We start from the raw sequence: 54,583 nt of genomic DNA on the forward strand, positions 1-54,583 counted from the left end.
AGCTCGCCGGCGATCTGCTTGACGTGCCGCTTGGCCCGCGACTTCGTCTTCTGCCAGTCGCTGCCGCCCATCTTGTTGAGCTGGGGCGCTTCACCTCCGACGTAGCGGGTCACCTGGTCGAGCTGGTCGGTCGGCACGAAGAGCCGGTCGCCCGGGTGGCCGCGCCGCGACGGCGCGTACTCGATGACGAGGTACTCGCGGGTGGCGCCCTGGACGGTGCGCTGGATCATCTCGACGAAGGAGCCGACCCCGTGCTGCTCGTGGACGACGTGGTCGCCGGGCCGCAGCTGCAGGGGGTCGACCTGCTTGCGTCGCCGCGAGGGCATGCGGCGCATGTCGCGGGTCGTCGCGCCGGCACCGCTCGAGCCGAGCAGGTCGGCCTCGGTGAGCACGGCGAGCCGCTGCTCGGGTGCGACGAAGCCGGTGCCGAGGCTGGCCCGCACGAGCGTGACCACGCCGTCGGAGAGCTCGACCGGCTCGCCGGCAGCCGTGGTGCGGGTGGCGATCCCGGCCTCGCCGAGCACCTGCGCAACGCGGGTGACCAGTCCGGCACCGTCGGTGGCGACGAGGATCCGCCAGCCGGCGCCGGCCCACTCGGCCAGCTGGGCGACGGCCTGCTCGGTGTTGCCGCGGAAGCGCGGCGGCTCCTCGGCTGGCACCCGCAGGCCGACGTGGTCGTGGTCGACCCTGTCGTCGAGGTCGGCGGCGATGGCGTCGAGCTCGTCGTCGACGGCGAAGGGGGTGACCGTCCACCACGGCAGGCCGAGGTCGAGGGCGTGCTCACGGGCCTGCGCGAGGGTCCAGTGGGAGGCGGTGCCGAGGACCCCTTCGAGGTCGATGGGCACGGCATTGCCCGCGGCGGCGTTGGCCCAGCTCGCCTCGAGGAACTCGGCGCTCGTCGAGACGAGGTCGTGGGCACGTGCCCGCACCCGCTCGGGGTCGAGCAGGACCACGCCTGCTCCCTCGGGCAGCACGTCGAGGATCGACTCCATCCCGTCGACGAGCACCGGGCCGAGCGACTCCATGCCCTCGACGGCGATGCCCTCGGCGACCTTGAGCAGCATGTCGGCGACGCCGGGCAGCTCCTGCGCGAGCGAGGCGGCACGGCGTCGGACGTCGTCGGTGAGCAGGATCTCGCGGCACGGGGGCGCCCACAGCTCCTCCGCGGTCTCGAGGCTGCGCTGGTCGGCGACCTTGAACCACCGGATCTCGTCGACGGTGTCGCCGAAGAACTCGACGCGCACCGGGTGCTCCTCGGTGGGCGGGAAGACGTCGAGGATGCCGCCGCGCACCGCGAACTCCCCCCGTCGCTCGACGAGGTCGGTGCGCACGTAGGCGGCGGCCGCGAGCGCCGCGGTCACCTCGGCCAACGCCCGCTCGTCGCCGACGCGCAGGCGCACCGGCTCGAGGTCGGCCAGCCCCCGGGCGATCGGCTGGAGCACGGCCCGCACGGAGGCGACGACGTAGCCGGGGCGGTCATGCCCCTCCCCCGTCGGGTCGGGGTGGCGCAGCCGGCGCAGCACGGCCAGACGCCGGCCGACCGTGTCGCTGCGCGGGCTGAGCCGCTCGTGCGGCAGCGTCTCCCAGCTCGGGAAGGTGACGACGGCCTCCGGGCCGACGAGCTCCCCGAGCGCGGCCGCGACGTCGTCGGCCTCGCGAGCCGTCGAGGTGACGACGAGTCGCGGGGCGTCGTGCGCCGACTCGCCGCCGATGCAGGCGACGGTCGGCGCGCGCAGCCCGGTGGGCGCGACGACGTCGACCTGATCGCTCGCGGAGCGGTGTCGGGGGATGTCCGCGAGGCCGGGAAGGGCGGCGATCGCGCTGAGGAGGGGGGCGAGGGAGGCACTCATGCTGCTCAGGATTCTGCCGCACTCGTCTGCAATACTCAGCAGGCACCGACGCCGGTGGACCGACGGGCGTCTCGTACCAGGGGGTTTGGCCAGCGCATGAGCGACCGCGGACGACGTCTCGGTGGTGCCGTGTGCGCCCTCGCCGGCACGGCCATCCTCCTGCTCGGCAGCGCCCCCGCCGTCGCGGCGACGAGTCCGGCCACGGCGCCGGTGACCGTCTCCGCCGTGCCGGCGGACGCCCCCTTCGCCCTCCGGGACCGGATCACCGACCGGGCCGACGTCCTCGACGAGGCCGCCCTCCAGAGCGACCTGGAGACACTCGAGGAGGAGCACGACATCCAGCTGTGGGTCGTCTTCGTCGACAGCTTCGACGGGCGCAGCGGTGACCAGTGGGTCCAGGACACCTACGAGGAGTCCGGCTTCGGCGGCAACGACGTGCTGCTCGCCGTCGCCGTCGAGGACCGCGCCTACGGCATGTGGGCCACCGAGGGGTACGGCGTCACCGAGTACGGCATCAGCCGCACCCAGACCCGCTACGTCGAGCCCGAGCTCGGCGACGACGACTGGGACGGCGCCGTCACGGCCGCGGCCGAGGGGCTCGGCGAGATCGGCGACACCGAGGCGTACACCGGCGGGTCGAGCTCCGGCGGGTACGACAGCGGCGGCGGGATCTTCGGCGGCTTCAACCTCTTCAGCTGGTTTCCCATCCTCTTCGTCCTCATGGCCGTCGGCCCGGTCGTCATGCGGGTCGTCCGCAACCTCCGGGGCCTGAAGGACCGGCAGCAGCCGGCGCCCCCGCCGATCGACCAGCCGGCTGGTGTCATGTCCTCGGTGCCGATCGACCAGCTCCGGCGCGACGTCGCGACCGCCCTCGTCGACCTCGACAACGCAATCCGCTCCTCCGGCGAGGAGCTCGCCTTCGCGCAGGCACAGTTCGGCGAGCAGGCCACGCAGCAGTTCACCTCCGCCCTCGAGTCCGCCCGCTCGCGCTCGGCCGAGGCCTTCCGCATCCAGCAGGAGCTCGACATCGCCCGCGGCGCCGGCCGCCTCGTCGAGGCCGAGGAGCGGGCCCGGCTCGCGCAGATCCTCGACCTGACCCGCGCCGCCGACGACGAGCTCGACGCCCAGGAGGCGGAGTTCACCCAGCTGCGCGACCTCGAGGCCTCCGTCCCGCAGTTCCTCGCCTCCCTGCGCACCCGCACCACCGAGGTCGAGCAGCGCCTGCCGGTCGCCCGCCAGGAGCTCGACGGGCTCGGCGCGACGCACGCGCGCAGCTCCCTGGCGACCTTGGCGGGCAACCTCGAGCAGGCCCCGCGCCTCGTCGAGGCGGCCCGCGGTTTCGTCACCACCGGCGAGCAGCACCTGCAGGCCGACGACCGCCCCTCCGCGGTCGCCGCGGCCCGCGCCGCCGAGGACGCCCTCGGCCAGGCCGATGCCCTCGTCGACGCCGTGCTCTCGGCCCGCTCCGTCCTCGCCGACGCGACGAGCGCCCTCGACACGGCCCTCGCGTCGATCTCCTCGGACCTGCTCGACGTCAAGCGGCTGCAGGCCAACGACCAGATGACGATCTCCGCGGCCAGCGAGGCCCAGCGGTCTGTCGAGCTCGGCACCGCAGCCCGTGCCGGTGCCGGCGGTGACGTCATCGCCGCGCTCGGTGCCCTCGAGCGCGCCGAGCACTACCTCGACTCGGCACTGGAGCGCTACCGCAAGGACGCCGACCGCACCGCTGCCCGCACCGAGAAGTTCAACCGGCGCTACGAGCACGTGCGCGCGCGGATCAACACCGTCCAGCGGCAGGTCGACTCGATGCGCGGGATCCTCGACGCACCGCCCCGCGCGCAGATCGCCGAGGCCTCCCGCCAGCTCGCCGCAGCGCACAGCGAGCGGGAGCGCAACCTCGACCTCGCCTCCGAGCACCTCACCGACGCCGAGGTCCTCGTGGAGCGCGTCGTCGCCACCCTGAGCAGCCGCTCCGACGACTACCAGGGCTTCGGGGGCGGCATCGCCGGCGGCATGTCGGGCACGAGCTCGGGCGACCTCGCCACGGCCATCCTCGGTGGCATCTTCGGCGGTGCCGTGAGCGGCCGCGGCGGTGGCTGGGGCGGCTCGTCCGGCGGCTTCGGCGGCAGCAGCCGCAGTCACAGCCGGCCCAGCGTCGGAGGCCGCGGCATCGGCGGAGGTGGTCGCTTCTGACCGGCCGGCCGCACCAGCTCGACCAGCACTCCCTTCGACCACCACGCACCACGACCGGCGGTCCCACCGCCAGGAGGAACGCACGATGACCCAGAAGCAGACCATCCTCGGCCGCGTCAGCCAGCTCGCCAAGGCCAACATCAACGCCCTCCTCGACCGCGCCGAGGACCCCGAGAAGATGCTCGACCAACTCGTCCGGGACTACACCAACTCCATCGCCGAGGCGGAGGAGGCCGTCGCGCAGACGATCGCCCACGTGCGCATGGCCGAGGGCGACCTCAAGGCCGACCAGGAGGCCGCGACCGAGTGGGGCAACAAGGCGGCCGCCGCGGCCAAGAAGGCCGATGAGCTGACCGCCGCCGGCGACACCGCGGGCGCCGACAAGTTCACCAACCTCGCCCGCGTGGCGCTCCAGCGCCAGATCCAGCACGAGGGCGAGGCCAAGGAGGCCGAGCCGACGATCGCCGCGCAGAACGCGCAGGTCGAGCAGCTCAAGTCCGGGCTCGTGACGATGAAGACCAAGCTCGAGGACCTCAAGGCGCGCCGCTCGGCCCTCGTCGCCCGCGCGCGCTCCGCGGAGGCGCAGTCGCGCGTCCAGGAGGCCATCGGGTCGATGGACGTCATGGACCCGACGAGCGAGCTGGGTCGCTTCGAGGAGCGGATCCGTCAGCAGGAGGCTCTCGTCACGGGCCGCACCGAGGCCCAGGCGGCGACGCTCGAGGACCAGTTCGCCGAGCTCGAGGACCACAGCCAGGACGCGGAGATCGAGGCGCGCCTGGCCGCGCTGCGGCAGCAGGGCTGACCACGTGAGGATCCCCGCTGCGTAGAGCGTCACGCTCGTGCGCGGCGGGGATCCGCTGACCGGCTCCGGTCAGGTGGGCCGGCTCACGGACGCGGCGCGTGGACGACCTGCTGGGCGTCGGTCAGGCCCTTGTCGATGAGCAGCTCGACCGCGTCCGCGGCGTCGTCGACGAGGAAGGGCAGCTCCTTGCGCTCCGTCGCCGAGAAGTCCTTGAGCACGTAGGCAGCGGCGTCCATCCGCCCCGGCGGGCGACCGATGCCCACGCGCACGCGCAGGTAGTCCTTCGTCCCGAAGGAGCTGGTGATCGAGCGCAGTCCGTTGTGCCCCCCTTCGCCACCGCCGAGCTTGAGCCGCACCTCGCCGAAGGGGATGTCGAGCTCGTCGTGCACGACGATCGTGCGCTCCGGGGGGACGGAGAAGAAGCTCGCCAGGCCCTTGGTCGGGCCACCGGAGAGGTTCATGTACGAGCTCGGGATGCCGATGATCGCCCGGGTCGAGCCCAGCCGCACCGACTCGGCCGCCGCGCCCGCCTTGTGCGTGCGCAGGCGGGCCCCGGCCCGCTGTGCGAGGTGGTCGATGACCATCGCGCCGACGTTGTGCCGGTTGCCGGCGTACTGGGGTCCGGGGTTGCCGAGACCGACGACGAGCCAGGTGTCATCACTCACGAGGCCACACCCTATGCAATGACCAAGGGGGCCCCGTCGCCTCGTCGTCCACAGACAGCCACCGCCCGCCCTGCGAGATCCCGGCTCCCCCACCATGATCGGACCATGGCTCCCGACCTGCAGCACCCCACCGACCCGCTGACCCCGGACGAGATCGACGGTGAGACCCGGCGCCTCCGCCTGCGTCTGGCCACCGCCCGCCGGCGCGTCGAGCACACCGCCCCGGCCGACGACGCAGAGACCGAGCACATCGCCCGGTGCGCGAGCGACCTCGACCACGCGGACTCCCAGCTCGACCTCGTCGAGGCCACCGTGGCGACCGACCCGTCAGCGGCGACCTGGGCACTGCTGTCCGCGATGGGGACGATCGACCGCGTCATCGAGCACCTGCCGACATCGCCCACGGACCACCAGCTGCTCGCGCAGCGCCAACCGCACTCGCCCGAGATCCGCCTCGGGGCGCTGGTCACCGAGAGCCGGCCGGGCGAGAGCCGCGCGGAGGCGGTGCTCTACGCGCTCTTCCGCGGGGTCGGGTGGGTGCTCGGCGGCGTCCTGTCACGCGGCATCGGTGGCGGCGGACGCTACTAGCCGCAGGACCCCCAGCACGCCGAAGGGCGGTGCCCCCGTGGGGAGGCACCGCCCTTCTGCAGTGGTTGCGCGAGGTCGCGCGGTGGGTCACTCCTGCTCGGAGGACTCCTCGCCACCCTCGGCGGCCGCGGACTCGCCCTCGGCGGCCTCGTCCTCGGGGGCGTCGTGCTCGATGCCGGCCTCGGCCTCGGCCTCGGCGAGCTCGGCCTCGAGCTCCTCGGCGGAGATCTGCTGGGTGATGTTGACGACGAGCAGCTCCGGGTCGGAGACGAGCGTCGAACCGGCCGGCATCTCGACCTGGCCGGCGAGGATCTGGGTGCCGACCTCGAGGCCCTCGACGGAGACGACGAGCGCCTCGGGCAGGTTGGTGACGTCGGCCTCGATCTCGAGGGTCGCGTTGTCGACCGTGACGACGGTCTCCGGGGCGGCGTCGCCCTCGACCTGGACGGGGACCTCGACGGTGACCTTCTCGCCGCGCTTGACGATGACGAGGTCGACGTGCTCGATGATCGGCTTGATCGGGTCGCGCTGGACGTCCTTGGCCAGGGCCAGCTGGTCCGACTCGCCCTCGACGGCGATGGTGAGCAGGGCGTTGGGGTTCTTCAGCGCCTGGAAGGTGTCGTGGAAGGGCAGCGCGAGGTGGATCGGGGCCTCGCCGTGGCCGTAGAGGACCGCGGGGACCTTGTCGGCGCGGCGCAGCTTGCGGGCCGCACCCTTGCCAAACTCGGTGCGCTTGTCGGACACCAGGCGGATCTCGTCGCTGGACATGTGTTGCTCCTTGCTCGTGGGGGGGGTGCCCGCGCGGGGAGCGGGCGAGTCTGACGGCGGTGGCCTCGACGTGGGACGCGGCGCGGACGGATGTCGACGCGCAGGCACAGGACCCACGGACGGCACCGCGTCGATCACGGATCGCTGCGACCGTGCAGCGTCCCTCGCCGAGGCAACCCGTGGATACTAGTGGACCCGCGCGGGCTGGGCCAAGTCGGTCTCCTCGTCGCGGCCGAGGAGCGCGGTGTCGACGTCGTCGGTCGGCAGCGGCCCGCCGGCGACCTCCCTTTCGCCGAGCTTGACCGCGATGACGCCGGCGAGGACCGCGAGGCCACCGGCCGCCTGCACCGGCGACATCGCCTCGCCGACGACCAGCCAGGCGAAGACGATCGCGAAGAGGACCTCGCTCAGCCCGACGAAGGATGCCACGGTCCCGCCGAGCAGACGTGCAGCGGCGATGCCGCTGGCGTACGCGAGTGCTCCGGCGACGACGGCGAGCTCGACGATCGCCACCCACCAAGGGGCGGACCAGCCGGCGAGGTCGACGCTCGAGGTGGTGGCCTCCATCGGCAGCACGCCGAGGGCGGTGACGACGAGCAGCCCCACGGCGCCGACCGCCAGCCCTCCCCCGGCGAAGCTGATGGGGGGCAATGACTCGTCCTCGTCGGCTGCGACGAGGAAGAAGACGACCAAGCCGATGGCTGCGAGCAGGCCCCATGCGACCCCGACGACGTCGAGGCGGGCGCCCGAGGTCACGTCGAGCACGAGGACGAGACCGATGATCGCGGCGCCCACGCCAGCGGTCGTCAGCCGCGACGGCCGGCGGCCGTGCCGGGCCCATACCCACCCGACGATGAGCACAGGGGCCAGGTACTCGAGGAGCAGCGCGACGCCGACGGACAGCCGGTCGACGGCCATGAAGTAGGCGAACTGGCAGCCGGCGACCGCGAAGATCCCGTAGGCGATGATCCGACCGATGTTGCGCCGTAGCAGGTGCCAGTGGCCGTGCATGGCCAGAGCGGCCGGGACGAGCATGACGAGGGCGGCGCCGGTGATGCGCGCCGTGACGATCGCGCCGGGGCTCCAGCCGCTGGCGAGCAGCGCCTGGCCGAAGGTCCCCGACGAGCCGAAGGTCGCCGCGGACGCGAGCGCCACGAGCAGCCCGACGACGGGGGTGCGCTGCGGGGTGAGGTCGGCGGCCGCCACGGCTGCTCCTGACGTCATGGGTGAAGTAGCCTGATGCCGATGACGCTAGACCCGATCGACGTCAGGAGTCAATGTGGTCTTTGCCCATGACACGGATGTGGCGCTGCAGACCGCCGCCGCACTGGTCAACACCGCGGTCGGGGCCTTCCCCGACGACGAGGGCGACACCCTGGAGACGACCGACCAACTGCGCGACTTCTACGTCGGGTGGGCGTGGACGGGGCGCTTCGACGGCGACTCCGCCGAGCTCGGGCAGGTGCGGGCCCTGCGCCCCCGACTGCGCGCGGTGTGGGCGGCAGCGGACGACGACGAGGCCACGGTGGCGCTCGTCAACGACCTGCTCCGCACCGGCGAGGCACTCCCCCAGCTCGTCGACCACGACGACTACGGCTGGCACATCCACGCGACCGGCGCCGACGCGCCCTTCGCCCAGCGGATGCAGGTCGAGGCGGCGATGGCCCTCGTCGACGTCATCCGCGCCGGCGAGCTCTCCCGACTGCGGGTCTGCGCCGCCGACGACTGCGACGACGTGCTCGTCGACCTCTCGCGCAACCGGTCCAGGCGCTACTGCGACGGCGGCTGCGGCAACCGCTTGGCGGCCGCCGCCTACCGCTCGCGGCGCTCCTGACGACGAGAGCGGCCGGCGCAAGGAGTCTGCGCCGGGCCGCTCTCGTGGTGGGTCAGTTGAAGAGGCTGGTGACCGACCCGTCCTCGAAGACCTCGCGGATGGCGCGGGAGACGAGCGGCGCGATCGACAGGACCGTCAGGTCGTCGAACTTCTGCTCCTCCGTGAGGGGCAGCGTGTCGGTGACGATGACCTCCTCGGCGGCACAGGCCTGCATCCGCTCGACCGCCGGCCCGGAGAAGATGGCGTGCGTCGCGGCGATGATGACACCGGCGGCCCCGTCCTCCATGAGCGCGTCGGCGGCCTTGGTGATCGTGCCCGCGGTGTCGATCATGTCGTCGACGAGCACGCACCAGCGGCCCTCGACCTCACCGACGACGCGGTTGGCGACCGACTCGTTGGGCCGGTCGATGTTGCGCGTCTTGTGGATGAAGGCCAGCGGCACGCCGCCGAGCTGGCGGGACCACTGCTCGGCGACCTTGATCCGGCCGGCGTCCGGGGAGACGACGGCGAGCTTGCGGTCGCCGTACTTCTCCTTGACGTACTCGGCGAGGATCGGTCGGGCCATGAGGTGGTCGACGGGGCCGTCGAAGAAGCCCTGGATCTGGTCGGTGTGCAGGTCGACCGCGATGAGCCGGTCGGCACCGGCCGTCTTGAAGAGGTCGGCCATGAGGCGGGCCGAGATCGGCTCGCGCCCGCGGTGCTTCTTGTCCTGGCGGGCGTAGCCGTAGAAGGGCTGCACGACGGTGATCCGCTTGGCGCTGGCGCGCTTGAGCGCGTCGACCATGAGCAGCTGCTCCATGATCGCCTCGTTGATCGGAGTGCTGTGGCTCTGCAGGACGAAGGCGTCGCACCCACGCACCGACTCCTCGTAGCGCACGTAGATCTCGCCGTTGGCGAACTCGTAGGCGCTCGACGGCACGAGGTCGGTGCCGAGCTCGCGGGCGACCGCGTCGGCCAGCTCGGGGTGCGTGCGCCCCGTGAAGACCATGAGGTTCTTCTCGGTCGTCTTGTTGATGCCGGTCACTGGGAGTCCTCGCTGCTGTCGGGGGTGGCGGACGAAGGGGGTGTGGCCGCAGCCCGGGCGGCCGCCTCGGTGGGCGTACCGGCACGATGCGCCGCGACCCAGCCGTCGATGTTGCGCTGGCGGCCGCGGGCGATGCCGAGCTGGCCGGGGCCGACCGCGTCGGTCAGGGCGGAGCCGGCGGCGACGTAGGCACCGTCGGCCACCTCGACCGGCGCGACGAGCACGGTGTCTGAGCCGACGAAGGAGTGCTTGCCGATGACGGTCTGGTGCTTGTTGACCCCGTCGTAGTTGGCGAAGATCGTGCCGGCGCCGATGTTGGCCCCCTCGCCGATGATCGCGTCACCTGCGTAGGTGAGGTGCGGGACCTTGGCCCCGTCGCCGATCTTGGCGTTCTTCGTCTCGACGAAGCCGCCGATCTTCCCCTTCGCCCCGAGCTCGGTCCCGGGACGCAGGTAGGAGAAGGGCCCGACCGTGGCGCCGGCGCCGACGACGGCGAGGTGGCCCTCGGCCCGCTTGACCTCGGCGCCGTCCCCGACCTCGCAGTCGGTGAGGGTGACGTCGGGGCCGATCGTCGCCTCGGCACCGATGGTCGTCGCGCCGAGCAGCTGGGTGCCGGGGAGGATGCGGGTGTCCTGGCCGATGGTGACGTCGACGTCGATCCACGTCGAGTCGGGGTCGACGATCGTCACGCCGGCGCGCATGTGGCGCTCGAGGACCCGCTGGTTGAGCACCTTGCCCAGGCCGGCGAGCTGGACGCGGTCGTTGACGCCCTCGGTCTGCCAGAGGTCGTCGAGCACGTGGGCGGCGACGGTGCCGCCGGCGGCGCGGGCCAGCTCGAGCACGTCCGTGAGGTACTTCTCGCCCTGCGCGTTGTCCGTCGTGACGTTGGCGAGCTCGCGGCGGAGCACGGCGGCGTCGAAGGCGTAGATGCCGGAGTTGATCTCGCGGATCTCCCGCTCCGCCTCGCTCGCGTCCTTGAACTCGACGATGCGCTCGACGTTGCCCGCGGCGTCGCGGACGATCCGGCCATAGGCCTTGGCGTCCTCGAGCACCGAGGTGACGACGGTGACCGCGGCCTGTGCCTGCGTGTGCGCGCGGGTCAGCTCGCTGATCGTCTCCGCCGACAGGAGTGGCACGTCACCCATGGTGACGACGATCGTGCCGGTGAGGTCCGCGGGCAGGGCCTCGAGGCCGCACTCGACGGCCCGGCCGGTGCCCTTGACCTCGTCCTGGTCGGCGGTGCGGCACGGGATCTGCCACCGCTCGCCGTAGGCGGCGATGAAGTCGGCGACCCGGTCGCGCTGGTGGCGGATGACGACGACGGTCTCGCTGGCCCCGGCACCGGCGGCCGCGCGCATCGCGTGGCCTAGGAGCGGAGCTCCGCCGATCGGGTGCAGGACCTTGGGGAGGGTCGACTTCATCCGGGTTCCCTCGCCGGCGGCGAGGATGATGACTGCGTCTGGACGGACGTCGTTCACGCGGTTGATCTCCGAGGTGTCGGGGGCGCGGCCGGCCGACTGGGCCGCCTCGCCACTCTAGCGGCCGACCGTCGCCGGGATCGACCGAGCCGGGGTCAGAGCAGCTCGCGCCGCCCCCGGGTCGGCGAGTACTGCGGCGACCGACCGCGCGCCGGGCCGACCTCGTCGCCCTCGACGACGACCTCGCGGTCACCGGCGTCATGCGTACGGGCGTCTGGGTGCGGGGTGGGCAGCAGCCTCCACGCGGCTGAGACGTCAGTCGAGCTCCTCGTCGATCGCCTCGCCCGTGACGTCGTGGGCGCGGAAGCTCGCGAGGTGGGCACCACCGAGCGGGTCACCGGTCCATCGCACGAGGTCCCAGCCCTCCCCCGGCCGGCCGTCGAGCAGGACGAGGCCGGTGTTGTTGATCCACCGACCTTCGATGTCGTCGGCGTCCAGCTCCGCCGCGAGCGTGGCGAAGACGCGGATCGCCGCGCCGTGGCTGAAGAGCGCGACGGTGTCGTCGCGACCGTGCGCCCCGGCGATCGAGCGCACCGCGCCGTCGAAGCGCGCCATGAAGTCGTGGCCGGTCGTCCCGCCCGGCACCGCGTGGTCGAGGTCGCGGTGCAGCCACGCGGCCAGCCCACCGAGGTAGCCCTCGACGGCCACCTGGTCGGCACGCATCTCGAAGTCGCCGGCGGCGATCTCCTCGAGCCCCTCGCGCACCCGCACCTCGAGCGAGCGCTCCTGCGCCAGTGGCGCCCCCGTCAGCTGGGTGCGCACGAGCGGCGAGGCGTAGACCGCGCTGACGTCCTCGTCGGCGAGTGCTGCAGGCACCGCCGCCGCCTGGCGCTGGCCGAGCTCGGTCAGGCCGGCTCCTGGGTAGGCGGTGTCGAGCGCGCCGGTGACGTTGTGAGGGGTCTGTCCGTGCCGGATGAGGAGGAGTCGCACCCCTGAAGGCTACGCAGCGGCGCGCGGACGCCGGACCGCCCCGTCCGGTGGACGAGGGCGGTCTGGTCGGATGGGCGGCGCTGGGCTCAGCGCACCATGCAGGGCCGCTTCGGGTCGAAGGTCCACCCGGGGACGAAGGCCTGCATGGCGACGGCGTCGTCGCGCGACCCGAGCCCGTGCTCCTGGTACAGCGCGTGCGCCTGGGCGAGCCGGTCCCGGTCGATCGTCAGGCCCAGCACGACGTGACGCTCCCGATCGACGCCCTCGCCGACTTCGTCGAGGTCACGTCGCCGCCCCCCGCGGCCGGCACCGATCAGTCCCGCCGCTTCACCTCGTCCACCCCGACGACCCAGGCATGGCTGCGGGAGGGGCGGCTGTACCGGCCGCCGCGACGCTCCTGGTACTCCTGGAGCACCGCGAAGCCGTCCGGCGAGACATCAGCGCCGGGCGAGAGACCGTCATCGGTCTCGGCAACGAGCTCGGCCGTGCGCGTGTCGACGATGCGGAAGGAGCTCTCCGCCGCATCGCTGAAGAGCTTGTCGGTCGGCAGGAAGAAGACGATGAGCCGACCCCGTGGGTCATTGGTCGCGATGCGATAGCCCTCGGGCACCTCGACGTCCCCGACGGCCTCGTCCTCGAGGGCATCGCGCAGGGTGAGGGTGTCGCCGGCGCGCGAGATCTCGAAGCGGTCGTGGACGACCGACCGCCCGTCGGGCACCTCCTGCGACCGCTCCACCGGCGGCACGTCCACGGTGACGACGCGGTCGCCGTCGAGCAGCCGCACGCCGTCGTCGCACCGCACGACCGGTGTCGCCTCGGCGGCGAGGCGGCCCCCGGAGTCCCCGGGGTTGTCCAGGCGCGCGCCGGGGCACGACGTGCGCGCCAGCTCCTCCCCCGAGCGAAGGGAGGCCACCGTCACCACGTCGCCCGCCCGGTGGATCGCCTCGTCCTCGCGCACGAGGACGCGCCCACGGGGCGCGTCCTGCCAGGTGCGCGCCACCTTGCCGGTGTCGAGGTCGAGCGCCTGCGTCGTCTCCTCGTCGGGGGTGATGAGGGCATAACGCTGCTCCGGCAGACCGCCGGGGTAGAGAGTCGCCAGGTCGACGTCGCAGCCGACCTCGGTGTCGTGGCTCCAGGCGACGCTCGCGTCCTCGAGCACCACCCCGGAGACGACGAGGCGGCCGCCGGTGACGTCCTCGCCGAGGCGGGCGCCACCTCCCGGTGACATGCACGAGACCACCGCGACGTGCCGGGTCGACATCCCGACGATCTCGGCCTCGTCCCCGGGCCGGGCGGCCTTGTCGCCGTGGGCGACGAGCAGGTCGGTGGCCCGTGCCTCGACCTCGCCGTCCGCACGCTCGACCCGGACGTCACCACCGAGGGTCGAGACGAGGGCGCCGTCGGAGGTGAGCGTGCCGTCGCCGTAGAAGCGCGACCCGCCCCACCGCTCACCCGTCGGCGCGTGCTCCACCCACTCACCGTCCTCGTCGCCGTACGTGAACCACCCGTTGGGCCCGATGCGCACGCTGTGGGACCGCTCGGACGTGTAGTAGTGGACCCGGCCGTCGACGCTCCCGCCGCCGCCGATGGCTCCGGGTAGGACGACGCCGACGAGGAAGGCGACGATCGCCAGGGCGGCGAGCACCGCGAGGGTGAGCTTGGTGGCGTCGGCGGCCTTGCTCGGGGTGCTCACCGGGCCCCCTTCGGCACCGCGACCCACAGCCGTGTGCCCTCGATGTCCTCGTCGTCGGCCTCGACGAGGATCACGCCGTCGGGCGAGGTGTCGGCGCCGGCCCGCATGACGCCATTGGTCGTCACGACCATCTCCCCAGTGCGGGTGTCGAAGGCCCGGTAGGCACCTCGGGGCCGCTCGCCTCTCGTGTCGAACTCGGTGAAGGTGATGAGCCGGCCCACGGGGCCGAAGCCGCCGAGCTTCATGCCCTCGGGCACGTCGAGCACGCCGATCTCCTTGTCCTGCAGGCCGTCCCACAGGGTCACTTGGTCGCCGTCACGCTGGAGCAGGTGGCGACCGTGGGCGACCTGCTGCCCGTCGGGCAGCTCCTCGCCCGTGTCCACCGGCGGGGCGTCGATCTCGACGAAGTCGTCGTCCTCGACGACGTGGACGCGGTCGCGGCAGGTGACGAAGGGGGTGACCTCCGGCGACAGCTGCTGGGTGATCTCGTCGGGTCGTCCCGGGGAGGCCCACGGGCACTCCACCCGGGCGAGCTCCTCGCCGGTGCGCAGGGACCGCCATCCGACGGTGTCGTCGCTCTCGTTCACGAGCGCCTTGTCACCGCTGATGACGATGTCGCTCCGGGGAAGGCCCGAGCGCTCGAGCACGACCTTGCCCGTCGCGACGTCGATGACGAGGAGGTGCTCCTCGCTCGGCACCAGGAGGGCGTACTGCTGTGCGGGCAGGGTGCGGGGCTTGCTCAGCGGCCGAGCGTCGGGCCCGCACTCGATCCCGACGTCCTTGACCCAGTCGATCGAGGCGTCCTCGAGGGAGAGACCGGCGAGCACGGCCTTGCCACCCTCGACCTCCTCGGTGAGACGTGAGGGCGACGGGGCCACGCAGATCGTGACGACGACCTGCTCCTCGCCGAGGGCGACGGTCTGCACGTCCTCACCACCCCACAGGTCGTCCTCCCCGAGCTCGTCGGCGATCTCCTTCGTCGTCCGCGAGCTCGTCGACCCCTCACGCTGCACGAGCACCTTGGCATCGCCCGGCTGCACGACGACCCCGTCCTGCGAGATCGACATCTGCGAGTCGAGCTCGCCGATCGTCCACGACTCGCCGGTGTGCACGTTGCGGGCGACGTAGTCGCCCCCGCCGCCGGGGTGGGTCAGCCACCCGTCGGGCCCGAGCTGGACCGACAGGTCCTCGCTGTCCCAGACGATGTTGCCCGAGACCTCCGGCGGGTCGAGGCGCCCGGTGAGCGCCCCGAGACCACCGGGTAGGAAGGAGACGACCCCTGCGGCAAACATCCCGACGAGGGCCAGCACGCCGACGACCTTGAGTGCGCGCGGCACCGCGCGGGAGGGCTGAGGGGAGAGGTCGTGGGGGGCGCTCACCGGCTCATTGTGGCCGATCGGCGTCGACCGATGGCTCCCCGGGTAGGAGTCGAACCTACGTCGCTAGTCCTGATTCAAAGTCAGGCGGGCCCTGCCGGCAGACCAACCGGGGAATGCCGCCGGAGCGGCACGGTCAGGGTAGTCGACGGGCTGCTCCGTGCCGTCACCGACAATGGGGGCATGAGCCAGCAGGACGAAGGGCGGCCGCCGCGCCGCCCGCGCATGACCGGTGCGGCACGGCGTGAGCAGCTCGTGAGCGTCGGGCGCGGACTCTTCGCGGCGAAGGGGGTCGACGGCACCTCCGTGGAGGAGATCGCTGGCGCGGCCGAGGTGTCCAAGCCGGTCGTGTACGAGCACTTCGGCGGCAAGGAGGGGCTCTACGCCGTGGTCGTCGACCGTGAGCTGAGCGTCCTCACCGAGGCCGTGACGACGGCGCTCACCGCGGGCGGCACCGACCGGCAGATCATCGAGCGAGCGGCTCTCGCGCTGCTCGACTACATCGAGGGCTCACCGGACGGCTTCCGCATCCTCGCGCGGGACGTCTCCGGCGAGGCCCCCAGCGGCACCTACTCCTCGCTGATCTCCGACGTCGCGACCCAGGTCGCCCACCTGCTCTCCGAGCCCTTCGAGCAGCGGGGATTCGACCCGACCACGGCGCCGATGTACGCCCAGATGCTCGTCGGTCTGGTCTCCCTCACGGGGCAGTGGTGGCTCGAGACCCGCCAGCCGGACAAGGAGTCCGTGGCCGCCCACCTCGTCAACCTCGCGTGGAACGGTCTCGACGGCCTCGAGCCCCACCCCACGCTGCACGGGCGGGGCTGACCTCCCTTCGCCCGTTCCTATCCACCCCGCTCGCCTGCACGTGCGGGGTGTATGGGAATGGCGCAGGTCAGGCCTGCTGGAGCTCGACCCTGTTCCCCACCGGGTCATCGGTGTGGAAGCGCCGCACCCCCGGGATCGCCTCGTCCCAGCGCACCTCTCCCCCGGCAGCCGTCACGGCCTCCGCCAGGGCGTCGACGTCGTCGACGAGGAAGCACGGGTGGGCCTTGCGCGCCGGAGTGAAGTCGGCCTCGACGCCGCAGTGCAGCTCCCGGTCCCCCGCCTGGAACCACGCTCCACCGCGGGCCGCGAGGACCCGCGGCTTGGGGATCTCCGGCATGCCGAGGAGGTCACCGTAGAAGGCCCGCAGCGCGTCCTCGCTGCCTGCGGGACAGGCGATCTGGACGTGGTGCAGCCCGAGGACGCTCACGCCTTGCGCCCGACGGCGAAGACGCGACGGAAGGCCAGGAGGACCCCGGCGGGGGTGCGCGGGTAGGCGGCCGTCAGCTTGTCGGCGTAGGCAGCGAGGAAGGCCTCGCGCTCGCCCTCGTCCTCGAGGACCTCGAGCATCGGCCGCAGACCGGTGCCGCTGACCCAGTCGAGCACCGGGTTGTCACTGGCCCCCTCGGGGTCGAGCACGTGCGTGTAGGTCGTCTCCCACGCGTCGACGGCGAGCCCGTGAGCCGTGAGCACCTGTAGGTAGGTCGACGGGTCGCCGGCGCCGAAGCGCTTGCTCGCCGCCTCGAGCTCGCCGCTGCGCGGGTGGTCGACCGCCGTCTCGCGCATGAGCGCGTGGGTCGGCGCGTCGTAGTTGCCCGGCACCTGCAGGGCAAACCAGCCGTCCGCGGCGAGGGCGTCGACCCAGGTCTCGATGAGGGGCAGGTGGCGTGGCACCCACTGCAGCGCAGCATTGCTGACGATGACGTCGGGCGCCGCGCCCAGGCTGGCGATGTCCCAGTCGGCGAGGTCGGCCTGGACCCACTCGACGCGCCCGTCGGTGTCGAGGGCGCGCGCCGCGTCGAGCATCTCGACGCTGCTGTCCACCCCGACGACCCTGGCCTGCGGCCAGCGCTCGGCGAGCGAGAGGGTCAGCGGGCCGTTGCCGCAGCCGAGGTCGACGACGAGCCCCGGCTCCTGCGCGTCGACGCGTGCCATGAGATCCACGAAGGGTCGGGAGCGTTCGCTCGAGAACTGGCCGTAGCGGGTCGGGTCCCAGGTCACCGTCATGTGTGCGTGCCTCCTCGGTCGGGTCCGTGCAGCCTAACCAACGACCATGCATATGTCTCGATATCAAGATTCACGACCGCAGGTATTCTTGACGGATGAGCAGCCGCCACGACCCGTCCGACGACGTCGACGCCATCGTCGAGGCCTGGCGCCGCGAGCGTCCCGACCTCGACGTCGAGCCGTTGCACGTCTTCTCACGCGTCTCCCGGCTGGCCCGGCTGCTCGACCTCGACCGCACGAGCGCCTTCGCCCGGCACGAGCTCGAGGGCTGGGAGTTCGACGTGCTCTCCGCGCTGCGCCGCGCCGGCGAGCCCTACCAGCTCTCCCCCGGCCGCCTGGTCCAGGAGACCCTCGTGACCTCGGGGACGATGACCAACCGCATCGACCGCCTCGCCACCAAGGGCTGGGTCGAGCGCCTCCCGTCGCCCACCGACCGTCGGGGCGTCATCGTCCGCCTGACGCAGGGAGGCCAAGCGGCGGTCGACGCCGCGATGGCCGACCTGCTGGCCCGGGAGGGCGAGCTCCTCGACGACATGTCGGCCGACGAGCGGGCCGCGCTCACCCGCGCGCTCAAGCGGCTGCTCGCCCCCTTCGAGGCCTGACCTCAGCCGACGAGCTCGGCGCACTCCAGCCACTCGAGCTCGAGCATCTCCTTGTCCTCCGCGAGCTCGCCGAGCGTCGCGTTGAGCTCCGCCAACCGCGTGTGGTCGTGCACCGACTCGGCCATCTCGTGGTGCAGCGACTCCTCCCGCGCGGCGATCTTGGCCAGCTGCTTCTCGATCCGCGCCATCGCCTTGCGCGCCTCGCGCTGGGCAGCCGGGTCCACGGTCGGCTCCCCCGGGGACGAAGGGGGCGCCGCCGCCCCCTTCGTCGGGGTCGGCCGCGTCGGCTGGGCCGCGCGCAGCCGCAGGTACTCGTCGACGCCACCGGGCACGTGCCGCAGGCGCCCGTCGAGGATCGCGTACTGCTGGTCGGTGATGCGCTCGAGCAGGTACCGGTCGTGGGAGATGACGATGAGCGTGCCCGGCCACGAGTCGAGCAGGTCCTCCATCGCGGCGAGCATGTCGGAGTCGACGTCATTGGTCGGCTCACCCAGCAGCTAGATGGCAGATGCAAGAGGAGCACCTGTCTGTCATGGAGACTCGACTACCCACCCGACCACCGGCTTCCGAGATCAAGGCTCTCATATACACGCGAGCCTCGATGGATCGTCACTACCTCATGCGCTCGACCGACGATCAGGAGACGGACTGCCGCGCCTGGTGCGCGCAGCAGACGTGGAATGTCGGCAGGGTCATCACCGATGCCAATCGATCTGCATCGAAGTGGCGCACCCGCGAGCGTGAGGGGTTCGAGGAGGCTCTCCACCTGATCGCCTCCAAGAAGTATGACGCGTTCGTGACGTGGGAGCCCTCCCGCGCCGGACGTGAGCTACTGGCGTACGTGCAACTGCGTGCGGCTTGTCAGGAAGCCGGTGTGCTCTACCTGACGAAGGGCCGGGTCTATGACTTTTCCCGCCATGACGACAGCTTCATGATGGGGCTGGAGTTCCTCACTGCGGAGAAGGACGCCGCGGTGATCCGGGACCGGCAGCTGCGCACTGTGCGGCTCAACGCGCAGAAGGGTCGCCCACACGGTCGGCTCCCCTACGGGTACCGCAGGGTGTATGACGAGCAGACGCGTGCGCTGGTTCGTCAGGAGATCGACCCGGGAAAGGCCTCGATCATCATCACGGCCGTCGATGAGATTCTGGACGGGGTCTCGATCAACAACATCGTGACTCGCCTGAATCGCGCGGGGGTGCCGACCCCGATGAAGCCGACGTCCGACCAGTCGCGAGGTTGGATGAGCTCAACCCTGCGCCAACTCATCAAGAGTCCAACGATTGCGGGCCTGCGCATGTATCAGGGCGAGGTCATCGGTGAAGCGGACTGGCCGGCGATCGTTCCGGTCGAAAAGTGGGAGAAGGTCAACCAGATCCTTGCGGACCGGGCTCGCCGTACTCGGTACGTGGAGGAAGGCAACCATAGTCACCCCAGGTGGCTGCTGTCATTCATTGCCAGGTGCGGCTTCTGTTCGCACCCCTTGGTGCGCATTCATGGTGCCGTGGATCGCAAGCGGACTGGGATGCCTCGAGACAACTACATCTGCGGGAAAGTGGGGTGCCGGAAGGTCAGTATCGACATTCCCTACACGGACGCTTACGTCACCGGCGCACTACTTGGTTGGCTGTCCAAGCCTGAGAGCCTAGCGGTCATTCTGGGCCCGGACGACAACTGGAACGAGCGGGTCCGCGAAGCCCAGGACCATGTCGCAGCACTGCGCAGGCGCCTCGCCGACGCAGCGGGCGAGTATGCACAGGGCCGGATCAGCATGACGATGCTGGCCGATGTCGAGGAACGCCTCAAGCCCGAGATCGAACGTGCCGCGAAAGCCGCCGTTCCCCCGGTCGCCGACAGGCAACTCCTCGCACTGATCCAGACGAAGGATCTGGATGCCGCATGGGAAGCTCTCGACCTGGTCGAGAAGCGCCGCATGCTCAAGATGCTGCTCGACATCCGGATCGAGAAGGCCAAGACCATGGGCGGCCGCTTTGATCCGGCACGGATCAAGATCACTCCTCGGTTCTCGGTTCCCGAGACATATCAATGGAGGCGACCAGAATCGTCCTGACCGCTGCGCCCTGACGGTCAGTCGGCGGTAGGAACGACGCGCCGAGCTCTCGCCCCAGCTCCTGGAGCCGCGAGAGCTCGGCGCTCGTCTGCTGAGCTGCGGTACTCATCGCAGTTCCCCGGTGCGCGGATCGGCGCCTGCGAAGAAGGCGTCCTCGGCGGCGCGGCGTTCGGCGACTCGTGCGGCGACGTACTCGACGAAGTCGGCATCGCGGTCGGCGACGAACACGTCCTCGACCGGGTCGGCGGGGTCCTCGCCGGGCCAGGTCGTCTGCCTGGTTGGCCGGTCGCGGTCCAGGCGGGTACCGGAGGCGGCGACCCATTCGCGCAGCCTGGCGCGGGCGTCGGCGAAGTCGCGATGCCACCCGAACGGGGCACTGCCGTTCTGCTCGGGGTGGTAGGCACACAGCCAGTGCAGATGCAGCGCTGAGAGCTCCCAGACGAGTTCGTCGTGGCGGTGCCAGAACGGTGGGATGACGCTGGCGGGCAGCCCGTAGGTGCGGCGTGTCGTCTCGACCCACCGGTTCAGGGCGTACCACTCCTTTTCGAGTTCGTCGGCGCGCAGCAGGTACCAGTTCACTGGGTGCGGCGGGCCGGGGTCCTCCTCGTCCTCGTCTTCGAGCATCCCCTCGTCGTCGAGGTCGAGCTCGTCCTCGGGCAGCTCCTCCACGGCGGGCTCACCGGGGGTCTCGTGGTCGCGGTCGTCGGTCATGATCGGGACTCCTCGGTGCTCACAGGCCCATGTCCGGCGACTGCCGGTCGGGCCGGTACTCGGGCGCGGCGAACGCGGCAGGCGTCTGCTGCTGCGCCACCTGCCGTTCCGGCTGCTCGGGAACACCGGAACCGGCGGACTGCTGGGCTGCGTCACGTTCGACGGTGGGTCGCTGGGCCTGTTCGCGGCGCGGGGTGCGGTCGACCTCGTAGGTGGTGCGGGCCATGTCGTGACCGAGCGCGGTCGCGACGAACCGCTGCTTCGTCTCGCCGGTGCTCTTGGACTGGTAGTCCTCCATGCGCCCCTCGGCGATGAAGAAGTCGTTCTTGGCGAGTTGCTTGTAGGCGCGCACGGCGACGCCCTTGTAGGCGACGAGGTCGTGGTAGGTGTTCGGCAGACGGGTGTAGGTGCCGTCGTCCTCGTAGTCCCAATGACGCTGCTCGACCTTCGCGTAGAACGCCGCTTTGCCCTTCTGAGTGGTGCCCAGCGTCGGCTCGGACTTGATGCGTCCCTTGAAGGACTCGCGGACATCCGCGCCCTGCTCGGGCTGGGTCTCGGGGCCGGTTCCTGGGTTCTCGTGCTCGGCCATCGTGCTGCTCCTGTCTTCCTGATGCGGCCACCTGTCGTGGCGGCCGTCGTGACAGGCAGGTGCACACGAGCTGTCCCGGACCTACCGAGGCGGGTCGGGGCGGCGCAGCAGCGCCTCGATCTCGGCCCGGTCGGTCTTGAGCTGGTCGGCGTCGGCGCGAGCGGGCCAGGCGCGCAGATCGGTGACGATCGGCGGGGCCGCACGCAGCAGGGTCACCGCGGTGCCGAACGGGAGGGTCCGCAACCGGTCGGGCGGGAAGATCGCGACCCTGCGCACGGAGCGCTGGTTCTGGCGAGTGCCGTGATCACCGAGGGTGATCGAGTCGGTGTACTCATCACGTTCACCGATCAACGTGGACAGGTCTTGAAGGTCTTTGCTGTTCGAAGCCCCGCCGAGAAGAATCTTCACGATGGAGGCGTCCCAGATCGCGCCGGCCTGGTTCTCCGACCACTTGTCGCGCGCCTGCGCGAGAGACTGGAGCACGGGCAAACAGGTGATTCCGGTGCCACCGCCCTCGGCCATCAGCGTCGGCAACGACGGCAGCGGGGCGAGGTTGCCGATCTCATCCAACGCCAGCAGCAGTGGCGGGTCGAGACGGGCTCCGGGTGAGCGTGCCGCGATCCGCCGGGCGGTCTCCACGAGATCCTCCACCAACGCGGCGACCAGTGCTGCGGAGGCTCCGGCTCCAGCACCGGTCGCGAGGAGGAACAGGGTGCCCCGATCACGGATGAACGCTTCGGGGTCGAACTCCTCCCCGGGGCCGGGGCTGACGGCATCGAGCACCCGCGGGTCAGCGAGAGCACCGAGGGCCAGAGAGACGCCCTGCCAGATCGAATCGCGGGTCCTGGGGTCGGCGTCGATCATGGATTCCAGCGAGTCCGCCCACCCCGTGGCCGCGTCCGGGCTGTTGGTGAGGATCGCGACGGCCTCCGCCGCAGCCGAGGGGTCCAGGGTCCAGCGGAACAGCTCCGCCGGGGAACGCCCATCAAGAGCAGCGGCGTGCAGCAGAGCCTGCAGCGCAGTCCTCGTCTTGCCTTCCCAGAATCCGCCAGACTCCACCCCGCCGGCAGACAGGCCGGTGGCCGAGGCGAGGCCGGTAGCGCGGATCATCGCGGTGAGAGGGTCGGCGCAGCCACGCACGGGCGACCAGCGCATCCCCGCCGGGACGCCCTCGGCCAGGTGCTGGGGGTCGAACACTGCGACCGGGCCGTGCTTCTCTCTCGCGCGCAGGGTCGCGGTGAGGTTGTCCGGGCGGGTGCTGGTGGCGATCACCGCCCCCGGCGCGTCGAGGATCGCGGGGATTACCACGTGCAGGCCCTTGCCGGAGCGGGGTGGTCCGATGAGCAGGATCGAGTCCTCGACGCTGGCCCACACCTCCCGGCCCCGGCACATCCCGAGTCGGTAGCCGACATCCGCCGGGGTCGGCTTGGAGAGAGAGGGTCGCAAGTTCCCGGCGCGGGTGAGCAGCGCCGTAGGTGAGGCGACCGTGGCCACCTCGTGGCGGGTCGCGACTCCGGCGGTTGTGTGCGGGTCGACCTCGGTCTTGCGGGCGTGACGGCGCAGCCGCGTCCACACCCAGCAGCCGCCGGCGACCAGCCCGGCCAGCAGCACGACGGTCACGGCCCAGTAGGCGACCGCGCTCATCCCTGGCGCGTCGAGCGCGGCGGCAGGATCACCGGGCCGGAACAGCACCGAGATGCCGGAGGCGGGCCCAGCGGCGGGCTGGTCGGTGCCGGTGAGGAACGCGGCCACCGATCCGGCGCCGCGCAGGATCAGGGCGAGGCCGAACAGTCCGACCAGCCCGATCATCGCGGCGTTGGTCAGCTCGTCGCCGAAGCTGCCGCTCTGGCGGCCCTGCGGGACGCTCATCGCAGCCTGCGCGCCACGACCGTGCCGGAGACGCGCCCGACCAGCAGCACCTCTCCGGCATCCCCGACCCGTCGCGGATCGAGCAGCCCCCGTGCAGTGCCGTCGCCGGCCGCGTCGGTGTCGGAGACGAGCACGGTGCAGGCGATGTCCTCCCCGGCGACGAACCCCTCCCCGGTGACCTCGATCAGCGCCGGCACCGCCTTGGGCCGTCTCGTCTTTGGGGCCGGCTCGGGTGCAGGGTCGGCGCGGCGTGGTTGTGCGGCGACGAGTTCGGTGAAGCTCGTGCCGTCGGCCTCGTGCACCTCCACCCGCACCGGCACCGCACGCTCCTGGCTGGCGTGGTCGATGATCTGCGGGAACGCGGCCCGCGACCACGGCCGCTGGTCGTCGTCGGGCGGATACACGGTGCCGTCGATCATCACGGTCATCGACCCGTCGGCGTGGATATCGAGGATCACGGTGCGCATCGACACCGGCACCGGCTCAGGGAGATTCGCATGTCGTCTCATGCCGGCCAGGTGCACAATCCCGTACCCGCACCGTTCATCCTGGCTGCTGCTGGCGCAGCTGCCGGGCCTCGTCCAGCACACGACGGCAGGGTTCCCTCACCCATACGCCGCTGTTAGTATCTGCGTATGGATGCAGATAAGCAGATGTGCGGCATGGATCCCGCGTCGGAATACGTCGATCTCGCCGCGGAGGTCTTGGGACTGTTGTCCGATCCGACGCGGATCAGGATCGTGCTGGCCCTGCGCCAGGCCGACGAGTTGCCGGTGAACGCGCTGGCGGAACTGGTCGGGAAGAAGCCCTCGGGGGTGTCGCAGCATCTGGCCCGACTACGGATGGCGCGGATGGTCACGACCCGGCAGGAGGGCACGAGCGTGCTCTACCGCCTCACCGACGAACACGCGGTCGCCCTGGTGGTCGAGGCGATCAAGCAGGCCGAGCACGCGGTCGCGAACGGGCAGATCCCGCCCCACCACCACGCACCCCGGCAGTAGTAGCCCGTTCGTCGCACAAACTCTCGTTCGTTAGGCCTCGTCTCATGCTTGCTGTCCTGCGCAATCCCACCTACGCGAAACTGTTCAGCGCGCAGGTCATCGCGCTGCTGGGCACGGGCCTGCTCACCGTCGCGCTCGGACTGCTCGCCTTCGAAATCGCCGGCGGCGACGCCGGCGTGGTGATGGGTGTGGCGATGACGATCAAGATGGTGGCCTACGTCGCCGTCTCCCCCCTCACGACGGCACTCACCACCCGTCTCAAGAGAAAGCCACTACTCATCGGGACCGATCTCATCCGGGCTGGGGTCGCGCTCTCGCTGCCGTTCGTGACCGAGGTGTGGCAGATCTATGTGCTGATCTTCCTGTTGCAGTCCGCATCGGCGACGTTCACGCCCGCGTTTCAGGCCGTGATCCCGTCCGTGCTCCCGGACGAGGGACAGTACACACGTGCCCTGTCGCTGTCGCGGCTCGCCTACGACTTGGAGTCGCTGGTGAGCCCGATGCTCGCCGCCGCCTTACTGACGGTCGTCAGCTTCCACAATCTCTTCGCTGGCACCGTGGTCGGGTTCCTTGCCTCTGCGACCCTGGTGCTTGTCTCCCGCTTTCCTCGCTTCGAGGCTCCCGCTCCGGCGCCGTTCTTCGATCGCCTCACCCGCGGCGCCCGTGCGTTCTGGGCCAGCCGGGAGCTGCAGGGCCTGATGGCGCTGAACCTCGTCGTGGCGACGACCACGGCGATGGTGATCGTCAACACCACTGTCCTCGTCCTGGGCGATCTGGGCCGCACCCAGTCCGATGCTGCGCTCCTGCTCGCCGCCTACGGAGGCGGCTCCATGATCGTGGCCCTGACCATGCCCAAGCTCTTGGAAGCCGTCTCGGACCGGCGAGTCATGCTCACCGGCGGCATCGCCCTGCCCGTCCTTCTCCTGGCCGGAGCCGGGGTGCTCGCCTGGACCGATGGCACGCCCCAGTGGGTCGGGCTGCTGAGCGTGTGGGCGCTGATGGGGGCGGCAACCTCCACGATCCTCACCCCCTCCGCCAGGCTGCTGCGGCGAGGCAGCACGGAAGAGAATCGGGCCGCGGTGTTCGCCGCGCAGTTCTCCCTGTCCCACGCCTGCTTCCTCATCACGTACCCCCTCGCCGGTGTTCTCGGCGCCGCTATCGGCCTTCCCGCCGTGGCTCTCGTCCTCGTCGGTATCGGCATTCTCGGCGCGGTCCTCGCCACCACTGCTTGGAGCGCTACGTCCCGCACTCTCGTGCAAGCTCACAAGCGATGAGCACAGGGAGCGCTCATGCCCTCCACGACCGCTTCGACAAAGATCGATCCGATCGCTCGTACGGTTGCATCTGTAACGAACATGCGACCCCACAGTCAAGGTCAGAACGTCTGGAGATCCGCGGAATCACGCGGATTCTTACCCTACGCGGGGTTGGTTTTTTCCGGGATCGGACATGCGGCTGGTGGTGTCGAAGAGCTCGTACTCGGCCGGGTGGAGCTGGTGCTGGACGACGAAGGAGCGTTCCTTGATCCGCCACAGCCCTTGTCCGGTGCCCAGCGTCGGCAGCAGCTCGCGCTCGGTGCCGGTCAGTCCAAGGGTCTTCGCGGTCGTGCCCAGCTGGTCGGATTCCTGCCGGTAGATGATGCGGGACTCCGCATTGGCGAGCAGGGAGTTCGCGAGCGAGCGCATGGCCGAGCCCTGGTCGCCGACGTTTTCCAGGTCGGTGAGCTTGTGGAAGATGAGCATGTTGCTGATCCCGTACGCCCTCGCCAGCCGCCAGTGCGCATCCATGCGCTTGAGCAACGCGGGTTCGGACATGAGGCGCCAGGCTTCGTCGTAGATGCACCAGCGCTGCCCGCCGTTCGGGTCCAGCAGCGCCGATTCCATCCACGCGCTGGAGCACGTCATCAACACCGACACCAGCGTGGAGTTCTCGGTGACTCGCGACAGGTCCAGGGACACCATCGGCAGGGTCGGGTCGAACACCTCCGTCGACGGGCCGTCGAACAGGCCGGAGAGGTCCCCAGCCACCAGTCGTCGCAGCGCGTGTCCGACCATGCGGCCGTCCTCGGCCAGCCGCCCGTCAGGGTCGTGGGAGGGAGACAGGAGGTGGTCGACGATCATCGGCAGGATCGGCACCTCGTTCTCCCGTACCGTTTCGGCGAGGGCGGTGTCGATCGCGGTGTGCTCCAGCGGCGACATGGGCCTGGCCAGCACGGTCTCGGTGAGCGCGCCGATCAGGTCGCGGCGGCGGGAGGCGACCGTCGTCTCCCACTCCGCATCGCTGAGCCCGGAGGGGCGGTAGCCCTCGTCGAGGGGGTTGAGGCGGGTGGGCAGGCCGTGGCCGAGCTGGATCGCCCGCCCGCCGACGGCGCGGGCGATCTCAGTGTGCTCGCCTTTCGGGTCACCGGGAACGTAGACCCGCCGCCCGAACGGCAGGCTGCGCGTGTACAGGCTCTTGGCGAGGGAGGATTTGCCGCTGCCGACGATCCCTGCGACCACGACGTTCGGGGCGGTGATGACCCCGGTCTGATACAGCACCCACGGGTCGTAGACGAACGAGCCCCCGGAGTAGAGGTCCTGGCCGACGAACACGCCCGCCGAGCCCAGGCCGCCCTCGGCGAGGAACGGGTACTGGGCCGACAGGGTCGCGGAGGTGTCCTGGTGGCGGGGCAGCCGGAACCGGCCCGGCGTCCGCAACGTTTGCTTGCCGGGCTCCCCGGCGGCGGGCAAATACCGAGTGGCCTTGCGCTCGGCCCGCTCGACCTCGGCCTTGGCTTTCGCTTCCGCGACCTCGCGGCGACGCTGCTCGGCCTGCAACCGGGCCGCGGCCTGGCGGCGCTGCGCCCGCAGCCGTCGCCGCTCGGTGGCCGGGGCGACCAGCACGGAGGTATGTAGGCGTTCCTTCTCGCTCACAGTCCCAACCCCCGCCCCTGACCTCTGCTGGACCCGGCGGGGTGCGGGTCGAACCACGACCCTGCCGGCTGCGCGACCCGCGCCTGCCTCCCCGCGCGCAGGGAACGCCGCGTCGTGTGCTTCGGAACGGTGGTGGGGTGTTCGATGGCGGTGACGGCACCGGTCAGGCGGGTCGTGGTCTCCTCCAGTGCGGTGCCGGCCTGATGGAGCTCGTCACCGATCTGCAGCCCGGTATCCCGTGCGAGGGCCGGGGCGCCGGGGAGGGTGTGGGCGACGGCGATCCGGTCGATCGCCTCCCGCATCGCCGTGGCCGCATCGCGCAGGTCGCCCAGCAGTGTGGCGGTGCCGGGACCCGTGGCCTGCAGTTCACTGTCCGCGGCGAGGTGGCGCAGGTTGCGGGCGGCCTCGGTGGCGAACGCGGCGGGATAGTAGACGGCGGACATGATGGCCTCCCAGGCACGAGAACGACGGGGATGTGGTGCAGGTGCACCCCACCCGCCCGGTCACGGACATGCCGGTGCCGCCGACCCCACAGGGCGGCGGCACCACGGGAGGTAGTCGGGTCAGAGGCCGAGGCCGCGGTCACGCTTGACCGCCGCGACGCCCGGATGCTCGAACCAGGACCCCTCGCTCACCGGCCCACGCCCGGCGGCACTGCCCGCTTCTCGTCCGGTGGCGCGTACCCCGCGATCAGAGAGCGCCGCAGCGGCAGCACCCGCCGCGCCCATCGCAGTCCCGGCCGAGGCGGCACCGCCGGCACTGCCCATGTCGGGGTCCATGGTCGGTGCGGGGGTGTCGGTGTCGAGGCTGTCCTCGGGCGCGATCTGGTGGTGGCGGTAGAGGGCGACGTGGCCGAGGTCCGGGTTGTAGGTCAGCGTGTACTCTCCCGTGCGTGCTTCCTTGTCCAGCGCCCCGATCGGTGGGGTGTCGTAGACGTAGCCGTTGAGCATGGCCGCGTCCGTGGTCTCCTCGCCGTAGTCGAAGCCGGCCAGGTGCTCGATCGCGGCGTCCGGGCCGTCACAGTCGATCAGCCACAGCACCGCATCGGCTTCACCGCCCTGGAGGAAGACGATGTTCACCCACCGCGACACCGGCCCCTGAACCCTGGTCATCTCCGTCTCGGCGGGTGCGGGCGGGGCGGGGTGCCAGGCGATGCGACCGGCAGCCTGCGAGGCACGGTTAAGCCCCTCCTCGACACGGTCCAGGGCGGCAGCGGCCTCGGAGAGCTCCCCGGCGGCCAGGCGGGCATCACGGATACCGGCGGCGGGGTCTCCGGCATCGTCGAAGGCGCGCCCGTCATGGCGGGCGTGGCGGGTGGCGAGCTGCTGGATCGACTGCTGCATCGAGCGCACCCCGGCCAGCAGGTCCCCAATCACCCCGTAGGCGTCCTCGGGGTGGGTGAAGTCGCGGCTGGCGTGCGCCAGGCCGCGCAGCGCCTGCGATGCCTCCTCGGCGTCGGCGACGGGATCGTAGAATGTAGGCACGGTTCCTCCCCTTGACTGTGGTGATCGAGAGGTACGCATTCAGAGCACGAACCAGCCGGAGGAGCACATGAGCGGTGAGGATAGGGCCAGCGATCAGCTCGCAGCGAGGCACACTCAGACCCTGCGACTGTTCAAACGCCGAGCGGAAGAGCTCTTCTCGTGCGAGCTCGCACGTCGTGACGATGCGATGAACCTGGGGCAACAGCTGCACATGAACTTCGTTGTCGATCAAGCCACAGGCCAGTCGTCTCTGGCAGGCATTCGCCAGGTCATTCCTCCCAAAGAGCAGGTGGCTTACGCACTCACACTGATCCGTCCACTCACGCTCACGAAGAAGGGCGACCGGCTCGCATGGGTAACGGTTCTTGCCGCGTTGGAGTACTTTCGGCCGGCGGACGCCACCAATGTCTCTGAGCATTTGACACAGTTGCGTGAGAACTGGGCGCAGTACCCGCCTCGCCGAATGCGGATTATGCAGGCCCCGATCGACCCAGAAGCAGCCGGGGTTCGTGTCAATGCCTGGGACAACGAGATCGCACGTATGTTCCTCTACGGTGACCTCGTCCATGGCGATGACAACGCCGAATTGCTGGACGCGCTCGGAGATGATCAGGTTGTCTTCTCCGCCGGTGCGATGGCGTCGGACGGCTTCATGTTGGTGAACAACACGTATCAGGTCATGCACTGGCTCCGACCAGATATCGCCCCAAACGACGCGCACTTCTCCCAACTCCTAGCACAGGAGAAGCCCCCGAAGGACAACTGAGCCGGCTCATACGGGCCGGGTCAGGGGCAAGGCCGCGGCTGTGAACGCGGCGGCCTGCTGGCCGACGAGGCGGCGGGTTTCGCAGGAGGCCTGGATGGCGGCCTGCTCGACCGCGGCGACCGCGGCGTCCAGTTCCTCGATGGTGGGCGCCGAGACGGCGACCAGACCGGTCACGCGCAGCACGCCGTGCCCGGCGGTGAGGTCAGCTTCCTGCTGGAGCACGTCGGTGTATTCGGCGGTCTGGGCGGCGTCCTCGATCTGTCCGATCCGGCGGCGCTGCGCGGCATCGGAGATGTGCTCGACCTTCTTCTTGCGGATGTCACGGGCAGCCTGATCGGTGCGCAGCGGGGTGTAGAGCAGCGACAGGGATCGCCCGATCCCTGAGGAGAGCACCAGCGGGGCGAGGAACCCCGGATACACCATCGAGCGGGGCCACTCGCTGATCCAGAGCACGACGTGGTAGCCGGTATCGGTGCGCAGCCTCGTCCAGGTCTCGGTCACCGCGACCGGGCCGGCGGTGGCCAGCGACTGGCCGATCTCCCCGTGCCGCTCCAGGGTCGCGGCGACGGCCGGGTCGTAGGCGCTGCGCAGGATCACGGCGATCTGCCCCGGGCTCAGCCACCCGGCAGGGGTCAGGTCCGCCGAGCGCAGCGCCGCGGTCAGTGTGCTCATCTCCTGGCGCAGCACCGCGGCCGCGCCCCGCAGCCCGCCGCCGGCGGTCCGGATCTGCCGGGCCGCCGTCTTCATATCCAGGCTGAGGCTGATCGTGGTGGCGTGACGCTCCCCGGCGGGCCCGGCGCGCTCGATCAGCTCGGCATACGTCCTCGATGCGAAGGAGTCGTCCTGGCTGCCGTGGGCGGCCCACCATTCGGCCAGGCCCGTGCCCGAGTCCGGCAGGGTGCGCTCCAGCACCTGCACGGTCGCGATCCGCCCGGACCGGCAGACGCTGGCCAGCACCCGCCCCCAGGAGGAGACCCGGCGGGCCTGCTCGCCGGGATCGAGGAGCACGAACGCGGGATGGCGGATCTCGCACACCACCGTCAGCGTCGCCTGGTGAGGGTCGTGGATCATGCCCGCCCCGCTCTGCGGGTCGACGTGCTCGCGCAGCCGCGCCATGTCACCGGGCAGCGCGAGCGTGCCCGCCGGCCTCGGAGCGACGATGCGGCGCCGGTAGGCCAACTGTCCGCCGGTGGTCCGCCACAGCCACCAGGCGGCCACGGGCACCCATTCCACGACCGGGCGCCCGGCGACGGGCATCCAGGTCAGCACGATCGAGGACACCCAGATCGGGGCGGTGTAGGCGATGAGCATCCCGCCGGCGTAGAACGCGCCCACCAGGGACAGCACTCCGACGGCGAGGGTCGCCAGCTGGGTCGCGGACAATCCCAGCAAGATGCCGCGGCGAGTCAATCTGCTGAATTTCACCGGCACCAGGTCGGTGCCCGTACGCGCTTCTTCGGCGCTGTGCTTGTTGCTCACGAGGATCACTCCTTCCCACCGGTCGGCGGCTTACTGGGCCCGTCGTCGGGCTTCGGGCCGGTCGGCAGGTTCGGCTGCGGGGTGCTGCGCGGCGGTGCCTGCGCGCCCGGCCCACTCCCACCGCTCTCACCGTTCCCGCTGGTGTTGGTGTTGCCGGTGTTCTGGTTGGCGCCGTCGGTGGCGGCCTCGGCCTGGGCGCCGATCTGCTTGCCGGCCTCGGGGCCGGCCGTCGCGGCCTTCTTCGCGACCTCCGCGCCGATGACCACCGCCGCGACCGGTCCCGCGGCAGCTCCCGCACCGGCCGCCGAACCGCCGGCGCCCGCACCGCCCGCACCTGCTCCGGCATCTGCTCCGCCGCCTGGTGGTGGCGGCGTGCCCCCACCGCCGCCGCCACCGCCGGGTGGGTTTCCGCCTCCGGGTGGGGGCGGTTCGTCACCCCCGCCCCCACCTCCTCCGCCGCCGTTGCCGTTGGTGTCGAGGATCTTCTTCGGGCCTTCGCCTTGCGGTGTGCCGGGCACCGGGACGGGTCGGTTCATGGCGTTCTTGGCTTCTTGTTCCGATCCCATGGTGTTGTAGAGGTCGAAGCCGAGGAACGCGATGACCCGGTAGACCATGTAGGGGGCGAAGGCGGCGATCGCGAGCATGACGATGCCGGTGATTGGCTCGGTGATCGCCGTCAGGTCCGCCTCGATGGGGGTTGCCATCTGGGTGATCGCGATGAGGAACACCACCACGAGCACCAGCTTGGAGATGATGAGGGCGAGTACGAACGCCGCCCACTTCCCGATCCACCCGCGGGTGGCATCCCACGCCGCACCAGCGAACGCGAGCGGGGCGAGCACGATCGCGATCAGCAGCAGAGCCTTGCGGATCAGCAGCGAGAACCACACGATCGCGACCGCGGCGACCATGAGCCCGCCGAGGAAGATCGTCACGATCGCCCCGACACCGGGGGCGGAGATGTTGATGGCGGTCAGTCCGGCGGCCAGCAGGATGATCTTGTCGCCCATCGTGGCCGTGGTCTCGCCGGCGGCTTGGATGATCCCGATGGTCAACTGGTCGGTGATCTCCAGCGCGAGCGCGGCCAGGGTGATGACCACGAAGGAGCCGAGCACGGCCTTGCCGGCCCCGAGGGCGGCGCGGGACAGCGCGGTGGGGTCGCGGCGGATCAGGCCGAGGATGAGCTGGAAGCAGAAGAAGATCAGCACGATGAACACGCCGATCCCGAACAGCAGGTTGTACACCGACACGTACCCCTCTTGGGTGACGTCGACCAGCGTGGTCGTGTCAAACACTGTCCACATGGCCTCGATCAGCCAGCCCGCCGCCCCGCCGACGGCCTGCGCGAACCAGTCGAACGGGGCGGCGATCAGCGACGCGGCCGCTTCACCGGCGGAGTCGCAGACCGTGGAGATGACGGGAACATCGCACAGCGCCATCACAGACCTCCCTCACACAGATAGGCGGGTTCAGACGGCCTGGCCGACGCCCCAGAAGAAATTGATCAGCGTGACCGCGGCACCGCAGATCACCGCCGCACCGCAGGAGATCAAGACGCCGATCTTGCCGCGGCCGGCCAGGTGGGGGTTGCTGGAGTTGGAGCCGAAGCCCCACACGATCGCCGAGACGATCAGCGCGAGGACGGACAGGATGAGGCCGACGGTCATGACGGCACCGACGATGGTGCGCAGCTGGTCGATGCCGGGCAGCCCCGAGTCGTTGGGGTCGATGTCGATCTGCATCGGGAGCATCGCCAAGCGGGCGAGGGTCCAGGTGGCGAGGGTCGTGATGGTCATGGCAGGGCGCTCCTTCGACAGATGAGACAGAGGTGTTCTCTCGACCAGGTGCACCCGACCCCGCCAGACACGCAGCAGCGCCCGCCCCCACAAGACCGGGGGCGGGCGCAGCAGCTTCAGCGCAGGGGTTCAGAGTTGTTGGCCGATGCCGATCAACCAGTTCATCCACGTGACCCCGGCGCCGGCGAGGATCGCCGCCCCGAGGGCGACGAGCACGCCGGTGCGGGCCTTGCCGGCGGCGGCGTAGTTCCCGGACGCAGACGCGATCGCCCAGACGATGCCGGAAATAATGAGCATCAGCACCGCGATGATGAGCACGAACGTCAACAGGGCGCCGATGACCTCTTCCAGGTCGCCGATGCCGCCCAGGCCCTCGAAATCGGGGAACACGTCCATCAGGCCCCACCACCCGAATCGGCGAGGGTGACGTGGAGGTGGTCTTGATGCCTCGTGGTGATATCGGTGCCGCGCGTGTAGTCGCGCCAGCCCTCGTCGTCACGGGCGAGGGACCAGATCTTGTCCTGCCAGATGAGGTAGTCGACTCCGAGGGTCTCGGCGTGGTCTTTCATCCAGTTCGTGACTTCCCAGCCCGCCTCGATCTGCGCGGGCGTGGGCATCTGCCCGATGGCGTTGCCGAACGCGATATCGCAGGCCCGACCCAGCGGGTGCTCCGAGACCGTGCCCGGCCGTGGCGAGTAGCACGACCAGGTCGTCTCGGGGAACGCCGCGATCGTCTGCTGATACAGGTGCAGGGTGCGGCGGGTGATCTGCCCGTTACTGGTCGGGTCGTCGACCAGCTCATCCGGGTCACCGGCCGGGGCAGGGTCAGGCTCCCCACCAGGCCCATTGCTGTCGGGGTCGCAGTCGCCGGCCGGTGGGCCGGTCTCGGCCTCGGGCAGGTCCGCGGCGTCGTGGGCGTTCAGCCAGGCGGCGGGGTCGGTGTGCTCACCGCCGGTGCCCCCGACATAGACCTCAAGGTGCAGGTGCGGGCCGGTGGACTGGCCCGAGGAGCCGACGTCGGCGATGTGCTGCCCGGCCCGCACCCTATCGCCGGCCTCGACGTGGATGCCGTCGGCCCAGGAATGGATGTACCCGGTGGCGACCTGCTCGCCGCCGACCTGATGTTCGATGACGACCTTCCCGCCCCACGCATCGGTGTACTCGGCGACGGTGACCGTGCCGTCGGCGGCGGCGAGGATGGGCGTGCCGTCCGGGGCGGCGAAGTCGCTGCCGGTGTGGAAGGACTGCTCCCCGGTGATCGGGTGGGTGCGCGGCCCGTACGGGTCGGTCGCCGTCCACGTGCCCTCGGGCAGAGGGAACACCACCCGCGAAGACTCCGCCGCCCCGGCCACAGCAGGCACCACACCAGGGTCAGTTTCGACGTTCGTGCCTGTGGTGCCGAGGAGGGTGTCGAGGATCGTGACGGCGACGGGGCTGTAGTTCTCGTACCGGTCGGGGAACGCCGAGACCTCCACGGCTTGGGCGGCCTCGCCTTTGCCCATGTCTTGCCAGCCGGGGATGTCCAGCAGCCCGCGCGGCGAGGGATGGTTCGGGCCGTCCGGGCCGCCGAAGAACGCTCGCGCCTGATACTCGGGGGCCATCAGCTCTGGGACCGACCCCCACCCGGCCTGCGGGCGCATCTGGAACAACCCCAGGCTGTCGTTGTCGCTGCCATCGCCATCGTTCGGGTAGTCCGCTGACTCCGGGTAGACGCTCGTGTTCGACAGCTGCCGCAGGGTCGACTCGGTCAGTGCGGCCATCAGCGCGATCTGGAGTCCGTCACGGTTCACGCCCTCGACGCCGGAGCCGGTCTCGATGATCGTGGCCGCGTGCGTGAGTTGCTTCTTGTTCAGCGTGAACGACTCCCCATCGCGCGTTTCGACGGCGAGCTCGTCGGGCACCTCGCCGACTTGCAGTCCGCCGCCGGGCACGGTGCAGGCCCAGGTCGCGGCGGGGTTCATCAGCAGCCCGATCCCGACCATCGACAGGAACGGTGCTACCAGCGCCAGTGCGAGCAGTCCGATAGCGAGCTTCTTGAGCACCACGCCCCTCCTTTCTCCCCAGACCTCTCGGGTCAGCGCAGGGGGTTGTCCAGCTCGGACAGCCGCAGCAGATGACAGGTGTCGTAGGCGGGCTCGCAGACCACGAACACGGTGAACGCCACCTCGTGCGCGGAGTCGACGGGTTCGTCGTTCAACACCCCGGCACGGTGGCGGACGCCTTCGATCGTGATCGCCGTCGTCCCCTCCACCAGCTGCCCCGGCTGCGCCTGCTCCTGCGCGGTCGCCCACGCTCCGGGCACGAACGCATCGGTGATCTCCAGGTGCTGGGTGGTGGCGTACTGGCGCAGCTCGACCCATGCCTCCCGCGTGGGCAGATAGGCGGCGATATCGGAGGCGAGGCCGGCCTGCTCGGTGCCGGTCGGGTCGGCGACCTCCATCAGCACGCTCGTGTAGTCCAGCGGCATCAGCCCCGACCCGGTATCCCAGGCGAACACCGCCGTCGCGACGTTGCGGGCGAACTCCTCCGGGTCCCCGGACCCGACCACCGCAGCGATCCGCCCCGGCCGTGGCGTGCCGGACTCGACCGGACTCGACGACGCGCCCGGCTCGGGGTCACGGTCGTGGGGTGGGCTGGTGTCGGGGCCGAGGATCAGGCCGTAGATCCCGATGCCGGCCAGGAGCACGATCACCAGGCCGGCGGCGAGCAGGACGATCAGGCGGGTGCGCGGGCGGGAGTCAGCGAAAGTCTTCATGCCGCCCAGGTGCACGCACCCGGTCACAGAGCACGCAGATGCTGCCGAGAGACGCTCTCGCCTGATTCGGCATCAGCGCCGGGGCCGGTGTCCTCGTCGGTGCGGGGCTCCTCGGTTGTCGTCTCGACGTCGTGGCCGGTGGTGTCGAGGGAGATGCGCAGGCGGGCGGCGAAGGCGCTGGTGCCGTCGGCGACGTCGAGGAAGATGCCGGCCTGCTCCTCGGTGAGGTCGCGGGCGAGCTCGTCCACGTCGTAGTGGGTCCACCATTCCGCCAGGGAGGTCCAGGTCTGCACGAACGCCGTCACCGGCCACCGCCCCGGCACCACCGCCGGCCGGGCCGAGGTGTGCGTGCGGGGCTTGGTGCGTCCAGCGGCGGTGACACGGGCGACGGCCTCTTGGGCCATCGCGCGCAGCGACGCCTGGCGAGAGGCGTCCGCTTGCTCGACCTGGCCGCGCAGGCGCTGATAGGCGGGGTCGACCGGCCCGCCGGCCTCGATCCCCGCCAGCTCCGTCGTCGCCTGCTCGCGCAGCGCCTCGGGATTCTCGGGGTTCTCGGCCATGGCCTGGATCGCCGAGATCTTCTCCAGCGTCGTGTACGAGGCGCGGCCGGTGACCATCCGCGCGGCCTGCGCGCGGCTCCTCCCACCGACACCCCCTGACGGGGGTGCCAATTTGGCACCCCCGTCAGCACCGGGCTGATTCTCCGCCGAGAAGCGGGTTACGACATCGCGGCGCTGGGCGTCCTCGGTCATGAGCTGCTTGAGCTCGCGGTACAGGGCGGCGGCCTCCAGCTGGTTGAGCGGCTTGCGGTGCGCATTCTCGTCCTGCTCGGCCAGCAGATGCCCCAACCGGGTCGAGACACCCGATCGCACCCACACGCTGACCGTGCGCCAGTGCAGCAGCCGGATCGCTTCCAGCCGGCGTCGCCCGCACACCAGCACCCCTTCGGGGGTGACCGTGATCGGTTGCAACAGGCCGTGCTCGCGGATCGAGTCAGCCAGAGCCTGGATATCGCCGAGGTCGGCGCGATGACGGGCACCGACCTGAATCGACTCCACGGTGCGTTGCAGTTCGATACTCATCACCACTCACCCCTCTCAGTCCTCTCTTCGTGGTCCCCGGTTACTTCCGGGCCTGTCGTGGGGCGGCCAGGCAGATGGTGAGCACGAGATCGTCATCGCGCAGCAGCATCGGGATCGTCTCGCCGATCAGCAGCCGCAGCAGCACCCCGCGGCCCGCGCTGGTCGCCGCCAGCGCCGGGTGCGGGTTGCCCAGCAGCGCCTTGAGCAGCCCGGTCCAGGACCGGCCCGGCAGATCCAGCAGCGCGCGGGCGTGCTGGTCACGTCGCAGGGTCTCGAACGCGGTATGCCGCGCCCCGGCCTTCGCCAGCGCCCCGCAGATGTGCTCCACCGACGCCCGCGCGGTCGCGGGCTCCCAGCCGAGCATCGTCACCAGCGCGATCGCGTCCTCAGCCGCCGACGACGCCGACATCGCCACCCCCACCACACCACCACCGCCACCGTCACCGTCTCCGGCGTCTCCGGTGCCGTCGGGATCGGGTTCGGGGTCGGTGACCTGGAACGCGGGGTGATACTCCGACAGCGGCGTCTCCCTGTCGGAGATTCGCTCGGCGTCGTGGAACGCGGAGATGTGCGGGCGGCGGGCCTGATGGGTCGAGCACAGCAGCCCCTGGGCGCGCTCCTCGGCGATGCAGGTGATCCGCACCGCGTGCGTGACCACGCCCCACGGGTCGATCGCCTCCCGGGCGGAGCGGGTGCGCATCACATCGAACGCGGCGCTGGCGGCCTCCCACGGGTCCAACGAGTGCTTGCGCGCCAGCGCGGCGTACTTCTGCGCCGCATACTGCATCAGCTCGCCGGCGACCGGGTCCCGCGCCCATGCCCCGGGCCCGGCCGCGTGGAGCCGGGCCAGCAGGGCACGCAGCCCGGCGCTGGTCGTGTAGTTCTCAGGCCCCCGCTGCGGGGAACCTGTGTGAGTCGTGGTCGTCATGGGTTCGGCACCTCCTGGCAGGCAGGTGCACTCGCCTTCTCCGACACCTGGTGCTCGGCGTTCGGCGCCGGGCATGGTCGTGGTCATGGCCGGTCACCTCAGTTCATTCCGACCGGGCCGCGCCCGGCCCCGTCACGGCTCGTACTGCGGCCGAACGCCGAGATCGGGGGCAGCTCACGCTCCTTTGCACCCAGGCGCGTGACGCCGCGGGCGAGGCCGTCGTGGGCCTTGTGTGCGAGGTTCGCCTCGAAGTCGATCGCCAGGCGTGAGATCTGCCCGGTGCCTCTCGCCATCAGGTCCGAGGTGCGTACCCAGTCAACCCCGCGCGCCTTGCGCAGTGCCGGATCAACATCCGCAGTCTCAGTCTTGGCACCGGTTGTGCGGGTGACGTCGGCGGCTTGGATCGCCTCCGGAGCACCCGGTGTCTCCGCCCGGTCAGGGCGGGTCGTCTCCGGCGGGGGCGTGTCCTGCCTGCCGGGGTTGTTCTGCTCGTAGGGGTTCATGATTTCTGCTCCTTCTCCTCATCTGATTCGTTGTGGTGCTCGGGCACTGCCGAGGTCTCCTGGTCTGCGGCGGGCGCGGGATCGGTGCGGGGGAACCAGCGGCCGACGGTCGAGGCGTGCACGCCGAGTTCGCGCGCGATCGCCTTGTTCGACCAGCCCCGCCCCCGCAGCACTGCCGCCCGTTCCCGCCGCCCAGCACCTGCCAACGTTGGCGGGTCGGGCTCAGCCGATGGGGTTTCGGCCACCGCCTCCAGCACGGGCACATCCGATCGGTCAGGCTCTGTCTGCTCGCCCAGCACCTTGGCGGCCGGGGCCGGCGGTGTCGCTACCGCGATGCCCGTGGCCGAACGTGGCCGCTCGGGAAGCTCCGGCAGAAGGAGCGGTGCGGCCTGTGCCTGCGCGCCAGCGGTCTCGGAGACCTCCAGCGCCGATCCTGACTCCGGGGTGGGGGTGATCGGCGTGGGGACCGGGGTTCTGGTGGAGCGGGTCAGGACCGTCGTCAGATGCGTGGAGGCCAGCAGCACGAGCGGCGGGACCGCGGCGACGATGGCCGCGAGCAGGCCCGGCACGGAGGCGTCAGCGGCGACGAGGGCGTGCGCGGCGTTCGCGCTCACCGACATCAGCGCCCCGGCGATCAGCAGCACCCACGGGTACCAGGCCGCCCGATGCCCGTCGAGGGCGACGACCGCGACGGTCGCGACCACGATCAGCCCGTCCACCAAGAGCGGCCAGATCCACGCCTGGTTCCTGGTGATGCCCGAGCGCACCGCGAGATCGGCCAGAGCGACGAAGCTCAGCCAGAACGCGCCGCCGCCGATCAGCACCGTCCCCGACGCGGCCGCGACCACCGCCCATCGCCGCCCCGACAGCCCGCCCATCACAGCCCCCGGCCCGCCCGCGTCGCAGCCGGCACCGGCCCGAATCTCTCCGGCACGGACTCGGCCCGGGTCGAGGTGCCGACACCGGTGGTGATGGTGCGGTAGGCGGACTCGACGGTGCGAGTGATCTCCCGCTGCCCGAAATCCGGCTGCTCCACGCTCGCAAACGCATCCAGCGCCTCGGAGACCGGCACATTGCCCTCGGCGAGGCGGCAGGCGGCCCAGAACAGCTTGAGATTGCGATCCGTGGACTGCCCGCTCAGCCAGGACGCCATCCGACCCGCATCCACCATCGCCCCTGCATCCGAGATCGGGCCGGTCTTCGGGCGGGGCCGGGGCGGGGTGAGAAACTCCCGCAGGCGCTGCGCATCCAGCGCCCGCCCGTCGGTGGGGGCGAACGAGGTGGGGCGGTAGAGCACGCTCTCGCCGTCGATCTGGCGGCGCGAGGGCGGGACGATGATGTAGCCGCGATCCCCACGGAAATCCACCCCGGCACGGCCGGCCTGCCACGACGGCTGTTCACTGTCGGCGGCCGGGAAGTAGATGTGCAGGCCGCCGGTCGGTGAGCGCACCATCGTCTCCCAGCCATGCACCAGCCCCTCCCGCCGCGCGGCGCGGATCGCGTCGAAGCCGTTGACGCCGTGCACATCGACATCCACCACGGAGACGCCCGAGGCTCGGCCGGTGGGCATGCCGATGTTCGCCGCCGGGAACCTGCGCCACCAGGCCTCCACCTGCGCCGGGTCGGTGGTGGCGTCGTGGAAGCCGCGTCGGGTGATCGGCTGCTTGCCCTCCGGCGCGCACGGGAACACCGGCACCCCGGACTGCGCGAACACCATCGCGGCCCGCCCCAGCGGCCAGGACGCATCCATCTGCCGGACCGCCCGAGTAAACCTGCTCTCGGACATCACAGCCCCCGCCCCAACACGACCGCAGCGGCCCGCTCCGGCGCCGGCAACGGCGCCACTTGCCGACCGGGCGTGTCCTGCCGTGGGCTCTTCGGGGCCGGGCCGTCGCGTTCCAGCCCGGGCGGTGTGCCGTCGGGCACCTGGTTCGTGTCGAGGCCGTCGAGGATGCTGAGCGCGGTCTTGCGGATGCGCTCACCGGCGGCCTGCACGACCTCGACCGGGTTCTTCCCGTCGACGTTCGCCGCCCACCCGGCCACGTACGGGATCGTGTAGCCCGTGGTGTCCATGCCGTGGGCGGCGCCGATCATCAGCGCCACCGATTCGGCCTCGACCTCACCGATCCCGCGATGCTGCCGCGCCTCCTCCTGGTCCGGCCCATGCATCAGCACATGCCCGAGCTCGTGGGCGAGAGTCTTCACCTGCGCGGCGTCGTCCATGTTCGTGCGCACGGCGACTTGCCGGGTCGAGTAGTTCGTCAGCCCGTTCGCGCCGCCGATCATGCCCTCGTGCGGCACCCACAGCAGCTCGAACCCCTCCGCCGTGACCTGCTCCGCCAGACCCTCGCGCAGACCTTCGGGGGCTTCGCCAGCGAGCAGCCGTGGCGCTGGCCGTTCGGGGATCGGATCGCCGCTGGTCTGGGAGGCGTCCCAGACGTAGGCCGGGCGCACGCCGACCATGCGGGAGCGCACGACCTCACCGGGCTTCGGCTTCTCACCCCGGTTCAGACGCCGCCAGGAGTCCGGATCGGCCGGGTTCGTCGAGGCGAACCTGCCAGTGACCGGGGCGAGGATCTGATACCCGGCCTGGCCCTTCTCGACCTGTCGGCCCAGCTGCTGCCACTGCTTGTATCCCGCGACCAGGGTGGGGAACGGTTCGGGCACCCCGCCGGCCTCGAATGCGGCCTGGTGCTGCTCCCAGATCAGGCAGACGTTGTTGAAGCTCCGCGACCGGAACCGGGCAGCGAACCGCATCGCATCGGCCCAGTCCTCACCGGTGACCAGCCGTTCGACGGCACCGGTGAGCTTCTCGTGGAGCTCGTCGAGCTTCGCTTCCCGCTGTTGGCGGGCTTCCTCCCTCGTCGCCATCGTCGGCCTCCTCTCGGCAGGCCAGCCGCGAGGTCGCGGCTGGCCTTGCACCAGCGAGGTGAGCCAGGAGCTTCCGGCGAGTCAGACGGTCAGCGAACGGAACAGTCGGTAGGTTGGCCGTCAGGACACGGGCGGCACCTGACGTGGACCTACTGGCGTATCAGCCTCAGAGCCTGCGTAGGGCTGGAAGCAGCTGAGTCCGGTCGGACGCCGGACGAAGTGATGATTTCCCGGACGACTCTGCTGCTATCTATCCGCGACAACCGGGCGCATGGAGCGGTAGCGACTCGGGCTGAGCCCGACGTGCTCGATGAATGCCTCCGTCGCCCGTGAACGGCTGGACCAGCCGACGCAACGACCTACTGCTGCGACAGAAAGATCGGACTCGCGCAGCAGCCTGGCCATCTCCTGCACGCGAAGCATCGTCAGATACGCGATCGGGGTCTTCCCGAAGGCATCGACGAACACACGGGTCAATTGCTGCGGGGAGAGCCGCACCCTCTCGGACAGCTCGTGGAGTGTCCACCTATAGGCGACGTTTTCATGCAGTGCCTCCCGTGCCAGCAGCGCCTCCGGACGGAGAGGGGCTAACCTGCGACTGCGCGGCAGCACTGGACGCGCGCGTGCACGCTGCAATGGTGTCAGCCTCGCAGGCGAGACCCGGATGAATGGTCCGAGCACATCCATGACAGCGAACCAGAGTGCCTGGAGTCGGTTGAATCTCTCTCGGAACCGTCTCTCAACGCTGAGCGCGACCATCTCATCAATCCACGGCACAACCATCCCGGCCCGATCTCTGCCGAGTCGCAGGATCTGCGCTGGTTCAGAGTAGATCTTCTCCGCGAAACCGGGGGCGTCAAGCCGATCGTGCAGCACCGCAGAGTGCTGCCAGAAGAACTGATCGAGAGCGAAATCGGTATCGACACGGATCGACGTCACCGACACTTGGCACTCGGGCTCGCAGCTGAACAATACGTTCGGGCCGAGAAGGATCGCATCGCCCACGCTGACCGGCTGACGACCGAACTCGCTGAACATGATTGCCGAGCCCGACCTAATGAACAAGATGTTGAGGCAGTCGTAAACCACCGGGCCGACAGGCCGGTGGACGGCAAGCGTCTGGGCGACCAGCGGGCTACGCCAATGTGCATCACAGGAGTGCCTCGCTGCCTCTGGCGTGGCCGCGCACTCTTGCTGGCTCTTGTCTGATCCGCTCACTAATCTCGAACGCCTGTGGAGCCGGACGAGCTCGCCAGTTCCGAACCAACAGCAATAGCGCATGATCGCTGTGGGGCGGGAGTCGGTTTCGTACCAGTCTTCGCTGCCTTCGTCGATGCGGCAAGGCAGTCCACGGTTCTGATGAGCCGAGGGGTCACTACTCTCCGACGCGCATCGACAAAACCCAGCGGATCGCCCCGCAGCATCGGTGCACCACAAGGCACACCTCGGACGCTCCAACCATCGTTTGCAGCACTTGCGCGATGCAGCTCACACGATCGCCTCCCTCCTTGCGGAATACCTGACAGGGGTATAGCGTTGACTTGTACACGTACCCGGTAGGGGTACTACCGACATACAAGGAGGATACCTGATGGCTTCGAACGATTACCAGGTGACGGGCATGACCTGCGGCCACTGCGAGATGTCGATCCGCGAGGAGGTCAGCGAGATCCCCGGCGTCCAGGACATCCAAGTCAGCGCGCAGACCGGCAAGCTCAACGTCACCGCCGAGGGTGAGATCGACGACGCCAAGGTCCTCGCGGCGGTCGAGGAGGCCGGCTACTCGGCGGTGCGCGTCTGATGAAGGCCGGAGGACGGCTCGCGCTCTACGGGGCCGGGTTGGTGGTGGCGTTCGGCGGGGCCTTCGGCCTCGCCGGCGCCGTCATTCCCGATAGCTTCGCAGCAGCATGGGCAGAAGGAAGTAACGTGAACGCACACGGTGAAGGGCACGGCGACGCTGCGCAGGAAACCGCGGAGCCCGCTCTGAACGGGGTCTCCGCAAGCGCGGACGGCTTCGTGCTCTCTCCGGTCCAGGCCCCCACGGCCGCAGGCGAGGATGGAGACCTGAGCTTCCAGATCCTCGACGAGTCCGGCGAACCGGTGACCGAGTACACCACCGCGCACGAGAAGGACCTGCATCTGATCGCCGTGCGCACCGACGGCGCCGGTTTCCAGCACGTGCACCCCGAACTCGACACGAGCACAGGCACCTGGTCGGTGCCGTGGACCTGGGACGAGGCGGGCACCTACCGCGTGTACGCCGACTTCACACCCGCGGGCGAGGAAGCCGAAGGCATCACTCTCACCCGCGCAATCGAGGTCGCGGGCGACTTCACCCCTGTCGAGACCGAGGCGCAGACCACCGACGAGGTCGACGGATACACCGTCTCCCTCAACGGCGACCTCACTGCGGGCACCTCAAGCGAGCTCACCATCTCGGTCGAGCGTGACGGTCAGCCGGTGACCACGCTGGAGCCTTACCTGGGCGCGTTCGGCCACCTGGTGGCGCTGCGCGAGGGTGACCTCGCCTACCTGCACGTCCACGCCGAGGGCGACGAGCCCCAGGCCGGGGACACGGCCGGACCCGAGATCCGATTCGCAGCGGAGGCCCCGACCGCCGACCGTTACCTGCTCTACCTGGACTTCCAGGTCGACGGGCAGGTGCACACCGCCGAGTTCGTGATCGACGCCGAGCACGGTGACGGCTCGAAGACAGACGATTCGCATTCCGACGGCCACTGACCCGCAGGGCCTGGCGTCGCACGAGAGCTGAGAAAGAAGGAAGAGGATGAGCACATCAGCGCCCCCAACGGGTGGGCCGGACATCGAGTTGGAGATCGGCGGGATGACCTGCGCCTCCTGCGCGAACCGGATCGAGAAGAAGCTGAACAAGCTCGATGGCGTCGCGGCCACCGTCAACTACGCCACTGAGAAGGCTAAGGTCACCGTGCCTGCCGGCTACGATCCGTCACTGCTGGTCGCCGAGGTCGAGAAGACCGGGTACACGGCCGCACTGCCCAAGCCCAAGGACACTACGGCGAACATGTCGGAGACCGAGGCCGGGGAGGAGGAAGACAGTGAGCTCACCTCGCTGCGGCATCGGCTGATCGGCGCGATCGTGCTCACTGTTCCCGTGATCGCGATGGCGATGATCCCCGCGCTGCAGTTCACGTATTGGCAGTGGGCCTCACTCGCCCTGGCCGCACCGGTGATCATCTGGGGAGCTTGGCCGTTCCACAAGGCGGCGTGGACGAACCTCAAGCACGGTGCGGCGACGATGGACACGCTCATCTCGATGGGTACCTCCGTCGCGCTGCTGTGGTCGCTCTATGCGCTCTTCCTCGGCACTGCCGGCACTCCCGGCATGACGCACCCCTTCGAGTTCACGATCGCTCCGTCGGATGGCGCGGCGAACATTTATCTCGAAGTCGGCGCGGGCGTGACGATGTTCATCCTCGCCGGCCGCTACTTCGAGAAGCGATCCAAGCGCCAGGCCGGGGCCGCGCTGCGCGCCCTCCTGGAGTTGGGCGCGAAGGAAGTCGCCGTACTCCGCGACGGCGTAGAGGTGAAGATCCCCACCTCTGAGCTGGCGGTCGGCGACGAGTTCATCGTCCGTCCAGGCGAGAAGATCGCCACCGACGGTCTCGTGACCTCCGGCTCCTCCGCGGTGGACGCCTCGATGCTCACCGGCGAGTCCGTGCCGGTCGAGGTCCGCGAGGGCGACTCGGTCACCGGTGCCACCGTCAACGCCGGCGGCCGCCTGGTCGTGCGGGCGACTCGTGTGGGTTCGGACACACAGCTCGCACAGATGGCGAAGCTCGTCGAGGACGCGCAGACCGGCAAGGCCGAGGTGCAGCGTCTGGCCGATCGTATCTCCGGCATCTTCGTGCCGATCGTCATCGTCGTCGCGTTCATCACCCTCGGCGCCTGGCTGGGAGGCGGGTTCCCCGTCGCCGCCGCGTTCACCGCAGCGGTCGCTGTGCTCGTCATCGCCTGCCCCTGCGCGCTGGGTCTGGCGACCCCGACCGCGTTGCTCGTCGGCACCGGGCGCGGTGCGCAGATGGGCGTCCTCATCAAGGGCCCGGAGGTGCTGGAGTCCACTCGCAAGGTCGACACCGTCGTGCTCGATAAGACCGGCACCGTCACCAGCGGCAAGATGACTCTGACCGACGTGATCACTGAGCCCGGTGTGGATCGTACGGAGCTGCTGCGTTTCGCCGGTGCACTGGAAGACTCTTCGGAGCATCCGATTGCGCAGGCGATCGCCAAGGGCGCGACCCAGGAAGTCGGCCAGCTGCCTACTCCAGAGGACTTCGCCAATGTCGAGGGCAAGGGCGTGCAGGGCATCGTCGAGGGGACCCCGGTCGTCGTCGGCCGCGAGTCTCTGCTGGCGGACTGGTCGCAGAAGCTCTCTCCGGAGGTCGCACAGGCGAAGGCCCAGGCCGAGGGCGAGGGCAAGACGGTCGTCGCGATCGGCTGGGACGGTGCTGCGCGCGGCATCCTCGTCGTCGCCGACACCGTCAAGCCCACGAGCGCCGAGGCGATCCGCGGGCTCAAGGAGATCGGCCTGACCCCGGTGCTGCTCACCGGTGACAACGAGGCCGTGGCCCGCCAGATCGCGTCCGAGGTCGGCATCGACGAGGTCATCGCCGAAGTGCTACCCAAGGACAAGGTCGACGTCGTCACTCGCCTCCAGGAAGAGGGCAAGATCGTCGCGATGGTCGGCGACGGCGTCAACGACGCCCCCGCGCTCGCGCAGGCTGATCTGGGCCTGGCGATGGGCACCGGCACGGACGTCGCGATCGAGGCCTCCGACATCACGCTCGTGCGCGGTGACCTGCGGGCCGCCGTCGACGCGATCCGCCTGTCCAGGAAGACCCTGTCGACGATCAAGACCAACCTGTTCTGGGCATTCGCCTACAACACCGCCGCGATCCCGGTCGCTGCGCTCGGCATGCTCAACCCCATGCTCGCAGGTGCGGCGATGGCGTTCTCCAGCGTCTTCGTCGTCGGCAACAGCCTCCGCCTGCGCGGGTTCACGAGCGTCGCCTCGAAGTGACGTACGAGAACCCACCCATCCACACGAATCCAATAACGAAGGAACACCAGAGAATGAGCAGCTGCTGCAGCACGAACGAGACCAACCCGGCCGTGGAGAACGGTGGACGCGAGAACCTTCTTGGCGGGGGCGCCGATGACATGACCACCTGCCCGGTCATGGTCGGCACCCCGGTCAGCAAGAAGACCGCCGAGGCCGCCGGCCTCTACCGCGACTTCGAGGATGAGCGCTACTACTTCTGCTGCGCTGGTTGTGGGCCTGCGTTCGATTCGGACCCGGCCAAGTACGCCGCCAACATGGCGTAATCCACCAGCGTGCGGGGTGCCGCGGCACCGCTGCGGCACCCCGCCACCTGATCGGAGCGAACCGACATGACCACTACGACTCCCACCACCGAAACCCACCTCGACACCTGCCCCGCAGGAGGCGACGGCGACGCGTCCGTCCACGGATACATCAGCGATAAGACGAAGTACCGCAATCGTCTGCGGCGCCTCGAAGGCCAAATCCGCGGCATCGATCGGATGGTCGACGAGGACCGCTACTGCATCGACATCCTCACCCAGATCTCCGCAGTCACCAGGGCACTCGAAAATGTCGCCCTCGGCCTGCTCGACGATCACCTCAAGCATTGTGTCCTCGACGCCGCACTCGCCGGCGGACCAGTGAGCGAGCAGAGGCTCGGCGAGGCGTCCGAGGCCATCGCCCGCCTCGTGCGCTCCTGACGCCGGCGCATCAGTTCGATCACGACCAGCAGTTCAGGAGTTCTTCTATGACCCCACAGCACGTTCTCATCCTCGGCTCGGGAGCAGCCGGGGCCGCAGCCGCCCGCACTCTCGCCTCACGCGACGATGTCCGGGTGACGCTGGTGACCCGCACCGGGGAGACGCCCTATACGCGGATGCTCATCAAGGGAATCGCGTTCGGTCCGACACCGCCGGAGATGATCAAGCTCCCGCTGCCTCAGATCGAGGTCATCGCCGACACCGTGCTCAAAGTCGATACCTCGGCGAAGCAGGTCCAGCTGACCTCCGGCGCACAGGTCTCCTACGACGCGCTCATCGTCGCGACCGGGAGTATGCCTCGCTCCCTGCCCGCTGACGTGTTCGGCGGCGAAGACGCCGGACAAGGGCGGGTCACCGCTCTTCACTCCGTGGAGGATGCCCTGGGCATCCGAAAGCTGCTGACCGGACTGGGGCGACCCGCGCGGGTAGCGATCTACGGCGGTGGAATCATCGCAGCCGAGACAGCCTCGTCTCTGCAAGCCGACGGACGCATGGTCACGCTGGTCTCCCGCAGTTCAGTTCCCGGCGTCGGAGCGTTTGGGGCGCCCGTGGCTGAGCGCCTCGCCGCCGACCATGCCGCCAAGGTGCAGGCCCGATTCGGTCGCACTCTCCAGCATGTCGACGAAACAGAATCCGGTGTCACCATCACCCTCAACGACGGAAATCCCGTCGTGGCTGACTTCCTTCTCCTCGCGCTCGGCACGACGCCCGCAGCCCCGTCACCGTGGACGAACGGTATCGACGTCGACGATCACCTCCGCGCCGCGGCAGAACACGTCTACGCAGCCGGAGGTGTGGCCACGCACCACGACGAGGCACTGGGCGCCTGGCGCATCGACCATTGGGAAGACGCCGCCGCACAGGGTGCGCATGCCGCGCAGGCCGCATTGCACGACCTCGGCATTAGCGACGATCCGGGCGCCTACCTGCCACGCAGCCCTTACATGGCAATGGTCTACGGTCAGATGATCTCCGGAGTCGGGTACACAGCCGGCGCAGACGCCCACCTGGAAGCCGGTGAGGAGTTCATCGTCCGCCACGAGACCGACGGCATCGTCGTCGGCGTCACTGGCATCGACGCAGTCGGCACCGTCTACCAGTGGGGGCAGCAGCTCCACGGCGTGCGGGCATAGGCGATGGCGGGAGACTGTATTAGGCAGATCCCACGGCGGGGCTTCGTGCTCTCGCTGGCAGCGACCATTCTCATGATGGCCGCTGCCAGCGCGCCGTCCTTGTTCTACCCCCAGATCGCCGAACGGCTCGGACTCATCCCCGTCGCCACCACACTCGTGTTCGCGGTCTACACCTTCACCCTCCTGGCCGCGCTGCTCTACCTCGGACCACTCTCCGACCACGTCGGCCGACGTCCGGTCGTGGCCGCCGGTTCTTTGGCGCTGGCGCTGAGCGTGGCCATGTTCTGGTTCGCCGGTAGCCTCGCGGCGCTCCTGGTCGCCCGAGCCTTGCAAGGGCTCGCAGCGGGTCTGCTGATCCCGGCGCTGTCGGCGATGATGATCGACTTCGAGTCCCCGTCGCATCGGAACATCGCAGCCCTGTGGAACACGATCGGCCCGATGATTGGCCTTGGGGCCGGGGCTCTCGGTGCTGCGCTTCTCCTCGATCTCACCTCCGAACCGACAACTGCCGTCTTCGGGTCGCTCGTGCTTGCCTTCCTCATCGTGGCAACGGTCGTGTGGAGCACACCGGAACTGGCCCCGAAGACCCGGATACGACGTGGCGACCTCCGTCCGCGGTTCACCGTGCCACCGCACCTGCGCCGCATGTTCACCGCCGGAGTGCCCGTGATCATCGCCGGGTGGGCGACCAACGGGCTTTTCCTCGCGCTCGGAGCCGACCTCGTCGGCAGTGAGCTTGGGGGCTCCACGCACACCCAAGCTGGGATCGTCATCTTCGCACTGGCGATCTCCGGAGTCACCGCCTCGTCCGTCCTACAGCGGCGTTCCGCCCGCACCATCAGCCTGTATGCGACCAGTGCCCTGGCGTTCGGCACCGCAGTGAGCATCGGCGCCCTCGCACTCGGTTCCTACTCAGCCTATGTCGCCTCGGTCGCGATCGTCGGTTCCGGGTTCGGCACAGCGTTCCTCGGGGTACTGCGCACACTCATGCCCCACACGGCATCGTCGGAACGCGCCGCCGTGATGGCTGTGATCTACACAGTTGCCTACCTGGCATTCGGCGTGCCCACCATCGTCGCCGGATTGCTCGTGCCGGTGCTCACCCTGTCGGGGACGATGACGATCCTCGGTGCGATCATCATCGCCCTCAGCCTCGTCGCCACCGTCCTGCGCCTGCGCATCCCGCACCCGGCCGCAGGCCCGGCAGAGACTGACGACTTCCCCGAGCCTCCCACCGGCTCTCACCGCCGATCCGCACCCGACCGAGAGGAGCAGCCATGACCTACGTGATCGCGCTTCCCTGCGTGGACGTCAAGGACCGCGCCTGCATCGACGAATGTCCTGTCGACTGCATCTACGAGGGCGAACGCTCGCTCTACATCCACCCCGACGAATGCGTCGACTGCGGAGCCTGCGAACCGGTCTGCCCCGTCGAGGCCATCTACTACGAAGACGACCTGCCCGACGAATGGTCTGACTACTACAAGGCCAACGTCGAGTTCTTCGACGAGTTGGGTTCTCCCGGAGGAGCCGCGAAGATCGGACCGACGGGCTTCGACCATCCCCTCATCGCCGCATTGCCCATCCAACACGAGCAGACCCTCTGAGAAGGGGCTTCCGATTGATCCATACCGACACAACACACAAGCCTTGACTAGTACCCCCTAGGGGTATATGGTAGGCATATTGATGAAAGGAAATGACATGCAGAGGAGACTGCGAACAGGACTGGCAGCGGGAGCGCTCGGAGTGGCGCTCGTGCTCGCCGGTTGCGCCAGCGGAGCAGACGACGACCAGCAGACCGACCCTTCGGCTACTGAGGAGCATCAGGGCCACGGCGGCAACAACGCAGAAAGCGGTGATGAGGAGATGGAGCACCCGATGGACGGCGGACCGGCACCCGAGGGTATCGCCGAAGCCAGTGAGCCCACCTACCCTGTCGGTACCGAGGTGCAGCTCACGGCCGACCACATGGAAGGCATGGAAGGGGCTACAGCAACGATTTCCGGCGCATTCGACACGTACACGTACTCCGTGAACTACACGCCCGCAGGTGGCGGCGACCCCGTCACTGATCACAAGTGGGTCGTGCAGGAAGAAATTGAGGATGCCGGCGACGAGCTTCTGGCCGACGGCACAGAGGTGACTCTGCTCGCCGAGCACATGGAAGGCATGGAAGGCGTAAAGGCCACCATCGCTTCGTCCACCGATGAGACGGTCTACATGGTCGACTACGAGACGGACGGCATGAAGATGACGAACCACAAGTGGGTCGTCGAGAGCGAGATCCAACCAGCGTCCTGAGCCGACGTTCGCTTGCCCGGCCACCGGGTGAGCGGCAATCGGCCTGGCTCGATGACGGAGGAGAGGAATCATGACGGACCCGAACTCACACCAGCACCACGGCCACGAAACCGATACACCCGCCCACGGCGAGCATCACCACGGGTCTGTGTCCGCGCACGCCTCGGCGGATGCGCACGGCACGCGCGAGGGTCAGCACACCGGGCATCAGGGCCACGCCATGGACCACGGGCAGCACTCAGGCCACACGGGCCTCGACGAGCACGGCGGCCACGATGAGCATGCCCAGCACGGTGGGCACGGAGATCACAGCGGCCATGGCGGGCACGGGGACCACGTTGGCCAGTTCCGCCGGCTGTTTTGGATCAACCTCGTCATCGCCATCCCCGCGGTTGCCCTCTCACCGATGTTCGCCATGCTGCTGGGCTACGAGGTCCCCGGCTGGGCGGGCTGGGTCGCCGCGGCACTGGGCACCGTCATGTACGTCTGGGGCGGCAGGCCCTTCCTCACCGGTGCCGTCAGCGAGTTGAAGTCCCGCAAGCCCGGGATGATGCTGCTCATCGCTCTGGCGATCACGGTGGCCTTCTTCGCCTCCTGGGCCGCCACGCTCGGGCTCGTCCATCACGAGCTCGAATTCTGGTGGGAACTGGCGCTGCTGATCGTCATCATGCTGCTGGGCCATTGGATCGAGATGCGCTCCCTGGCCCAGACCACCTCGGCGCTCGACTCGTTGGCGGCACTGCTGCCAGACGAGGCCGAGCGCGTCGAGGGCGAGAACGTCGTCAAGGTGGCCCCAGCCGACCTCGACGTGGGCGACGTGGTCATCGTGCGCCCCGGCGGCAGCGTCCCGGCCGACGGAACCATCGTCGACGGCCGCGCCGACATGGACGAGTCCATGATCACCGGCGAGTCCCGCCCGGTCTCTCGCGGCGAGGGCCAGACCGTCACCGCCGGCACCGTCGCCACCGACTCCGGCCTGCGGGTGGAGATTACCGCCACCGGTGACGACACCGCCCTGGCCGGCATCAACCGGCTCGTCGCCGAGGCGCAGAACTCATCCTCCCGCGCCCAGCGGATCGCCGACAAGGCCGCGGCCTGGCTGTTCTGGTTCGCTCTTGGCGCGGCGCTGGTCACTGCGGTCGTCTGGACGCTCATCGGCATGCCCGACGAGGCCGTCGTGCGCACCATCACCGTGCTCGTCATCGCCTGCCCCCACGCCCTCGGCCTGGCGATCCCGCTGGTCGTCTCCATCGCCACCGAGCGAGCCGCCCGCGGAGGCGTCCTAGTGAAGGACCGCCTGGCGCTGGAGTCCATGCGGCAGGTCGACGCGGTGCTGTTCGACAAGACCGGCACGCTGACCAAGGGCGAGCCCACCGTCACCGGCGTCGAGCCGACCGGCGAACTCGACGCCGACCAGGTCCTCGCCCTCGCTGCCTCGGCCGAGGCCGACAGCGAGCACCCGCTCGCCAAGGCCATCGTCACCGCCGCCAAGGACAAGGGCCTTGCCCTCCAGCAGGCCAGCGGCTTCTCATCCTCGCCCGCCGTCGGCGTCACCGCGACCGTCTCCGGCCAGAAGGTCCGCGTCGGCGGGCCCCGGCTGCTCGAGGAGACCGGTCAGCACGAGGTCGGCACGGCCGAGGCATGGCGCTCCGAGGGCGCGATCATTCTGCACGTTCTCCGCGGCGGCCAGGTGGTCGGCGGGCTGAGGCTCGCCGACGAGGTCCGGCCAGAATCCCGCGACGCCGTCGACGCCCTCCACGCCCTCGGTGTCGAGGTCGTCATGATCACCGGCGATGCCGAGGCGGTCGCGAACGAGGTCGGACGGGAGCTCGGCATCGACCGCGTCTTCGCCGGCGTGCGCCCGGAGGACAAGTCCGCGAAGGTCTCCCAGCTGCAGGAAGAGGGCAAGAGGGTCGCGATGGTCGGCGACGGCGTCAACGACGCCCCGGCTCTGGCGCAGGCCGATGTCGGCATCGCGATCGGCGCGGGCACCGATGTCGCCATCGCCTCGGCCGGGGTGATCCTGGCCAGTTCCGACCCACGCAGCGTGCTCTCGATCATCCAGCTGTCGCGACGCGCATACGGCAAGATGAAGCAGAACCTGTGGTGGGCCGCCGGCTACAACCTTCTTTCGGTGCCGTTGGCGGCCGGTATCCTGGCACCGGTGGGATTCGTCCTGCCAATGTCGATCGGCGCGATCCTGATGTCAGCCTCCACCGTGGTTGTCGCGCTCAACGCCCAGCTGCTGCGGCGCATCGACCTCACACCCGAAGCCAGCACGCGTTCCGTCCTGGAGCGCCAGAAGTAAGGACATGCCCATGTCTGTCGATACCGATTCCCACCAGCACGGCTACATCAGCGACAAGGAGCGCTATCTCGGCCGCATGAAGCGCATCGAAGGACAGGCGCGTGGGATCGCGAAGATGATCGATGAGGAGAAGTACTGCATCGACATCCTCACCCAGGTCTCCGCTCTGACCCGTGCCCTCCAGGGGGTTGCGACTGGTCTGCTCGACGACCATCTCAAGCACTGCGTGCTTGATGCCGCCAAGCTCAGCGACGAGGCGGCCGTCGAGAAGATCCAGGAAGCCACCGACGCCATCAACCGGCTCGTTCGCTCCTGAACCCGGACCCCGATCACCGCGTTCCAGGACACGGCGGGCACAAACCCTCAGGATGCCAGCGCGCTTGATCCTTGCCGACGCGCCGTCCGCCCGCGACGCGCTCACCTTCGCTAAGCGGGCCGCGCAGGCCGGTGCCCATGGCGTGCGCTTGCAGGCCGCGGCCGGGCTGCTGCGCATGAGCGCAGCCGCGCTAACGCCCCGTGGTCCGCTCGACCGCACTCCTACGATCCTCGTCCTTCGCACGCTCCGCTCCGACCCTCAGCTGCAGTGCGACGTCACCGTGGAAACGTTGACCGCGACCGCCGTCCCTCTTACCCTGGCGTTGCCGGAAACCGCGCTGGCACCCGCCTGGACCAGCGTCGAACCCCCGCAACACGGGTGGAGACTTATTGCGGATGTGTCCAGCCTGACGCTGATGCGCAGCGCCCGTGCCGGCATCGAGGCCGTCGCCCAAGCACTTCCCGACAAACCCGGCGACGATGTCGTCCGCAAGATCCGGGGCACGGTTTGGGGCACCCCGGACACGGCACTCGCATCGCTGCCACAAGGCGTTGCGTTCGCCGCCTACGTCTTCGGGTTCCTCAGCCGAGGAAACGGGGCCACGATCTCAACCGCCGGCCGTTGGACGCGGTTGACCCTCCCGACTGGACACGTGCTCCTGCGCGGACCCGTCGCCTCTGGCCTCACCCCGATCCGCCGCACCCGGCCACGCGTTTCCGAGTCCGTCACATCGATTGAATAACCCTTGATACCCTATAGGGGTATGGGGTAGTATTGATGACTATGAAAAAGGTTGAGCACGTGCACGCCACGTATGACACACCGCATCTGAATGCGGCGGTCGGAGTCTTCGCGTTGCTGGCGAATCCGGTGAGTGTGAAGATGATCCTCGCCATTCGCGACATCGAGGTCTCTGCCAATCACCTGGCGGACATCGTCGACCTTCCCGTCGACCAGACCTCCCACGAGCTTCACCGCCTGGAGTCGGCCGGGATCGTGAGTCGGCAGCGACGCGAGTCCGGCGACTTCTACCTATTGAACGGTGTGCATGCCGGGGCGCTGGCTGAGGCTGCGATCTTCCATGCCGAACATCAGCAGCAGGAACGCACTCGTGCGGGTTCTCCCACCTCGAACTCGCGACCGAACTGACAGAGGAGGCATCATGCCCCGTTTTTCCCGATTGACCCCTGAGACCGCAGTGGGGGCCTCACGAGACTTGCTCGGCGATCTCGTCGAGCGGCACGGCCAGGTCGGAGACATGGTCTCGACGATGGCGCACTCCCCGGCGGTGCTCGGCGGCTATCTGCAGCTGAGCAAAGCCATGCGTCGCGCCAAGCTCGACCGTAAGGTCAGCGAGCTCGTTTCGATCGCCGTGCAGTCGAAGCAGGGATGCGGAATGTGCCTGGCCTCGCACATCAGCGCGGCACGATCGCTCGGGGTCAGCGATGACGAGATCGCACTCGCCCAGCAGGGTACGGCGATGACCGGCCCGGTCGCGGCGATGATCGCGCTCGGCCTCCAGGTCTACCGTGAGCCTACGTCGATCACCGACGAGCAGATTGACGAGCTTCGGGGATACGGGTACAGCGACCGTGAGATCTCTGATGTCGTCGGGGTCGTGTCGCTGAACATTCTCACCGGCGCCTTCAACCTGGTTGCTGGCCTCACGCCGGGCGACTGACTTCGCCGGCGACTTGGTGCCTTGGCCGAGAGGATAGGCAGCGGTCTGCAAAACCGTTTACACGGGTTCGAATCCCGTAGGCACCTCCACTTCCCGCTGAGCCCAATAGGACACACGTCGTTGGAGGCGAGTGATGGAGAGCCAGCACATCTTCAACGGTGACATGACACGCGCCGCGCGCATCCTCGTGAAGGTGAGCGCCCAATATATCGCCCGTGAAGCCAACGTGACCAAGGAAGAGTTGCGCGACTTCGAGAAGGGGCGACACGACTTGTCGTAGAAGAAGCAGGAGCGTGTGCGGGCCGCCCTCGAAGAATTGGGGCAGAGT

Annotated in this window: 59 protein-coding genes and 2 tRNA genes (1 of these 61 running past the window's edge); 26 read left to right on the forward strand and 35 right to left on the reverse strand. The window is 69.7% G+C overall.

All coding sequences use genetic code 11. The features are described from left to right. Window positions 1-1,850: the 5' portion of a transcription-repair coupling factor gene (gene mfd, locus AB4Y78_RS13470; protein ID WP_441714490.1), read on the reverse strand. Its footprint begins 1,789 nt before the window's first position; 1,850 of the gene's 3,639 nt are visible here — the first part of the coding sequence; its start codon is at window positions 1,848-1,850; its stop codon lies beyond the left edge, outside the window. A gap of 96 nt (window positions 1,851-1,946) precedes the next feature. On the opposite strand from mfd, the gene AB4Y78_RS13475 reads away from it, so the two are divergent. Both AB4Y78_RS13475 and AB4Y78_RS13480 read left to right on the forward strand, forming a co-directional pair. Next, on the forward strand, window positions 1,947-4,043 hold the full coding sequence (locus AB4Y78_RS13475; protein WP_441737219.1) for a TPM domain-containing protein: 2,097 nt from the start codon (window positions 1,947-1,949) through the stop codon (window positions 4,041-4,043). 85 nt (window positions 4,044-4,128) lie between these two features. Continuing rightward, window positions 4,129-4,845 carry a PspA/IM30 family protein gene (locus tag AB4Y78_RS13480; protein ID WP_441714494.1) on the forward strand — a complete coding sequence of 239 codons (717 nt, stop codon included), beginning with the start codon at window positions 4,129-4,131 and terminating at the stop codon, window positions 4,843-4,845. A gap of 83 nt (window positions 4,846-4,928) precedes the next feature. On the opposite strand, the gene pth is transcribed toward AB4Y78_RS13480, so the two are convergent. Further along, complete coding sequence (gene pth / locus AB4Y78_RS13485) at window positions 4,929-5,510, reverse strand: aminoacyl-tRNA hydrolase (RefSeq protein ID WP_441714496.1); 582 nt, start codon at window positions 5,508-5,510, stop codon at window positions 4,929-4,931. 105 nt (window positions 5,511-5,615) lie between these two features. Between pth and AB4Y78_RS13490 the strand changes: the two genes are divergently transcribed. After that, on the forward strand, window positions 5,616-6,098 hold the full coding sequence (locus AB4Y78_RS13490; RefSeq protein WP_441714498.1) for a hypothetical protein: 483 nt from the start codon (window positions 5,616-5,618) through the stop codon (window positions 6,096-6,098). Between the two features lie 87 nt (window positions 6,099-6,185). Here the strand turns inward: AB4Y78_RS13490 and AB4Y78_RS13495 are convergent, their stop codons facing one another. Continuing rightward, entirely contained in the window at window positions 6,186-6,866 is a 681-nt protein-coding gene (locus tag AB4Y78_RS13495) for a 50S ribosomal protein L25/general stress protein Ctc (protein ID WP_441714500.1), read from the reverse strand. 186 nt (window positions 6,867-7,052) lie between these two features. After that, a complete protein-coding gene (locus AB4Y78_RS13500; RefSeq protein ID WP_441714502.1) occupies window positions 7,053-8,090 on the reverse strand; it encodes an EamA family transporter in 1,038 nt (345 codons plus the stop codon). 79 nt (window positions 8,091-8,169) lie between these two features. Here AB4Y78_RS13500 and AB4Y78_RS13505 point away from each other — a divergent pair, with 79 nt between their 5' ends. Then, window positions 8,170-8,700 carry a CGNR zinc finger domain-containing protein gene (locus tag AB4Y78_RS13505; RefSeq protein WP_441714503.1) on the forward strand — a complete coding sequence of 177 codons (531 nt, stop codon included), beginning with the start codon at window positions 8,170-8,172 and terminating at the stop codon, window positions 8,698-8,700. 52 nt (window positions 8,701-8,752) lie between these two features. On the opposite strand, the gene AB4Y78_RS13510 is transcribed toward AB4Y78_RS13505, so the two are convergent. From AB4Y78_RS13510 to AB4Y78_RS13540, 7 genes are all read right to left on the reverse strand, one after another. After that, window positions 8,753-9,724, reverse strand: a complete 972-nt coding sequence (locus AB4Y78_RS13510) for a ribose-phosphate diphosphokinase (protein ID WP_007923996.1) — start codon at window positions 9,722-9,724, stop codon at window positions 8,753-8,755. After that, on the reverse strand, window positions 9,721-11,202 hold the full coding sequence (gene glmU, locus AB4Y78_RS13515; protein ID WP_040880444.1) for a bifunctional UDP-N-acetylglucosamine diphosphorylase/glucosamine-1-phosphate N-acetyltransferase GlmU: 1,482 nt from the start codon (window positions 11,200-11,202) through the stop codon (window positions 9,721-9,723). The genes AB4Y78_RS13510 and glmU overlap by 4 nt, the downstream gene beginning before the upstream one ends. A gap of 255 nt (window positions 11,203-11,457) precedes the next feature. Further along, window positions 11,458-12,132, reverse strand: coding sequence for a histidine phosphatase family protein (locus AB4Y78_RS13520; protein WP_441737221.1), 675 nt, complete (start codon window positions 12,130-12,132; stop codon window positions 11,458-11,460). A gap of 86 nt (window positions 12,133-12,218) precedes the next feature. Then, the gene (locus AB4Y78_RS13525; RefSeq protein ID WP_311199091.1) at window positions 12,219-12,371 is read right to left on the reverse strand and encodes a hypothetical protein; all 153 of its coding nucleotides are present in this window, start codon (window positions 12,369-12,371) and stop codon (window positions 12,219-12,221) included. Window positions 12,372-12,445: 74 nt separating this feature from the next. Continuing rightward, a complete protein-coding gene (locus AB4Y78_RS13530) occupies window positions 12,446-13,825 on the reverse strand; it encodes a hypothetical protein (protein WP_259909727.1) in 1,380 nt (459 codons plus the stop codon). After that, entirely contained in the window at window positions 13,822-15,204 is a 1,383-nt protein-coding gene (locus AB4Y78_RS13535) for a hypothetical protein (RefSeq protein ID WP_259909728.1), read from the reverse strand. The genes AB4Y78_RS13530 and AB4Y78_RS13535 overlap by 4 nt, the downstream gene beginning before the upstream one ends. Before the next feature lie 31 nt (window positions 15,205-15,235). Then, window positions 15,236-15,317: transfer RNA gene (locus tag AB4Y78_RS13540), tRNA-Gln, on the reverse strand. Between the two features lie 109 nt (window positions 15,318-15,426). On the opposite strand from AB4Y78_RS13540, the gene AB4Y78_RS13545 reads away from it, so the two are divergent. Continuing rightward, the gene (locus AB4Y78_RS13545; protein ID WP_259909750.1) at window positions 15,427-16,026 is read left to right on the forward strand and encodes a TetR/AcrR family transcriptional regulator; all 600 of its coding nucleotides are present in this window, start codon (window positions 15,427-15,429) and stop codon (window positions 16,024-16,026) included. 67 nt (window positions 16,027-16,093) lie between these two features. Here the strand turns inward: AB4Y78_RS13545 and AB4Y78_RS13550 are convergent, their stop codons facing one another. Together AB4Y78_RS13550 and AB4Y78_RS13555 are read right to left on the reverse strand one after the other, a co-directional pair. Next, the gene (locus AB4Y78_RS13550; RefSeq protein WP_128276932.1) at window positions 16,094-16,453 is read right to left on the reverse strand and encodes a VOC family protein; all 360 of its coding nucleotides are present in this window, start codon (window positions 16,451-16,453) and stop codon (window positions 16,094-16,096) included. Beyond that, window positions 16,450-17,250 carry a methyltransferase domain-containing protein gene (locus AB4Y78_RS13555; RefSeq protein WP_259909729.1) on the reverse strand — a complete coding sequence of 267 codons (801 nt, stop codon included), beginning with the start codon at window positions 17,248-17,250 and terminating at the stop codon, window positions 16,450-16,452. Before AB4Y78_RS13555 ends, AB4Y78_RS13550 begins: the two co-directional genes overlap by 4 nt. Before the next feature lie 95 nt (window positions 17,251-17,345). On the opposite strand from AB4Y78_RS13555, the gene AB4Y78_RS13560 reads away from it, so the two are divergent. Then, on the forward strand, window positions 17,346-17,852 hold the full coding sequence (locus AB4Y78_RS13560) for a MarR family winged helix-turn-helix transcriptional regulator (RefSeq protein ID WP_007924016.1): 507 nt from the start codon (window positions 17,346-17,348) through the stop codon (window positions 17,850-17,852). Window positions 17,853-17,854: 2 nt separating this feature from the next. On the opposite strand, the gene AB4Y78_RS13565 is transcribed toward AB4Y78_RS13560, so the two are convergent. Then, the gene (locus AB4Y78_RS13565) at window positions 17,855-18,301 is read right to left on the reverse strand and encodes a hypothetical protein (protein WP_441714509.1); all 447 of its coding nucleotides are present in this window, start codon (window positions 18,299-18,301) and stop codon (window positions 17,855-17,857) included. An 83-nt stretch (window positions 18,302-18,384) separates the two neighbouring features. Between AB4Y78_RS13565 and AB4Y78_RS13570 the strand changes: the two genes are divergently transcribed. Further along, a complete protein-coding gene (locus tag AB4Y78_RS13570; protein WP_006213383.1) occupies window positions 18,385-19,923 on the forward strand; it encodes a recombinase family protein in 1,539 nt (512 codons plus the stop codon). Window positions 19,924-20,028: 105 nt separating this feature from the next. Here AB4Y78_RS13570 and AB4Y78_RS13575 read toward each other — a convergent pair whose 3' ends face one another. From AB4Y78_RS13575 to AB4Y78_RS13590, 4 genes are all read right to left on the reverse strand, one after another. Continuing rightward, window positions 20,029-20,634 carry a hypothetical protein gene (locus tag AB4Y78_RS13575; RefSeq protein WP_006213382.1) on the reverse strand — a complete coding sequence of 202 codons (606 nt, stop codon included), beginning with the start codon at window positions 20,632-20,634 and terminating at the stop codon, window positions 20,029-20,031. A gap of 19 nt (window positions 20,635-20,653) precedes the next feature. Then, window positions 20,654-21,223 (reverse strand): single-stranded DNA-binding protein, encoded by a 570-nt coding sequence (locus AB4Y78_RS13580; protein WP_006213381.1) that lies wholly within the window; start codon window positions 21,221-21,223, stop codon window positions 20,654-20,656. 81 nt (window positions 21,224-21,304) lie between these two features. Further along, complete coding sequence (locus tag AB4Y78_RS13585; protein ID WP_063249311.1) at window positions 21,305-23,092, reverse strand: type IV secretory system conjugative DNA transfer family protein; 1,788 nt, start codon at window positions 23,090-23,092, stop codon at window positions 21,305-21,307. After that, on the reverse strand, window positions 23,089-23,616 hold the full coding sequence (locus AB4Y78_RS13590) for a hypothetical protein (RefSeq protein WP_238614665.1): 528 nt from the start codon (window positions 23,614-23,616) through the stop codon (window positions 23,089-23,091). Before AB4Y78_RS13590 ends, AB4Y78_RS13585 begins: the two co-directional genes overlap by 4 nt. Before the next feature lie 111 nt (window positions 23,617-23,727). Between AB4Y78_RS13590 and AB4Y78_RS13595 the strand changes: the two genes are divergently transcribed. Both AB4Y78_RS13595 and AB4Y78_RS13600 read left to right on the forward strand, forming a co-directional pair. Next, a complete protein-coding gene (locus tag AB4Y78_RS13595) occupies window positions 23,728-24,093 on the forward strand; it encodes an ArsR/SmtB family transcription factor (RefSeq protein ID WP_197464170.1) in 366 nt (121 codons plus the stop codon). Between the two features lie 44 nt (window positions 24,094-24,137). Then, window positions 24,138-25,367, forward strand: coding sequence for an MFS transporter (locus tag AB4Y78_RS13600; RefSeq protein WP_006213377.1), 1,230 nt, complete (start codon window positions 24,138-24,140; stop codon window positions 25,365-25,367). A 138-nt stretch (window positions 25,368-25,505) separates the two neighbouring features. Here AB4Y78_RS13600 and AB4Y78_RS13605 read toward each other — a convergent pair whose 3' ends face one another. The 3 genes from AB4Y78_RS13605 to AB4Y78_RS13615 form a co-directional block, all read right to left on the reverse strand. Next, window positions 25,506-27,005: a hypothetical protein gene (locus AB4Y78_RS13605; protein WP_006213376.1), complete on the reverse strand. Its 1,500-nt coding sequence runs from the start codon at window positions 27,003-27,005 to the stop codon at window positions 25,506-25,508. After that, complete coding sequence (locus AB4Y78_RS13610; protein WP_006213375.1) at window positions 27,002-27,448, reverse strand: hypothetical protein; 447 nt, start codon at window positions 27,446-27,448, stop codon at window positions 27,002-27,004. Before AB4Y78_RS13610 ends, AB4Y78_RS13605 begins: the two co-directional genes overlap by 4 nt. Window positions 27,449-27,568: 120 nt before the next feature. Continuing rightward, on the reverse strand, window positions 27,569-28,489 hold the full coding sequence (locus tag AB4Y78_RS13615) for a hypothetical protein (RefSeq protein ID WP_006213374.1): 921 nt from the start codon (window positions 28,487-28,489) through the stop codon (window positions 27,569-27,571). A gap of 67 nt (window positions 28,490-28,556) precedes the next feature. Between AB4Y78_RS13615 and AB4Y78_RS13620 the strand changes: the two genes are divergently transcribed. Further along, the gene (locus AB4Y78_RS13620) at window positions 28,557-29,255 is read left to right on the forward strand and encodes a hypothetical protein (RefSeq protein ID WP_040560313.1); all 699 of its coding nucleotides are present in this window, start codon (window positions 28,557-28,559) and stop codon (window positions 29,253-29,255) included. Between the two features lie 6 nt (window positions 29,256-29,261). Here AB4Y78_RS13620 and AB4Y78_RS13625 read toward each other — a convergent pair whose 3' ends face one another. The 13 genes from AB4Y78_RS13625 to AB4Y78_RS13685 all read right to left on the reverse strand — a co-directional run bounded on the left by AB4Y78_RS13625 (window position 29,262) and on the right by AB4Y78_RS13685 (window position 41,707). Further along, complete coding sequence (locus AB4Y78_RS13625) at window positions 29,262-30,734, reverse strand: SCO6880 family protein (RefSeq protein ID WP_006213372.1); 1,473 nt, start codon at window positions 30,732-30,734, stop codon at window positions 29,262-29,264. A gap of 5 nt (window positions 30,735-30,739) precedes the next feature. Next, window positions 30,740-32,173, reverse strand: coding sequence for a hypothetical protein (locus tag AB4Y78_RS13630; protein WP_006213371.1), 1,434 nt, complete (start codon window positions 32,171-32,173; stop codon window positions 30,740-30,742). A gap of 30 nt (window positions 32,174-32,203) precedes the next feature. Next, window positions 32,204-32,530 carry a DUF6112 family protein gene (locus AB4Y78_RS13635; RefSeq protein ID WP_006213370.1) on the reverse strand — a complete coding sequence of 109 codons (327 nt, stop codon included), beginning with the start codon at window positions 32,528-32,530 and terminating at the stop codon, window positions 32,204-32,206. 129 nt (window positions 32,531-32,659) lie between these two features. Continuing rightward, window positions 32,660-32,926, reverse strand: coding sequence for a DUF6112 family protein (locus AB4Y78_RS13640; RefSeq protein WP_006213369.1), 267 nt, complete (start codon window positions 32,924-32,926; stop codon window positions 32,660-32,662). Further along, entirely contained in the window at window positions 32,926-34,572 is a 1,647-nt protein-coding gene (locus AB4Y78_RS13645; RefSeq protein WP_040560324.1) for a M23 family metallopeptidase, read from the reverse strand. The genes AB4Y78_RS13640 and AB4Y78_RS13645 overlap by 1 nt, the downstream gene beginning before the upstream one ends. A 32-nt stretch (window positions 34,573-34,604) precedes the next feature. Next, entirely contained in the window at window positions 34,605-35,285 is a 681-nt protein-coding gene (locus AB4Y78_RS13650; RefSeq protein WP_040560323.1) for a hypothetical protein, read from the reverse strand. A 23-nt stretch (window positions 35,286-35,308) separates the two neighbouring features. Continuing rightward, complete coding sequence (locus AB4Y78_RS13655; protein ID WP_040560312.1) at window positions 35,309-36,367, reverse strand: ParB N-terminal domain-containing protein; 1,059 nt, start codon at window positions 36,365-36,367, stop codon at window positions 35,309-35,311. Between the two features lie 40 nt (window positions 36,368-36,407). Then, window positions 36,408-37,295, reverse strand: a complete 888-nt coding sequence (locus AB4Y78_RS13660) for a hypothetical protein (RefSeq protein WP_040560311.1) — start codon at window positions 37,293-37,295, stop codon at window positions 36,408-36,410. Between the two features lie 98 nt (window positions 37,296-37,393). Continuing rightward, window positions 37,394-37,798 (reverse strand): hypothetical protein, encoded by a 405-nt coding sequence (locus tag AB4Y78_RS13665; protein WP_006213364.1) that lies wholly within the window; start codon window positions 37,796-37,798, stop codon window positions 37,394-37,396. Continuing rightward, window positions 37,795-38,676, reverse strand: a complete 882-nt coding sequence (locus AB4Y78_RS13670) for a DUF2637 domain-containing protein (protein WP_179861206.1) — start codon at window positions 38,674-38,676, stop codon at window positions 37,795-37,797. The genes AB4Y78_RS13665 and AB4Y78_RS13670 overlap by 4 nt, the downstream gene beginning before the upstream one ends. Beyond that, entirely contained in the window at window positions 38,676-39,548 is an 873-nt protein-coding gene (locus AB4Y78_RS13675) for a bifunctional DNA primase/polymerase (protein ID WP_100244604.1), read from the reverse strand. Before AB4Y78_RS13675 ends, AB4Y78_RS13670 begins: the two co-directional genes overlap by 1 nt. A gap of 35 nt (window positions 39,549-39,583) precedes the next feature. After that, on the reverse strand, window positions 39,584-40,669 hold the full coding sequence (locus tag AB4Y78_RS13680; RefSeq protein ID WP_006213361.1) for an ArdC-like ssDNA-binding domain-containing protein: 1,086 nt from the start codon (window positions 40,667-40,669) through the stop codon (window positions 39,584-39,586). Window positions 40,670-40,915: 246 nt separating this feature from the next. Continuing rightward, window positions 40,916-41,707, reverse strand: a complete 792-nt coding sequence (locus AB4Y78_RS13685; protein ID WP_225984163.1) for a helix-turn-helix transcriptional regulator — start codon at window positions 41,705-41,707, stop codon at window positions 40,916-40,918. Between the two features lie 553 nt (window positions 41,708-42,260). On the opposite strand from AB4Y78_RS13685, the gene AB4Y78_RS13690 reads away from it, so the two are divergent. The 9 genes from AB4Y78_RS13690 to AB4Y78_RS13730 all read left to right on the forward strand — a co-directional run bounded on the left by AB4Y78_RS13690 (window position 42,261) and on the right by AB4Y78_RS13730 (window position 49,950). Next, complete coding sequence (locus tag AB4Y78_RS13690; RefSeq protein ID WP_006213359.1) at window positions 42,261-42,470, forward strand: heavy-metal-associated domain-containing protein; 210 nt, start codon at window positions 42,261-42,263, stop codon at window positions 42,468-42,470. Then, window positions 42,470-43,411, forward strand: coding sequence for a hypothetical protein (locus AB4Y78_RS13695; RefSeq protein WP_040560308.1), 942 nt, complete (start codon window positions 42,470-42,472; stop codon window positions 43,409-43,411). Before AB4Y78_RS13690 ends, AB4Y78_RS13695 begins: the two co-directional genes overlap by 1 nt. Before the next feature lie 46 nt (window positions 43,412-43,457). After that, the gene (locus AB4Y78_RS13700; RefSeq protein WP_040560307.1) at window positions 43,458-45,728 is read left to right on the forward strand and encodes a heavy metal translocating P-type ATPase; all 2,271 of its coding nucleotides are present in this window, start codon (window positions 43,458-43,460) and stop codon (window positions 45,726-45,728) included. Window positions 45,729-45,781: 53 nt separating this feature from the next. Next, on the forward strand, window positions 45,782-46,033 hold the full coding sequence (locus AB4Y78_RS13705) for a YHS domain-containing protein (RefSeq protein ID WP_006213356.1): 252 nt from the start codon (window positions 45,782-45,784) through the stop codon (window positions 46,031-46,033). 66 nt (window positions 46,034-46,099) lie between these two features. Continuing rightward, the gene (locus tag AB4Y78_RS13710; protein WP_006214162.1) at window positions 46,100-46,453 is read left to right on the forward strand and encodes a metal-sensitive transcriptional regulator; all 354 of its coding nucleotides are present in this window, start codon (window positions 46,100-46,102) and stop codon (window positions 46,451-46,453) included. A gap of 47 nt (window positions 46,454-46,500) precedes the next feature. Further along, window positions 46,501-47,646: an FAD-dependent oxidoreductase gene (locus AB4Y78_RS13715; RefSeq protein WP_006214163.1), complete on the forward strand. Its 1,146-nt coding sequence runs from the start codon at window positions 46,501-46,503 to the stop codon at window positions 47,644-47,646. Window positions 47,647-47,649: 3 nt separating this feature from the next. Beyond that, window positions 47,650-48,927 carry an MFS transporter gene (locus AB4Y78_RS13720; protein ID WP_100244661.1) on the forward strand — a complete coding sequence of 426 codons (1,278 nt, stop codon included), beginning with the start codon at window positions 47,650-47,652 and terminating at the stop codon, window positions 48,925-48,927. Next, entirely contained in the window at window positions 48,924-49,253 is a 330-nt protein-coding gene (gene fdxA, locus AB4Y78_RS13725) for a ferredoxin (protein WP_006214165.1), read from the forward strand. The genes AB4Y78_RS13720 and fdxA overlap by 4 nt, the downstream gene beginning before the upstream one ends. Window positions 49,254-49,350: 97 nt before the next feature. Continuing rightward, entirely contained in the window at window positions 49,351-49,950 is a 600-nt protein-coding gene (locus AB4Y78_RS13730; protein ID WP_006214166.1) for a YdhK family protein, read from the forward strand. 85 nt (window positions 49,951-50,035) lie between these two features. On the opposite strand, the gene AB4Y78_RS13735 is transcribed toward AB4Y78_RS13730, so the two are convergent. Next, the gene (locus AB4Y78_RS13735; protein ID WP_259273829.1) at window positions 50,036-50,167 is read right to left on the reverse strand and encodes a hypothetical protein; all 132 of its coding nucleotides are present in this window, start codon (window positions 50,165-50,167) and stop codon (window positions 50,036-50,038) included. Between the two features lie 189 nt (window positions 50,168-50,356). On the opposite strand from AB4Y78_RS13735, the gene AB4Y78_RS13740 reads away from it, so the two are divergent. From AB4Y78_RS13740 to AB4Y78_RS13770, 7 genes are all read left to right on the forward strand, one after another. Beyond that, the gene (locus AB4Y78_RS13740) at window positions 50,357-52,258 is read left to right on the forward strand and encodes a heavy metal translocating P-type ATPase (RefSeq protein ID WP_235044726.1); all 1,902 of its coding nucleotides are present in this window, start codon (window positions 50,357-50,359) and stop codon (window positions 52,256-52,258) included. A 10-nt stretch (window positions 52,259-52,268) separates the two neighbouring features. After that, complete coding sequence (locus AB4Y78_RS13745; protein WP_006214168.1) at window positions 52,269-52,574, forward strand: metal-sensitive transcriptional regulator; 306 nt, start codon at window positions 52,269-52,271, stop codon at window positions 52,572-52,574. A gap of 64 nt (window positions 52,575-52,638) precedes the next feature. Then, window positions 52,639-53,316 carry a hypothetical protein gene (locus AB4Y78_RS13750; RefSeq protein WP_225984161.1) on the forward strand — a complete coding sequence of 226 codons (678 nt, stop codon included), beginning with the start codon at window positions 52,639-52,641 and terminating at the stop codon, window positions 53,314-53,316. Window positions 53,317-53,357: 41 nt separating this feature from the next. Beyond that, on the forward strand, window positions 53,358-53,723 hold the full coding sequence (locus AB4Y78_RS13755) for an ArsR/SmtB family transcription factor (protein ID WP_061873197.1): 366 nt from the start codon (window positions 53,358-53,360) through the stop codon (window positions 53,721-53,723). A gap of 13 nt (window positions 53,724-53,736) precedes the next feature. Then, window positions 53,737-54,255, forward strand: coding sequence for a carboxymuconolactone decarboxylase family protein (locus AB4Y78_RS13760; RefSeq protein WP_040560569.1), 519 nt, complete (start codon window positions 53,737-53,739; stop codon window positions 54,253-54,255). Between the two features lie 15 nt (window positions 54,256-54,270). Beyond that, a tRNA-Cys gene (locus AB4Y78_RS13765) sits at window positions 54,271-54,344 on the forward strand. A 44-nt stretch (window positions 54,345-54,388) separates the two neighbouring features. Continuing rightward, complete coding sequence (locus AB4Y78_RS13770; protein WP_156491183.1) at window positions 54,389-54,535, forward strand: hypothetical protein; 147 nt, start codon at window positions 54,389-54,391, stop codon at window positions 54,533-54,535. Window positions 54,536-54,583: the final 48 nt, after the last annotated feature.

The organism is Janibacter sp. RAF52 (assembly GCF_052114035.1).
Lineage (GTDB): Bacteria > Actinomycetota > Actinomycetes > Actinomycetales > Dermatophilaceae > Janibacter > Janibacter hoylei.

Coding starts and splice junctions, on each gene's coding strand:
- AB4Y78_RS13475 (WP_441737219.1), top strand. CDS start 1,947: ATGAGCGACCGCGGACGACGTCTCGGTGGTGCCGTGTGCGCCCTCGCC.
- AB4Y78_RS13480 (WP_441714494.1), top strand. CDS start 4,129: ATGACCCAGAAGCAGACCATCCTCGGCCGCGTCAGCCAGCTCGCCAAG.
- AB4Y78_RS13490 (WP_441714498.1), top strand. CDS start 5,616: ATGGCTCCCGACCTGCAGCACCCCACCGACCCGCTGACCCCGGACGAG.
- AB4Y78_RS13495 (WP_441714500.1), bottom strand. CDS start 6,866: ATGTCCAGCGACGAGATCCGCCTGGTGTCCGACAAGCGCACCGAGTTT.
- AB4Y78_RS13500 (WP_441714502.1), bottom strand. CDS start 8,090: ATGACGTCAGGAGCAGCCGTGGCGGCCGCCGACCTCACCCCGCAGCGC.
- AB4Y78_RS13545 (WP_259909750.1), top strand. CDS start 15,427: ATGACCGGTGCGGCACGGCGTGAGCAGCTCGTGAGCGTCGGGCGCGGA.
- AB4Y78_RS13555 (WP_259909729.1), bottom strand. CDS start 17,250: ATGACGGTGACCTGGGACCCGACCCGCTACGGCCAGTTCTCGAGCGAA.
- AB4Y78_RS13560 (WP_007924016.1), top strand. CDS start 17,346: ATGAGCAGCCGCCACGACCCGTCCGACGACGTCGACGCCATCGTCGAG.
- AB4Y78_RS13565 (WP_441714509.1), bottom strand. CDS start 18,301: ATGGAGGACCTGCTCGACTCGTGGCCGGGCACGCTCATCGTCATCTCC.
- AB4Y78_RS13570 (WP_006213383.1), top strand. CDS start 18,385: ATGGAGACTCGACTACCCACCCGACCACCGGCTTCCGAGATCAAGGCT.
- AB4Y78_RS13575 (WP_006213382.1), bottom strand. CDS start 20,634: ATGACCGACGACCGCGACCACGAGACCCCCGGTGAGCCCGCCGTGGAG.
- AB4Y78_RS13580 (WP_006213381.1), bottom strand. CDS start 21,223: ATGGCCGAGCACGAGAACCCAGGAACCGGCCCCGAGACCCAGCCCGAG.
- AB4Y78_RS13585 (WP_063249311.1), bottom strand. CDS start 23,092: ATGAGCGTCCCGCAGGGCCGCCAGAGCGGCAGCTTCGGCGACGAGCTG.
- AB4Y78_RS13595 (WP_197464170.1), top strand. CDS start 23,728: ATGGATGCAGATAAGCAGATGTGCGGCATGGATCCCGCGTCGGAATAC.
- AB4Y78_RS13600 (WP_006213377.1), top strand. CDS start 24,138: ATGCTTGCTGTCCTGCGCAATCCCACCTACGCGAAACTGTTCAGCGCG.
- AB4Y78_RS13610 (WP_006213375.1), bottom strand. CDS start 27,448: ATGTCCGCCGTCTACTATCCCGCCGCGTTCGCCACCGAGGCCGCCCGC.
- AB4Y78_RS13620 (WP_040560313.1), top strand. CDS start 28,557: ATGAGCGGTGAGGATAGGGCCAGCGATCAGCTCGCAGCGAGGCACACT.
- AB4Y78_RS13630 (WP_006213371.1), bottom strand. CDS start 32,173: ATGGCGCTGTGCGATGTTCCCGTCATCTCCACGGTCTGCGACTCCGCC.
- AB4Y78_RS13635 (WP_006213370.1), bottom strand. CDS start 32,530: ATGACCATCACGACCCTCGCCACCTGGACCCTCGCCCGCTTGGCGATG.
- AB4Y78_RS13640 (WP_006213369.1), bottom strand. CDS start 32,926: ATGGACGTGTTCCCCGATTTCGAGGGCCTGGGCGGCATCGGCGACCTG.
- AB4Y78_RS13650 (WP_040560323.1), bottom strand. CDS start 35,285: ATGAAGACTTTCGCTGACTCCCGCCCGCGCACCCGCCTGATCGTCCTG.
- AB4Y78_RS13655 (WP_040560312.1), bottom strand. CDS start 36,367: ATGAGTATCGAACTGCAACGCACCGTGGAGTCGATTCAGGTCGGTGCC.
- AB4Y78_RS13660 (WP_040560311.1), bottom strand. CDS start 37,295: ATGACGACCACGACTCACACAGGTTCCCCGCAGCGGGGGCCTGAGAAC.
- AB4Y78_RS13665 (WP_006213364.1), bottom strand. CDS start 37,798: ATGAACCCCTACGAGCAGAACAACCCCGGCAGGCAGGACACGCCCCCG.
- AB4Y78_RS13670 (WP_179861206.1), bottom strand. CDS start 38,676: ATGGGCGGGCTGTCGGGGCGGCGATGGGCGGTGGTCGCGGCCGCGTCG.
- AB4Y78_RS13675 (WP_100244604.1), bottom strand. CDS start 39,548: ATGGATGCGTCCTGGCCGCTGGGGCGGGCCGCGATGGTGTTCGCGCAG.
- AB4Y78_RS13680 (WP_006213361.1), bottom strand. CDS start 40,669: ATGGCGACGAGGGAGGAAGCCCGCCAACAGCGGGAAGCGAAGCTCGAC.
- AB4Y78_RS13685 (WP_225984163.1), bottom strand. CDS start 41,707: ATGTTCAGCGAGTTCGGTCGTCAGCCGGTCAGCGTGGGCGATGCGATC.
- AB4Y78_RS13690 (WP_006213359.1), top strand. CDS start 42,261: ATGGCTTCGAACGATTACCAGGTGACGGGCATGACCTGCGGCCACTGC.
- AB4Y78_RS13695 (WP_040560308.1), top strand. CDS start 42,470: ATGAAGGCCGGAGGACGGCTCGCGCTCTACGGGGCCGGGTTGGTGGTG.
- AB4Y78_RS13700 (WP_040560307.1), top strand. CDS start 43,458: ATGAGCACATCAGCGCCCCCAACGGGTGGGCCGGACATCGAGTTGGAG.
- AB4Y78_RS13705 (WP_006213356.1), top strand. CDS start 45,782: ATGAGCAGCTGCTGCAGCACGAACGAGACCAACCCGGCCGTGGAGAAC.
- AB4Y78_RS13710 (WP_006214162.1), top strand. CDS start 46,100: ATGACCACTACGACTCCCACCACCGAAACCCACCTCGACACCTGCCCC.
- AB4Y78_RS13715 (WP_006214163.1), top strand. CDS start 46,501: ATGACCCCACAGCACGTTCTCATCCTCGGCTCGGGAGCAGCCGGGGCC.
- AB4Y78_RS13720 (WP_100244661.1), top strand. CDS start 47,650: ATGGCGGGAGACTGTATTAGGCAGATCCCACGGCGGGGCTTCGTGCTC.
- fdxA (WP_006214165.1), top strand. CDS start 48,924: ATGACCTACGTGATCGCGCTTCCCTGCGTGGACGTCAAGGACCGCGCC.
- AB4Y78_RS13730 (WP_006214166.1), top strand. CDS start 49,351: ATGCAGAGGAGACTGCGAACAGGACTGGCAGCGGGAGCGCTCGGAGTG.
- AB4Y78_RS13740 (WP_235044726.1), top strand. CDS start 50,357: ATGTTCGCCATGCTGCTGGGCTACGAGGTCCCCGGCTGGGCGGGCTGG.
- AB4Y78_RS13745 (WP_006214168.1), top strand. CDS start 52,269: ATGTCTGTCGATACCGATTCCCACCAGCACGGCTACATCAGCGACAAG.
- AB4Y78_RS13755 (WP_061873197.1), top strand. CDS start 53,358: ATGAAAAAGGTTGAGCACGTGCACGCCACGTATGACACACCGCATCTG.
- AB4Y78_RS13760 (WP_040560569.1), top strand. CDS start 53,737: ATGCCCCGTTTTTCCCGATTGACCCCTGAGACCGCAGTGGGGGCCTCA.
- AB4Y78_RS13770 (WP_156491183.1), top strand. CDS start 54,389: ATGGAGAGCCAGCACATCTTCAACGGTGACATGACACGCGCCGCGCGC.